Annotated in this window: 58 protein-coding genes, 1 tRNA gene, 1 pseudogene and 1 riboswitch (2 of these 61 running past the window's edge); of the genes and pseudogenes, 23 read left to right on the top strand and 37 right to left on the bottom strand. The window is 56.1% G+C overall.

Translation table 11 applies throughout. From position 1 onward, the window contains the following. From LEPTO7104_RS0109135 to LEPTO7104_RS0109155, 4 genes are all read left to right on the top strand, one after another. Positions 1-310, top strand: partial view of an allophanate hydrolase-related protein gene (locus tag LEPTO7104_RS0109135; protein WP_017298264.1) — the 3' portion only. 89 nt of this gene lie to the left of the window's left edge; the window shows 310 of its 399 coding nt (coding positions 90-399); the start codon falls outside the window, past its left edge; it ends in the stop codon at positions 308-310. Positions 311-500: 190 nt separating this feature from the next. Then, positions 501-2,180: an ABC transporter substrate-binding protein gene (locus tag LEPTO7104_RS0109140; RefSeq protein WP_017298265.1), complete on the top strand. Its 1,680-nt coding sequence runs from the start codon at positions 501-503 to the stop codon at positions 2,178-2,180. A gap of 218 nt (positions 2,181-2,398) precedes the next feature. Then, a complete protein-coding gene (locus LEPTO7104_RS0109150; protein ID WP_017298267.1) occupies positions 2,399-3,427 on the top strand; it encodes an ABC transporter permease subunit in 1,029 nt (342 codons plus the stop codon). A gap of 167 nt (positions 3,428-3,594) precedes the next feature. Further along, positions 3,595-4,443, top strand: coding sequence for an ABC transporter permease (locus LEPTO7104_RS0109155; protein ID WP_017298268.1), 849 nt, complete (start codon positions 3,595-3,597; stop codon positions 4,441-4,443). A gap of 46 nt (positions 4,444-4,489) precedes the next feature. Here LEPTO7104_RS0109155 and LEPTO7104_RS0109160 read toward each other — a convergent pair whose 3' ends face one another. Next, the gene (locus tag LEPTO7104_RS0109160) at positions 4,490-4,861 is read right to left on the bottom strand and encodes a four helix bundle protein (RefSeq protein WP_017298269.1); all 372 of its coding nucleotides are present in this window, start codon (positions 4,859-4,861) and stop codon (positions 4,490-4,492) included. A 104-nt stretch (positions 4,862-4,965) separates the two neighbouring features. Between LEPTO7104_RS0109160 and LEPTO7104_RS0109165 the strand changes: the two genes are divergently transcribed. Together LEPTO7104_RS0109165 and LEPTO7104_RS0109170 are read left to right on the top strand one after the other, a co-directional pair. Then, the gene (locus tag LEPTO7104_RS0109165; protein WP_017298270.1) at positions 4,966-5,997 is read left to right on the top strand and encodes an ABC transporter ATP-binding protein; all 1,032 of its coding nucleotides are present in this window, start codon (positions 4,966-4,968) and stop codon (positions 5,995-5,997) included. Between the two features lie 205 nt (positions 5,998-6,202). Then, the gene (locus LEPTO7104_RS0109170; RefSeq protein WP_017298271.1) at positions 6,203-7,207 is read left to right on the top strand and encodes an ABC transporter ATP-binding protein; all 1,005 of its coding nucleotides are present in this window, start codon (positions 6,203-6,205) and stop codon (positions 7,205-7,207) included. A 9-nt stretch (positions 7,208-7,216) separates the two neighbouring features. Here the strand turns inward: LEPTO7104_RS0109170 and LEPTO7104_RS43550 are convergent, their stop codons facing one another. The 12 genes and pseudogenes from LEPTO7104_RS43550 to LEPTO7104_RS0109215 form a co-directional block, all read right to left on the bottom strand. Then, a complete protein-coding gene (locus LEPTO7104_RS43550) occupies positions 7,217-7,525 on the bottom strand; it encodes a DUF6464 family protein (protein WP_225886954.1) in 309 nt (102 codons plus the stop codon). A 159-nt stretch (positions 7,526-7,684) separates the two neighbouring features. Beyond that, a pseudogene (locus LEPTO7104_RS44010) lies at positions 7,685-7,907 on the bottom strand (IS1 family transposase); the annotation flags it as partial. Positions 7,908-8,176: 269 nt separating this feature from the next. Further along, on the bottom strand, positions 8,177-8,437 hold the full coding sequence (locus tag LEPTO7104_RS43560; RefSeq protein ID WP_155523885.1) for an IS1/IS1595 family N-terminal zinc-binding domain-containing protein: 261 nt from the start codon (positions 8,435-8,437) through the stop codon (positions 8,177-8,179). 62 nt (positions 8,438-8,499) lie between these two features. Then, complete coding sequence (locus LEPTO7104_RS0109180) at positions 8,500-8,799, bottom strand: P-II family nitrogen regulator (RefSeq protein WP_026072515.1); 300 nt, start codon at positions 8,797-8,799, stop codon at positions 8,500-8,502. 34 nt (positions 8,800-8,833) lie between these two features. Continuing rightward, entirely contained in the window at positions 8,834-9,520 is a 687-nt protein-coding gene (locus tag LEPTO7104_RS33295; RefSeq protein WP_083887039.1) for a pentapeptide repeat-containing protein, read from the bottom strand. After that, entirely contained in the window at positions 9,517-9,759 is a 243-nt protein-coding gene (locus tag LEPTO7104_RS0109190; protein WP_017298275.1) for a hypothetical protein, read from the bottom strand. Before LEPTO7104_RS0109190 ends, LEPTO7104_RS33295 begins: the two co-directional genes overlap by 4 nt. 2 nt (positions 9,760-9,761) lie before the next feature. After that, entirely contained in the window at positions 9,762-10,070 is a 309-nt protein-coding gene (gene psb34, locus LEPTO7104_RS0109195; RefSeq protein ID WP_017298276.1) for a photosystem II assembly protein Psb34, read from the bottom strand. Positions 10,071-10,154: 84 nt separating this feature from the next. Next, a complete protein-coding gene (locus LEPTO7104_RS38080; RefSeq protein ID WP_071527204.1) occupies positions 10,155-10,451 on the bottom strand; it encodes a DUF1830 domain-containing protein in 297 nt (98 codons plus the stop codon). A 156-nt stretch (positions 10,452-10,607) separates the two neighbouring features. Continuing rightward, the gene (locus LEPTO7104_RS33300; RefSeq protein ID WP_196358101.1) at positions 10,608-11,069 is read right to left on the bottom strand and encodes a response regulator; all 462 of its coding nucleotides are present in this window, start codon (positions 11,067-11,069) and stop codon (positions 10,608-10,610) included. 375 nt (positions 11,070-11,444) lie between these two features. After that, positions 11,445-11,930 (bottom strand): globin family protein, encoded by a 486-nt coding sequence (locus LEPTO7104_RS0109205; protein WP_017298278.1) that lies wholly within the window; start codon positions 11,928-11,930, stop codon positions 11,445-11,447. Between the two features lie 297 nt (positions 11,931-12,227). After that, positions 12,228-12,410: a CsbD family protein gene (locus LEPTO7104_RS0109210; protein WP_017298279.1), complete on the bottom strand. Its 183-nt coding sequence runs from the start codon at positions 12,408-12,410 to the stop codon at positions 12,228-12,230. A 179-nt stretch (positions 12,411-12,589) separates the two neighbouring features. Continuing rightward, the gene (locus LEPTO7104_RS0109215; RefSeq protein WP_017298281.1) at positions 12,590-14,908 is read right to left on the bottom strand and encodes an NACHT domain-containing protein; all 2,319 of its coding nucleotides are present in this window, start codon (positions 14,906-14,908) and stop codon (positions 12,590-12,592) included. Between the two features lie 543 nt (positions 14,909-15,451). Between LEPTO7104_RS0109215 and LEPTO7104_RS0109225 the strand changes: the two genes are divergently transcribed. Continuing rightward, positions 15,452-16,027 carry a hypothetical protein gene (locus tag LEPTO7104_RS0109225; protein WP_026072516.1) on the top strand — a complete coding sequence of 192 codons (576 nt, stop codon included), beginning with the start codon at positions 15,452-15,454 and terminating at the stop codon, positions 16,025-16,027. Here LEPTO7104_RS0109225 and LEPTO7104_RS36850 read toward each other — a convergent pair. Beyond that, on the bottom strand, positions 16,022-17,425 hold the full coding sequence (locus LEPTO7104_RS36850) for a Uma2 family endonuclease (protein WP_017298284.1): 1,404 nt from the start codon (positions 17,423-17,425) through the stop codon (positions 16,022-16,024). The genes LEPTO7104_RS0109225 and LEPTO7104_RS36850 overlap by 6 nt on opposite strands. A 71-nt stretch (positions 17,426-17,496) precedes the next feature. Between LEPTO7104_RS36850 and LEPTO7104_RS0109235 the strand changes: the two genes are divergently transcribed. Both LEPTO7104_RS0109235 and LEPTO7104_RS0109240 read left to right on the top strand, forming a co-directional pair. After that, entirely contained in the window at positions 17,497-17,835 is a 339-nt protein-coding gene (locus LEPTO7104_RS0109235) for a hypothetical protein (RefSeq protein WP_040696378.1), read from the top strand. Between the two features lie 89 nt (positions 17,836-17,924). Further along, on the top strand, positions 17,925-19,433 hold the full coding sequence (locus LEPTO7104_RS0109240; RefSeq protein ID WP_017298286.1) for a Uma2 family endonuclease: 1,509 nt from the start codon (positions 17,925-17,927) through the stop codon (positions 19,431-19,433). An 84-nt stretch (positions 19,434-19,517) separates the two neighbouring features. On the opposite strand, the gene LEPTO7104_RS0109245 is transcribed toward LEPTO7104_RS0109240, so the two are convergent. Together LEPTO7104_RS0109245 and LEPTO7104_RS0109250 are read right to left on the bottom strand one after the other, a co-directional pair. Further along, positions 19,518-20,036, bottom strand: coding sequence for a hypothetical protein (locus LEPTO7104_RS0109245; RefSeq protein WP_017298287.1), 519 nt, complete (start codon positions 20,034-20,036; stop codon positions 19,518-19,520). After that, positions 20,029-22,122, bottom strand: coding sequence for a DNA phosphorothioation-associated putative methyltransferase (locus LEPTO7104_RS0109250; RefSeq protein ID WP_017298288.1), 2,094 nt, complete (start codon positions 22,120-22,122; stop codon positions 20,029-20,031). Before LEPTO7104_RS0109250 ends, LEPTO7104_RS0109245 begins: the two co-directional genes overlap by 8 nt. A gap of 151 nt (positions 22,123-22,273) precedes the next feature. Here LEPTO7104_RS0109250 and LEPTO7104_RS0109255 point away from each other — a divergent pair, with 151 nt between their 5' ends. Continuing rightward, positions 22,274-23,749, top strand: a complete 1,476-nt coding sequence (locus LEPTO7104_RS0109255) for a phosphoadenosine phosphosulfate reductase domain-containing protein (RefSeq protein WP_017298289.1) — start codon at positions 22,274-22,276, stop codon at positions 23,747-23,749. On the opposite strand, the gene dndE is transcribed toward LEPTO7104_RS0109255, so the two are convergent. Beyond that, entirely contained in the window at positions 23,727-24,131 is a 405-nt protein-coding gene (dndE, locus tag LEPTO7104_RS38085; RefSeq protein ID WP_071527373.1) for a DNA sulfur modification protein DndE, read from the bottom strand. The genes LEPTO7104_RS0109255 and dndE overlap by 23 nt on opposite strands. Before the next feature lie 217 nt (positions 24,132-24,348). Here dndE and LEPTO7104_RS0109260 point away from each other — a divergent pair, with 217 nt between their 5' ends. Beyond that, complete coding sequence (locus tag LEPTO7104_RS0109260; protein WP_083887169.1) at positions 24,349-25,101, top strand: IS1 family transposase; 753 nt, start codon at positions 24,349-24,351, stop codon at positions 25,099-25,101. 6 nt (positions 25,102-25,107) lie between these two features. On the opposite strand, the gene dndD is transcribed toward LEPTO7104_RS0109260, so the two are convergent. From dndD to LEPTO7104_RS38090, 5 genes are read right to left on the bottom strand one after another with little or no spacing between them, the layout of a single operon-like run. Then, positions 25,108-26,958, bottom strand: a complete 1,851-nt coding sequence (gene dndD, locus LEPTO7104_RS0109265; RefSeq protein WP_017298291.1) for a DNA sulfur modification protein DndD — start codon at positions 26,956-26,958, stop codon at positions 25,108-25,110. Further along, the gene (locus LEPTO7104_RS0109270) at positions 26,955-27,356 is read right to left on the bottom strand and encodes a HEPN domain-containing protein (RefSeq protein WP_017298292.1); all 402 of its coding nucleotides are present in this window, start codon (positions 27,354-27,356) and stop codon (positions 26,955-26,957) included. The genes dndD and LEPTO7104_RS0109270 overlap by 4 nt, the downstream gene beginning before the upstream one ends. Then, positions 27,353-27,673: a nucleotidyltransferase domain-containing protein gene (locus tag LEPTO7104_RS0109275; RefSeq protein ID WP_017298293.1), complete on the bottom strand. Its 321-nt coding sequence runs from the start codon at positions 27,671-27,673 to the stop codon at positions 27,353-27,355. Before LEPTO7104_RS0109275 ends, LEPTO7104_RS0109270 begins: the two co-directional genes overlap by 4 nt. Before the next feature lie 44 nt (positions 27,674-27,717). Further along, positions 27,718-29,334, bottom strand: a complete 1,617-nt coding sequence (gene dndC / locus LEPTO7104_RS0109280) for a DNA phosphorothioation system sulfurtransferase DndC (RefSeq protein WP_017298294.1) — start codon at positions 29,332-29,334, stop codon at positions 27,718-27,720. A 14-nt stretch (positions 29,335-29,348) separates the two neighbouring features. After that, positions 29,349-29,660 (bottom strand): hypothetical protein, encoded by a 312-nt coding sequence (locus LEPTO7104_RS38090; protein ID WP_071527374.1) that lies wholly within the window; start codon positions 29,658-29,660, stop codon positions 29,349-29,351. A 107-nt stretch (positions 29,661-29,767) separates the two neighbouring features. On the opposite strand from LEPTO7104_RS38090, the gene LEPTO7104_RS0109290 reads away from it, so the two are divergent. Then, a complete protein-coding gene (locus LEPTO7104_RS0109290) occupies positions 29,768-29,995 on the top strand; it encodes a helix-turn-helix transcriptional regulator (RefSeq protein WP_017298296.1) in 228 nt (75 codons plus the stop codon). 1 nt (position 29,996) lies between these two features. On the opposite strand, the gene LEPTO7104_RS0109295 is transcribed toward LEPTO7104_RS0109290, so the two are convergent. The 12 genes from LEPTO7104_RS0109295 to LEPTO7104_RS0109350 form a co-directional block, all read right to left on the bottom strand. After that, positions 29,997-30,953 carry an HNH endonuclease gene (locus LEPTO7104_RS0109295; RefSeq protein WP_017298297.1) on the bottom strand — a complete coding sequence of 319 codons (957 nt, stop codon included), beginning with the start codon at positions 30,951-30,953 and terminating at the stop codon, positions 29,997-29,999. Positions 30,954-30,979: 26 nt separating this feature from the next. Further along, positions 30,980-31,432: a DNA phosphorothioation-associated protein 4 gene (locus LEPTO7104_RS0109300; protein WP_017298298.1), complete on the bottom strand. Its 453-nt coding sequence runs from the start codon at positions 31,430-31,432 to the stop codon at positions 30,980-30,982. Between the two features lie 129 nt (positions 31,433-31,561). Beyond that, positions 31,562-31,909 (bottom strand): DUF2281 domain-containing protein, encoded by a 348-nt coding sequence (locus LEPTO7104_RS41615; protein WP_017298299.1) that lies wholly within the window; start codon positions 31,907-31,909, stop codon positions 31,562-31,564. Positions 31,910-31,962: 53 nt separating this feature from the next. Beyond that, positions 31,963-32,157: a hypothetical protein gene (locus LEPTO7104_RS0109310; protein ID WP_026072518.1), complete on the bottom strand. Its 195-nt coding sequence runs from the start codon at positions 32,155-32,157 to the stop codon at positions 31,963-31,965. Between the two features lie 103 nt (positions 32,158-32,260). Beyond that, positions 32,261-34,336, bottom strand: a complete 2,076-nt coding sequence (locus LEPTO7104_RS0109315) for an AAA family ATPase (RefSeq protein ID WP_017298301.1) — start codon at positions 34,334-34,336, stop codon at positions 32,261-32,263. Beyond that, on the bottom strand, positions 34,333-34,503 hold the full coding sequence (locus LEPTO7104_RS41180) for a hypothetical protein (protein ID WP_017298302.1): 171 nt from the start codon (positions 34,501-34,503) through the stop codon (positions 34,333-34,335). The genes LEPTO7104_RS0109315 and LEPTO7104_RS41180 overlap by 4 nt, the downstream gene beginning before the upstream one ends. A gap of 76 nt (positions 34,504-34,579) precedes the next feature. After that, positions 34,580-35,281, bottom strand: a complete 702-nt coding sequence (locus tag LEPTO7104_RS33310; RefSeq protein WP_017298303.1) for a DUF4058 family protein — start codon at positions 35,279-35,281, stop codon at positions 34,580-34,582. 61 nt (positions 35,282-35,342) lie between these two features. Continuing rightward, positions 35,343-35,678, bottom strand: coding sequence for a XisI protein (locus LEPTO7104_RS0109330; RefSeq protein ID WP_026072519.1), 336 nt, complete (start codon positions 35,676-35,678; stop codon positions 35,343-35,345). Then, positions 35,666-36,082, bottom strand: a complete 417-nt coding sequence (locus tag LEPTO7104_RS0109335; RefSeq protein ID WP_017298305.1) for a XisH family protein — start codon at positions 36,080-36,082, stop codon at positions 35,666-35,668. The genes LEPTO7104_RS0109330 and LEPTO7104_RS0109335 overlap by 13 nt, the downstream gene beginning before the upstream one ends. A gap of 10 nt (positions 36,083-36,092) precedes the next feature. After that, positions 36,093-37,586 (bottom strand): DNA phosphorothioation system restriction enzyme, encoded by a 1,494-nt coding sequence (locus LEPTO7104_RS39340; protein ID WP_422879849.1) that lies wholly within the window; start codon positions 37,584-37,586, stop codon positions 36,093-36,095. A 902-nt stretch (positions 37,587-38,488) separates the two neighbouring features. Beyond that, positions 38,489-38,559 (bottom strand) — tRNA-Cys (locus LEPTO7104_RS0109345). Positions 38,560-38,721: 162 nt separating this feature from the next. Further along, positions 38,722-39,531, bottom strand: a complete 810-nt coding sequence (locus tag LEPTO7104_RS0109350) for a creatininase family protein (RefSeq protein ID WP_017298307.1) — start codon at positions 39,529-39,531, stop codon at positions 38,722-38,724. Positions 39,532-39,635: 104 nt separating this feature from the next. Further along, a riboswitch (Glutamine riboswitch) is annotated at positions 39,636-39,691 on the top strand. A 39-nt stretch (positions 39,692-39,730) separates the two neighbouring features. On the opposite strand from LEPTO7104_RS0109350, the gene LEPTO7104_RS38100 reads away from it, so the two are divergent. The 4 genes from LEPTO7104_RS38100 (at position 39,731) to LEPTO7104_RS0109365 (ending at position 43,279) form a co-directional block, all read left to right on the top strand. Then, a complete protein-coding gene (locus tag LEPTO7104_RS38100) occupies positions 39,731-39,907 on the top strand; it encodes a DUF4278 domain-containing protein (RefSeq protein WP_083887040.1) in 177 nt (58 codons plus the stop codon). Positions 39,908-40,082: 175 nt separating this feature from the next. Further along, positions 40,083-41,423, top strand: a complete 1,341-nt coding sequence (locus tag LEPTO7104_RS0109355) for a PAS domain-containing sensor histidine kinase (protein ID WP_017298308.1) — start codon at positions 40,083-40,085, stop codon at positions 41,421-41,423. 269 nt (positions 41,424-41,692) lie between these two features. After that, positions 41,693-42,460 (top strand): pseudouridine synthase, encoded by a 768-nt coding sequence (locus tag LEPTO7104_RS0109360; protein ID WP_017298309.1) that lies wholly within the window; start codon positions 41,693-41,695, stop codon positions 42,458-42,460. A 48-nt stretch (positions 42,461-42,508) separates the two neighbouring features. Continuing rightward, on the top strand, positions 42,509-43,279 hold the full coding sequence (locus LEPTO7104_RS0109365) for a helix-turn-helix domain-containing protein (RefSeq protein WP_026072520.1): 771 nt from the start codon (positions 42,509-42,511) through the stop codon (positions 43,277-43,279). Positions 43,280-43,306: 27 nt separating this feature from the next. Here LEPTO7104_RS0109365 and LEPTO7104_RS0109370 read toward each other — a convergent pair whose 3' ends face one another. Together LEPTO7104_RS0109370 and purM are read right to left on the bottom strand one after the other, a co-directional pair. Continuing rightward, positions 43,307-44,137: a prohibitin family protein gene (locus LEPTO7104_RS0109370; protein ID WP_017298311.1), complete on the bottom strand. Its 831-nt coding sequence runs from the start codon at positions 44,135-44,137 to the stop codon at positions 43,307-43,309. Between the two features lie 259 nt (positions 44,138-44,396). Next, positions 44,397-45,449, bottom strand: a complete 1,053-nt coding sequence (gene purM, locus LEPTO7104_RS0109375; protein WP_017298312.1) for a phosphoribosylformylglycinamidine cyclo-ligase — start codon at positions 45,447-45,449, stop codon at positions 44,397-44,399. 632 nt (positions 45,450-46,081) lie between these two features. Between purM and LEPTO7104_RS33320 the strand changes: the two genes are divergently transcribed. The 3 genes from LEPTO7104_RS33320 (at position 46,082) to LEPTO7104_RS0109390 (ending at position 50,013) form a co-directional block, all read left to right on the top strand. Further along, positions 46,082-47,245 carry a septal ring lytic transglycosylase RlpA family protein gene (locus LEPTO7104_RS33320; RefSeq protein ID WP_083887041.1) on the top strand — a complete coding sequence of 388 codons (1,164 nt, stop codon included), beginning with the start codon at positions 46,082-46,084 and terminating at the stop codon, positions 47,243-47,245. A gap of 249 nt (positions 47,246-47,494) precedes the next feature. Continuing rightward, on the top strand, positions 47,495-49,099 hold the full coding sequence (locus tag LEPTO7104_RS0109385) for a bifunctional pantoate--beta-alanine ligase/(d)CMP kinase (RefSeq protein ID WP_026072521.1): 1,605 nt from the start codon (positions 47,495-47,497) through the stop codon (positions 49,097-49,099). Positions 49,100-49,143: 44 nt separating this feature from the next. Then, positions 49,144-50,013: a shikimate dehydrogenase gene (locus tag LEPTO7104_RS0109390; RefSeq protein WP_026072522.1), complete on the top strand. Its 870-nt coding sequence runs from the start codon at positions 49,144-49,146 to the stop codon at positions 50,011-50,013. A 148-nt stretch (positions 50,014-50,161) separates the two neighbouring features. Here the strand turns inward: LEPTO7104_RS0109390 and LEPTO7104_RS0109395 are convergent, their stop codons facing one another. Continuing rightward, positions 50,162-50,533 carry a hypothetical protein gene (locus LEPTO7104_RS0109395; RefSeq protein WP_026072523.1) on the bottom strand — a complete coding sequence of 124 codons (372 nt, stop codon included), beginning with the start codon at positions 50,531-50,533 and terminating at the stop codon, positions 50,162-50,164. 69 nt (positions 50,534-50,602) lie between these two features. On the opposite strand from LEPTO7104_RS0109395, the gene recR reads away from it, so the two are divergent. From recR to LEPTO7104_RS0109415, 4 genes are all read left to right on the top strand, one after another. Next, on the top strand, positions 50,603-51,196 hold the full coding sequence (gene recR / locus LEPTO7104_RS0109400; protein ID WP_026072524.1) for a recombination mediator RecR: 594 nt from the start codon (positions 50,603-50,605) through the stop codon (positions 51,194-51,196). 274 nt (positions 51,197-51,470) lie between these two features. Beyond that, entirely contained in the window at positions 51,471-52,115 is a 645-nt protein-coding gene (locus tag LEPTO7104_RS0109405; RefSeq protein ID WP_017298319.1) for a histidine phosphatase family protein, read from the top strand. Positions 52,116-52,128: 13 nt separating this feature from the next. Further along, positions 52,129-52,782, top strand: coding sequence for a histidine phosphatase family protein (locus LEPTO7104_RS0109410; protein ID WP_017298320.1), 654 nt, complete (start codon positions 52,129-52,131; stop codon positions 52,780-52,782). A gap of 325 nt (positions 52,783-53,107) precedes the next feature. Beyond that, positions 53,108-55,293, top strand: partial view of a hypothetical protein gene (locus LEPTO7104_RS0109415; protein WP_017298321.1) — the 5' portion only. The gene runs 883 nt beyond the window's last position; 2,186 of the gene's 3,069 nt are visible here — the first part of the coding sequence; its start codon is at positions 53,108-53,110; the stop codon falls past the right edge of the window.

Genomic DNA, 55,293 nt, shown 5'->3' on the forward strand with positions numbered 1-55,293 from the left:
TCTCTATGAGGCGACAACGACACCCACCTATCGCCTTTGGTCCATTGGCGATGTACACCCTGCGATGGTCCGGGTAAATGAGGGAGGTACAGCGGTAGCCCTAGAGATTTGGGCGGTGCCAGCGGCAGGCTTGATCCAGGTATTACAGCAGGAACCGCCAGGACTCTCGATTGGCAAAGTCAAGCTGAGCAGCGGAGAAGTCGTGCTGGGGGTATTGGCAGAACCCATTTTGTGTGAGGGGCAAACGGAGATTACCAGCTACAACGGTTGGCGGGCTTATATGGCAGAAAGAGCGATCGCCACAAAATGACGTCTTGGGATAATCTTCCCGATTTCTTCCCGATTTCTTCTCGAAATTTTGCCGGGGATAAAGATAGGTTTAAGCCTAACTTTTAGGTGAACTTCAGCTGGCCTCTTTTAGATTGTAGTAATTTTTACTGTTTTTTGAAAGACGCCAGCAAAGTTTATTTTCTACCTTTACCTACACCCCAAACATTGCCATGCGACGCCGACGCCTAATCAAAACCAGCCTGGGTCTGACCGTCGGGCTAACCCTGGCTAACGGGCTCAAAGCCTGTAGCTCCAAACCATCTTCCTCCGATTCAGCCGCTGCCCCCGATGCAGCGGGCAAAGTCTCCGACGCGAAGCTAACCATGGTGCAGGGGGGAGGCTTTCCCAACGGCCTGGATCTGCACCGGGTGGGTACGAACCGCCCGGCCTACGGCATTTCCTGGGCGATGTACGACCGGCTGATGACTTTTGGCACCAAAGAGCTGCCGGATGGGTCGCTTTCCTACGACTACACCGTGCTAAAACCCGAACTGGCAGAAAGCTGGGAAATGGCCGAAGACGGCATGTCCGTCACCTTCAACCTGCGGCAAGATGCCACCTTCCACGATGGCGCGCCGGTCACTGCTAACGACGTCAAATGGTCCTACGACCGGGCCGTATCGATCGGCGGCTTTCCGACCTTTCAAATGAAGGCCGGTGCCCTGGAAAATCCTGACCAGTTTGAGGCCGTCCATGACCACACCTTCCGGGTCAAGTTTCTGCGCCCCGACAAGCTGACCATGATCGACATGGCGGTGCCGATTCCGGTAATTATTAACGCCGAGTTGGTGAAGCCCCACCTGACCACCGAAGATCCCTGGGGGGCCGAGTGGCTCAACAATAACGATGCGGGCGGCGGCGCGTACACCCTGAGCGAGTTCAAGCCCAACGAGCGCATTACCCTGACCCGCTTTGACGACTGGAAGTCTGGCCCCCTGCCCCAGATCAAAGACGTGATTGTGCTGAACGTACCGGAGGCAGGCAACCGCCGCGCTCTGCTGGAAAAAGGCGACATCGACATCAACTACGACCTCTCGGAAAAAGACCAGAAAGAACTGGCGGCGATGGACAAGTTCGCCATGGTCTCGACGCCGATTGAGAACTGCCTGTACTCCGTCGATATGCACAGCAACCCCGAGCTAAAGGGGAAAGAAAACCCCTTCGCCGACGTGAAGGTGCGCCAGGCGGTGGCCTACGCCATTCCCTACGACGCAATTATGGATACGGCGCTGTACGGCCAGGCCGTGCCCATGTACGGCACCGGCAGCTTTGAGCCAGATTCTGTCACCTGGCCCCAGCCCACTCCCTACAAAACCGACCTGGACATGGCCAAAAAGCTGATGGCCGAATCGGGCTATCCCAGCGGATTTGAGACCACCATCGCCTTCGACATGGGCACCAAAGAATGGGCCGAGCCGGCGGTGACCCTAATTCAGGAATCCCTGGCCGAAATCGGTATCACAGCCAGTATCGAAAAAGTGCCCAACGCCAACTTCCGCTCGGTGCTGGTGGAGAAGAGCCGCCCGATGATCATCAACAACTTCGGCGGCTGGCTCAACTATCCCGACTACTTCTTCTTCTACGCCTACCATGGGCAGGATGCGACCTTTAACGGCAGCTCCTACAAAAACCCTGAAATGGACAAGCTGATTGAGGGTGCCCTGGCCTCAGAACCAGGCGAACCCGAATACGAGAAGGATGTGGAGAAATTTATCGGCCTGGCCTGGCAGGAAATGCCTCGGGTGCCCCTGGTGCAGCCGAAGCTTTCGGTGGCGATGCAGCCCAGCGTCAGCGGCTACCAGTACTGGTTCCACCGGCAGCTGGATTTCCGGCAGTTGGAGAAGGCTTAGGAAAGTGGGGGTGCGAGGGTGCGAGGGTGCGGGGGCGCGAGGGTGCGAGGGTGCGAGGGTGCGGGGGTGCGGGGGCGCAAGCTTCTCGGTTCTCAAATGTTTATCCCCTCCACCCCCCTTGCTCCCCTGCTCCCCTGCTCCCCTGCTCCCCTGCTCCCCTGCTCCCCCGCCCCTTCGCGCGCTCTGCCAATGCATCATCCCGCAACTTGAGACCCACCATGGCCAAACATTCCATCAGCAAAATTATCGGACAGCGCATCTTAGGGGCAATTCCCAGCGTCATCGGCGTGGTGATTGTTACATTTCTGCTGACCCGCGCTCTGCCCGGCGACCCGGCGGCCTTCTTTGCTGGACCTGCCGCGACGGCTGAGGCGATCGATGAGGTGCGCCGTAACCTGGGGCTGGATAAAACCCTGCTGGAGCAGTTTTTTCTGTATATCGGCGACCTGTTTCGAGGCGACCTGGGGGTATCGCTGACGACGGGGCAGACGGTGGGGTATGACCTCCTGACCCGACTCCCCGCTTCCCTTGAGTTAACGCTGGCGGGGCTGGTGTTTGCGATCGCCCTGGCTCTGCCCCTGGGCATTCTCGCCGCCACCCGCCCCAACTCCTGGATCGACCACGGCGTGCGCTTGCTGGCCACCGCTGGGGTATCGCTACCCACCTTCTTCACCGGGCTGTTTTTGATCTATGTGCTGTATTATCAGCTGGGCATTGCCCCTGCGCCCCTGGGTCGCCTGGATATTCTGTTCAGCCCGCCCACTCACATCACCGGCTTTTATTTAATCGATAGCCTGCTGACCGGCGATCTGGAACTGTTCTGGGTGGCCGCCTCCCAGCTAGTTTTGCCCGCCATTACCCTGGGGCTGTTTGCCCTGGCCCCGCTGGCCCGCGTCACTCGCGCCTCCATGCTGGGGATGCTCTCCAGCGACTTCATTCGCACCGCTCGCGCCAGCGGTTTGCCGCCTCGCCAGGTGCTGTTTGGCTACGCTTTTCGCAACGCCATGCTGCCAGTGATTACGACTCTAGGCGTGGTGTTTAGCTTTCTGCTGGGGGCCAACATTTTGGTGGAGAAGGTCTTTGCCTGGCCCGGCATTGGCTCCTACGCGGTTGAGGCGCTGGTGGCATCGGACTACGCCCCCATTCAAGGATTCATTCTGACCATGGCGCTGCTGTACGTGGTGCTGAATTTGCTGATCGACCTGCTCTACGTGGTGATTGACCCAAGAGCGGGGGTGGATGCGTAGGAAGGCGGGGGATCCGGGGAGCGGAGGGGCTGGGGGGCGTAAGGGGCCAGATACTCACTGTCTCTCACCTCCTCAATGCTCAGGTGCTCATATCCCTCTCTCCCCATCTCCCCTGCCCCCTTAGCTCCCCTGCTCCCTAGCCCCTAGCTCCCACCCATCCCTCTCCCATGACGACCACCACCTTCCAACACACCCGCTACGTGATCAGCGAAAACTGGATCACCTTTGGCGCTTTCGCTCTGTTTCTAGTGTTCGTGCTGTTCGCCATTTTTGGCGAGGCCGTTGCTCCCTACGATCCGCTGGCCAGCAATTCTGCGATCGCCCTTCAGCCCCCATCCCTCTACCACTGGTTTGGCACCGATCAGCTGGGGCGAGATGTGCTCAGCCGGGTGATGGTGGCCACTCGGCTCGACCTGGGCATTGCGGTGATGGCGGTGGCGCTGTCGTTTTTGGTCGGCAGCCTGTTGGGCACCTGTGCTGGGTACTTTGGCGGCTGGGCTGACCGTATTATCTCCCGCTGCATCGATACGCTGATGGCCTTTCCGCTGTTTGTGCTGGCCATGGGGCTGGTCGCCGCCCTGGGCAACACGGTAGAAAACATCATTCTGGCGACGGCGGTGATCAACCTGCCGCTATATACGCGGGTGGTGCGCTCCGAAGTGCTGGTGCGGCGCGATGCGGGGTTTGTAGAAGCAGCCCGGCTGACCGGCAACGGCGACTGGCGAATCATGGCCAAGCACCTGTTCCCCAACGTGCTGCCGGTGATGATGGTGCATGTGTCGCTCAACATGGGTTGGGCCATTCTCAACGCCGCTGGGCTGTCGTTTATTGGCCTGGGCGTTCAGCCCCCCACGCCGGAATGGGGCATCATGGTGGCCGAAGGGGCGACCTACATTGTCTCGGGGGAGTGGTGGATGGCGCTGTTCCCCGGCGCGGTGCTGATGCTGGCGGTGTTTTGCTTTAACCTGCTGGGCGATGGGCTGCGGGATTTGATCGATCCGAGGATGCGAACTTGAGGAAGGTGGGGGAGCAGGGGAGCCAGGGGGCAGGGGAGAAGGATATTTAGATCAGCCAGGGGGCAGGGTTGTGGATGATTTTGACGAGCTTGCCGAGAATACGGTCGTAGTTGTTTTCGAGTTCTGAGCCTAATTCCTCGCTTAAGTAACCGCAAGTAACCGCAAATTTAATCCAGGTTTGAGTCTCAGCGGCTTCTGCTTCAGAATCGCTCAATTTAGCCACAAAAGCCGCTTTATACCGACGTTTTCGCCATGCCTCAGCCAGGTTTGCCCATGCCGATCGAGACGACCGCCGAATTTGATCCGTTAATGAATAGCGTTCCTCCTTAGGAAAGCACTGGCTCACCTTAAAAACCTGCATCGCCATCTCAAATGCGAGCTGATAAACCTCCAACCCCTGATGCCCCCGAATCGCCATTTTCCAGACCCCTAAAAAACTGCTCCTATTTTTCCCCCCTCTCCCCTGCTCCCCCTCTCCCCTGCTCCCCCTCTCCCCTGCTCCCCCTCTCCCCTGCCCCCACCATGACTCTCCAGCAACCCACCAGTTCCCTAGCCCCCCCGCCCCCTAGCCCCCCCGCCCCCCTGCTTTCGGTTCACAACCTCACGGTCGAATTCCGCACTCGCTCTGGCGTGGTCAAAGCCCTAGAGGCAGTAGACTTTGCCATTAATCCCGGCCAGACCGTCGGCATTGTCGGGGAAAGTGGGTCGGGCAAGTCGGTGACAGCGTTTACTCTGATGGGCGTGCTCGATCGCGCAGGCAAAGTCACGGCTGGTCGAGCGCTGCTTCAGACCGATGCGATCGCTGTGGATCTCCTCAAAGAACCGGAATCGTCGCTGCGGCAGATTCGGGGAAAGGAGGTGTCGATGATCTTCCAGAACCCCCGCACCGCGCTAAACCCGATTCGCAAAGTAGGCAAGCAGATTACCGATGTGCTGCGCTGCCACACGGAGATTCCCCAGGCCGAGCTGAGGCAGAAAGCCCTGGAACTGCTGGCCAGCGTTCGCATCCCCGATCCTGAAAAACGCTACGATGCCTACCCCTACGAGCTATCGGGCGGTCTCTGCCAGCGGATCATGATTGCCCTGGCCCTAGCCTGCTCCCCCAAGCTGCTGATCGCCGACGAACCCACCACAGGGCTCGACGTCACCACCCAGGCGACGGTGATGAACCTGATCAAAGACCTGGCTGACCAGCGCCAGATGGCCACGGTGCTGATTACCCACGACCTGGCCCTGGCATCGGAATACTGCGATCGCATCGTCGTCATGCACGCGGGTCACGTGGTCGAATCGGCCCCCACCCACACCCTGTTCACCCATCCCCGCCACCCCTACACCGCCAAGCTAATCGCCGCCACCCCCGAACCCCACAAAACCTTCGCCGACCTCACCCCCATCCCCGGCAACCTGCCTGACCTGAAGTCGACGAATTTGCCCCCCTGTCGGTTTAGTGGGCGGTGCGATCGCTTTGAAACCGGAGTCTGTGACCAGGTGCCCTTAGCACGAGAATCCCTGGGTGATGGGCATCAGGTGGCCTGTTGGAAACCGCTTTAGGTAGAAGAGAGGGGGAGCAGGGGGGAGGGGGAGCAGGGGGGCAGGAAACGCTATGGTTTTGGATTCTACCGATTGAAAAGTCCCAATTCCAATATCTGGCATCCCCACATATCAAATGCCCTAATTTCAGAATATCCAGCCCCCCTACCCCCCTACGCTCCCCCCTACCCCCCTAGCTCCCCTGCCCCCTAGCTCCCCTGCCCAAATGACCCACCTCACCCAACCACTCCCAATAACCCAAACCCCTCTACTCCAGGTCCGCGATCTGTGCAAAACCTTCCCCGTGAGCAAACAGGCTCACCTTCACGCGGTGGACCATGTTTCCTTCGACATTCAGCCGGGGGAGAGCCTGGGCCTGGTGGGAGAATCGGGCTGCGGCAAGTCCACGCTGATTCGGCTGATTACCCGGCTGCTGGATGTGACCTCGGGGGAAATCCGCTTTGACGATACGATTTTGAGCACCATTGCGGTGCGGCAGTTTCCCCAGAGTGCCTACCGGGCAAAGATTCAGCTGGTGTTTCAAGACCCCACCGACAGCCTGAATCCCCGCTTTACCGCCTACGACACCATTACAGAACCGATTCGGCGGCTCTCGAATCTTAAGGATAAGGCTCAGCTCCAGGGGCGCGCCGCAGAACTGGCCGATCTGGTCGGCTTGCCCCAGGAACTGCTGAGTCGGTTTCCCCACCAGCTCTCGGGCGGCCAAAAGGCGCGGGTGGGAATTGCCCGCGCGATCGCCCTCAACCCCAGGCTGCTGGTGCTCGATGAACCCACCTCGGCCCTGGATGTGTCGGTGCAGGCGGTGATTTTGCATCTGCTGGCAGACCTGAAGGCTCGCCTGGGTATGAGCTACCTGTTTGTTTCCCACGATTTAAATGTGGTGCGGCTGCTGTGCGATCGCATCCTGGTCATGTACCTGGGCAAAATTGTGGAAGCTGGTCCGGTAGAGGAGGTCTTTAACCGCCCCCGCCACCCCTACACCGAGGCGCTCATTTCTGCGATTCCCAGCTTTGAGGCCAAGCCCCACCCAATTTCGCTCAGCGGAGAACCGCGCAGCCCCATCAACCCCAGCCCCAGCGTGTGCCGCCTCTACGGTCGCTGCCCCAAGGGTGAAGACCGCTGCGAGCAAGAGATGCCTACCCTACAGAGCGTGGGGCCAGAACACTGGGCCGCCTGCCATGCCTCAACCGCCCCGACAGCAGTCTCCTAACCCCGCTGCTCAGTCCAAACGGGCGGGCGGGTGCTCAGATGCTGAATTTCCCTCACCCAGGTCCTCTGGCTCCCAGAAGGCTAGCCATTCCTCCTCCGGTGGTCCCCAGAAACTCATCCAGTCAGGCTCTAGGGCTGGGGGCTGGGGCGACCTGCCGCTAGGGCGCTGGGCCACAGGCGTTAATGATTCAAAATCGGGGCACCGCCGCTGCCCTGGCCCCGCTGGGTGTACCGCACAGACCAAATAGGGACTGCGAGCGTTGAACCGACAGCTCCGACACTGCCGCTGAGGAGAGAGGTTGATAGAAACGTTGACCATTGACAAGACACAGCTGCTGTCTACTCAAGCCGATGAAGCAATTTTAGCCCCCACCGATTATTCCAGCACCCATGCAAGCATGGCCGCGAGCTGCTGTTGCGGTTTGCCAGAGCAAGCCCAGCATAGTTACCACCGACAAGCTCGGCACTGGTTTGTTGAGATTATCTGCTGAACATTCAAAATACGTTGCAACGCGGCCCGCATCCTGGCATAGGGTTCTGACGCCGACGATAGGCGCGGCAGCGACGCCTGAGTGCCGCATTTTGAGCCTCATTATGATTGGCAATGTGGCATACCCCTCTGCCATGGGGCCAATGGCCGTCAACGGGTGCTCCAGTTTTACCCAGGACCAAGTGCCGCTGACCTGAGATCCTTCGATCTTCAGCGCGACTTCCAGATCTTCTCGCCAAGTTTTTCGGGTCAGGTAGGCCTTTGGACAATTACAGAGTGCCAAATAGACATTGGCCAAGCCCCCTAGGGGCTGTCATCAATTAATCACCAATGGCCTAGGAATTAGCGGTTACAGCCCCTAGCCTGTTTTTTGGGTCGGGCGTGGCAACACCTGTGGGATAAGGATTGTAGCGAGAATTGATGACACGCCCCAGTACTCGAAGGCTGAAATATCTCCACCGTTTTGGCGCGCTTGGCTCCCTAGCTTCCCCGCTCCCTAGCTTGCAGAAATAAGCCTAAGGTACGGCCTGTAGCCCGATCGCCCATTCCTTCGGTGCGGCTATTTAACGCCATGGCCACGACTGAACTGCGGGGCGCGGAGTCGAGCCATAGCGGTGCTGGTGCGCTCCTCAATCGCTTGCCGCAGTCGCTGCAGCGATATCGCTGGAGGCGCACCCCGTCTGAAAGCGATTCTCGCCCATTTTGTAAGGTCTGTTGGCTCTGGCAGTGAGGACAGGCTATGGCTCTGGAACAGTTGCACTGCTAACGCTTTACCCATCACCGTTTAGCGGACCAGTGCCCATTTAATCAAACAATCCCTCTACGGTTTGGCGAAAGACAATCAGGGCGTGGGTTTCTTGAAAGGGTTTTAGATCTTCTAACAGCTGATCAGAGAGAGCTGTTGCAACGATTGTTTTGATTTCAATATTGGTGTTGTAGCCCGCAATATCGCCCATGCGTCTGCCGTGGCTACCCGCGCCCTTGGCGGGCACAATGGTGTAGCCAGAAACCTTTAGCTCAGTGAGCAGATGGATCAAGCGCTCCTGCAACACCGCTTCGCCGATAATGGTAACGAGAGTACCTTTGGTCAAAGAAGACGACATATAAATCTCCAAAATTAACTACACCGACAAGTATTTAGCTGGTTTGAAAACTTTGCTGCGACATTTGCTGGCCGAGCTCTTTTTCCATTTCCCTGGGAATGCCTGAAACATTAGTGAATGTTGTGCTACTTACATTTATGCCGCCCAGATTGGCATCTTGAAGATCGACCTGGTCTAGCGTGGCCTGGCTTAAATTTGCGCCATACAAATTTGAGCCGCGCATGCTGAGGCTGATCAACGTAGCTCGATGCAAATTGGCGTGGGCTAGGTCGGCATTGTCTAACGTTGATTGTTCGATGACTGCACCAATTAAAACAGAGCGGCGAAAGTCGGCGCTGACTAAGTTCGCATGGCTGAATTGCGCCTCTGCCAAATTGGCATCGGAAAATTTAGCGCCGCACAAATCGGCCTGATCGCCAAACCGAGACAGGCTTAGTTTCGCTCCGGTCAAGTCGGCATTGCACAGATCAGCGCCATCGAAGGTGGTCTCAATGAGGATGGCGCAGACCAAATTTGCATTGCTAAGATTGGCCCGACTTAGCACAGCATGGCTCAGGTTTGCCCCCGCTAAGGTTGCATTGCTCAAGTTTGCGCCAATCAGGCTGGCTTTGTTTAGATTGGCCTTGCTCAGATTGGCGTTGCTAAAATCAACCCCGTCTAGGCATTGCTCGCTAAAGTCTTGCCCGCTCAGGTCTTTACCCGCAAAATCGTGGCTCATCATACACCTCCTAAAACAGGCTCAGCGCCGACTGGCAGCGCCTGCACCTGGCCCGGCCGCTGATGTAGGGTAGGACCGATTTCCAGCAGCTGTAGGGTGATGGGTTCCCTCAGGTCGCGATTGTTTCGCATGGTCCTTAGCGCCTGCTGGTGAGCAGCTTCGACAATGCCCTTGACCTCGCGATCGATCACCTGGGCGGTTTCTTCGCCCACGGAGCGGCGGGCATTGGGCACACTGTCCATTTTTAGCTAACCCTAAAGGAAATCAAGATGAGAACAGCGACAAAGAGAATTGCTCCTGCTCCCAACAAGATATAGCGCTGCTGCTGCCGGGAAGAAGGATACGTGGATGGATATATCTTGGGCTCGGTAGCAAAGTTATTAATCAGCCCTTCATCATCTACTGTAGATCCGGGAATAGCAGCTTCCTCGGTTTGGGCATCGTCATCATGGCGAATATTGACTTGAACTTCAGCAGGAATTAGCTCACTGCCGTCACTAACACTCTTTGAGTCAAGTTTAGCGTCCTGTGGATCGGGCTTGCTATTAACCATGTCATCTCCTTATATAGGTTACGTTGTCTTTTTTTGGCTAATGCATAAATCGAGCATCAGCACAGATATAAGCTGCCTCTCTGCCTACTGCCGTGGTTTCTGAGCAGATTCTTCCGCTTGGTTGACCTGCAATAATTTGCAATCAATTTTGTCTAGTCTAGATCTGTTACGTCGCTGCGAATAAACTTCTAAGTAAGACTCTGGAAAGGCCTCAAACAAGACACGTTCTTTCATAAAAATAATGCGCTCAAGGTAGCAGGCTGCCCCGCGCATGACTCGAACATTTTGAACACTGGCCGTATTGTTGATGTAGTAACAAAGGATAGGGAACGACGATTGAGTCGGCAATTCGGGTGTTAAAAGAGAAAGCAGATAGGTCATAGTGTCAAATGGCTGAAGCCGCCACTTACAAAACTGCTTACAAATGTCCCATGGGGATGTTTCATTAAATGCTTGATTTGCATGAAGTGTATGAGAATGCAATGCATCGTTGCATTTAGCTCCAGGTTTAGCTGCCGCAACGCAAAAAAGGAAGCATCAGGCTAAATTCTTCTCGAAGATAGTCTGGGAACTCCAGGAAGCAGGCTTTTTCCATAGCCTATGATTGGCTACCCAGCCTTGAATATTAGTCTGACACAGCGCCTGAGACAGATGCACCAAATTCCAAACTTCATCAACCAAAGCATCGATATCAATGGGTTTAGACAGATGAGACTCCATATCTTCGATCAAATCTTGAGCAAAACTGGCTGAGCAATAGGCAGAAGCTACAAGGATGGGGATGATCCGATTTTGACCCAGGGCAATAGCCCTAGCCCGCCGAATCAATAGCCTAATGTCCTCGTCTAGAAATCTGATTTCACAGATTAAGATGTCGGGCAAAAAGTGATCTAACAAAGTTAATGCATCCGCAATAAATTCAGCTGTTAGCACCTTTGCGCCGTGGCTCTCAAATAAGGTTTCGCACAGATATCGGCTGTCAAAGTCGTTGTCTACCACAAGGATCTGCACGTTTTTGAGTATGCCAGAGTTAGGAATATTCTGACTTAGATTGGGCACAGCGATAACCCTACCGGGATAAACATCTGGTTGACAAGAGTCGCTTTGAATCTGTCGCAGTGCTCAATCGGTAAATGCAGCACCGCTTTCCAGCGCGGGCATAGCCTGTCAACAATGACCGCAGCGCCAGTACTGCCGATTAGACTGAATATGGCGCACTAAAACATAGGAACAGCAAGGGCATAGTTGCCTAACTCCGATAGTACGCCTTCGATCGGCTGAGCTAAGTGGCCAGTGTGGTTTTTTCAGGGTAGACGTTGGTAATTCAACGGCAGTCGTCATAGCCTTATCCATGGAATAAGCTGACGGCGTGGCTCACTCAAAAGATTGAATGAGGTAGTCAAAATAAGCGCCAACTTCGCCGGCATCTTCCGCTGACAGCAGAGCACAGGCTATGGTCTTCATGACCCGAACGCTTTCGGCTACAGCCTCCAGGGGAGTGCCCAGGGAATTGTACATTTGGCGCATTCCAATCAGGCCAATTTCCTCAATGGGAGCTACGTCTCCAGTGGCTACACCGTAGGTGATGAGGCGCAGGTAATAGTCCATATCGCGCAGACAGGTAGCGGTCATGTCTTTGCCGTAGGCGTTACCGCCGGGAGCCACTAAACTGGGAATGCGCTGAAATAGCTGACTGGCGGCTTGCTTGATGATGCGATCGCGCCCTTCACCCAAGGCCTTAACCAGACGCAGTCGGCGATCGCCGCTGGATACAAATAGCTTAATCTGGTCAAGTTCCCCAGGAGTTAGGTAGCGACACTCGGCATCGGCCCTGACAATTAGCGCGTTGATGATGCTCATATTTTCAGCCTGCTTAACTATGGATAAATTAGACTCACTGAAGCAACCTGACAGGATGTTTGAAAAGTCCTATTTTTTGTAGCAAAAGTGGAGATCTCCCTAAATCCCCTTTTTTTAAGGGGGACTTTTACCCCCCTTTTTAAGGGGGCAGGGGGATCAGCAGGTGGCCAAAGCTACAGCAGATCACTTTTCAAATGCTCTCTGAGAAGGCCAGCGTCAATGTAAAGTGATTCCCCCAGGATAAAAGCTAGGGGAATTGAGAATAAGGCCTAAGGCTGGAGACAACTCGGCTATGGCCTAGTCAATACTTTTTTTGACCTGATCTTTAATATCCTCAGCGGCGTTGCGAACGTTTGCCTCGGCCTGTTTAGCCTTGCCCTTAACCTGGGCCTCATGATTTCCGGTTAGATCGCCAACGGCTTCTTCGATTTTGCCTTCAGCATTTTTAGCCGCCGCTTTAACTCTGTCTTCAATGCTCATAATGATGTTCCTTTTGTATTTGCAATACGCTAAATTTGCTTTAGCCAACCGTCTTGCTCCATTCTTATGGATGGATGTTGTATTTAGTAAGTGAATTGTTTGAATTCATAAATACGTCATAAGATTAAACACACTTAAGCGTAGTTACTCTTGTCTTATAGCGTGCGTATCAATTTTTCTCAGGCTCCCCGCCATTCCCTATCTTCCAGTTCCTTTTGGGGCAGCAGCAGCGTGGCTTCAATGTCTTGGCGAATCTTTTCCGTCACTTCGCAGTTGCTGTTTAAACAATCGACCAGGAGCTGGTTGGCATCGTAGTAGTGCTTTAGCACCTGCTGTTGCTCAGTGCTAAACTGCCAGGGATGATGAATATTGCGGTAGTGGGAAATTGTGCCTTGGAGCTGCTCAACCCAGGCCGAATAGTTTTCTTTCCACCAGGTTTGCAGCCGCTCTTGGGTTTGGGATGAAGCAGGCAGTTGGTCTTTCAGCTGTTGCAGAGATTTATAGAATCCAACATCCAAAACCATCACCAAAATATTGTTGAGTGCCTCGCTACAGGCATTGGCATAGGCAAAATCTTGGCTGTGGTCAACGGCAAACTCGACCAGCAAATTTTCGAGCGCAGCATCTAAAAAGATGCCCTGATCTAAGGTACTGGCCAGAGCAAACTGGTCGGCGCTGTGGGGGCTCTGGGCCAGGGCCAGATAAAACGCGCGAGTGGTGGCTAGCTTAGGCTCGGGTAGAACAGTTTGAGATTTCTCGCTGGCCCATCTCAAAAAATCTTGCAGGTGGGGGTCTTGGGCTACCAGGGCGTCAATTTCCTGCTTCATCAGCTGCACTAGCGAGTCGGCGCTGCGCAGCATGGCGGCGGTCAACAAAAAAACCTCGTGCCAGTGGGGATCGGTAATATGGCTGACCAGTCCGCCCAAGGTCTGCTCTAGGGCGTGCAGGTTGTGGGTGGCAACGATCTTTCGGGCCGTCAGGTACTCTTGAAACGCCAGGTAAGAGAACGAAAAAATGCCCCGCGCTCGCTCGATCAGCAGTCCGTGCTGAGCCTCGATCGCCTTGAGCATGGCTTCACTTTCGAGCTGCAGCTCTTCGGGGTCTAGGCTCGCCCCCGCCAGGTTTTTCAGGTAGTCTTCGATGTACTGCTCAATGGTGCGCTGCTCAAAAAAGTACTGCCCCTGCTCAAAGGTGACGGCGGCCAGCTGGCTCAGCAGCTTGATTTTTTGGGGCAGCAAAAACCTGCGATAGGCGTCGTCGCGCTCCACGCCTTTGGTTTCATCCCACTTGCCCAGCAGCAGGTCTAGCCCCTGCTTGTAAAAGGCCGTGCGCTTGCTCGGGAACTGCCCTTCGCCCTGAAACACCCAGCAGGCCAAATGCAAAAACAGGGGTGTAGCGACAAGCTGGCGAAACTGCCAGTTTTCGGGCAGATCTAGCTTTTGCACAAACTCGACCGCCTGGGCTTGCCCTCGGGATGTGGCGGTTTTGCCCAGGGCTATAAACCATTTTTGGGCAAAGGTGGCAATTTGCGCTTGGGTAAAAGGGGCAATTTCAACATCGGTAAAGCCGCGCAGCGCTAGCTTTTGGGCGGCAGTGCGGCAAGACACCACAAAACGGTTGCGGTAATACTTGTCTGAAAAGGCGCGAATTTCTCGCATGACGGCGTTGATATCCTGGTTGAGGACTTCATCTATGCCGTCCATCAGCATCAGCACCCGTCCTTCTTGAAGCAGGATTTCAAGCTGGGCTGGGTCGGTAATGCCATCGGTTCGCAGGGCCTGGTGAATAGTATTAAATAGGCTAAACTCGCCCTGATGTCTGGCTTCTTCGGCAAAATCCCTGAGGGCGATAAAAACGGGCACCTGGTCGGCGGCAAACTCGCCCCGGTTGCACTGTACGGCTAAGTGTTGCAAAAAGGTGGTTTTACCCGAGCCCGGTTTGCCCAACACCCGCAGCTTGCCGTAGGTTTGAACCGCTTCCATTCCACCCATCTGGGGTATATCAATGGACCCCAGATCGAGGCGATCAAACTCAGTCAGTTCTAGGTTGTTCAGGTCGGTAATTTTAAGCCACTGCTGGCTGACAACGGCTTCTAAAATATTGACATCTACATAGATTTCATCAATATTGACGGGGTGGTTGATGTCGAGCAGTTGCAGAATGCCGCACTGATGTTGGATGGTGCCCTGGTGCAGCGATCGCACCTCCTGCACCAGCTCCTCCGTAGTTAGGGGGTGCAGTTCCGGCGTCTCCCCAGGGTCAACAAACTCGATCGGCGGATGATCGGCAATCTCTCGCCAGTCTAAATCTAGAACCTGACAAATCTCCTTAAAAATTTGCCGATCCACAGGCTGGCCCGTAAAAAATCGCCAGATCGGCTGTCGGGTCTTGAGATTGACCTCTCCCGCTAAATTTTCCTGGGTCCACCCCCTCAGGGCAAACGCCCGTTTAGCCCGCTGAATACCAGCGGGCAAGGCCTGGAGCGATCGCTTGGCCATTGCACAAAAATCTCATCTTAAATTTTAGATTCAAAAAAAATCAAAAAACATGGGCTTTATATGCCACTGATACTAACGCCTTTTCCATGGGCCGCATAGTCTCCAGTGGCCGCCGCTCTGTTGCGCCTCAATCACCATCCGCAGGTTGCCGCGCCTTGCGCACGGCGCGGCAGGCGGTGGCCTCCAGGGAACGATCAAACTCCAGGTCTAGCAGTGTCTGGCCCACCTTAAAGTTATTAATCGCCATGTAGCAACACTGAAGTGCTGTACTCGTCGTCTGAAAGGGCCTCTGGGGGCTAAATCTAGCGGTTTACCTAAAGGCGACACCCGAATTTGAACCGAGGCTGGAGGTTTTGAGGTTTTGCAAATCTCTATAAACCATGAATTTGCAGTACTTTCAGCCGAGTGCATTTACCCCAATAGTAGCCCCGTCCTTAAAAGCGCCCTGGATTAATTTTTCTATCGCTGGTAGGGAGCATGAAGGGGTAGGGTAAGGGGTAAGTGGCTAGGCTCCAGGCTGGGAGCCCAGTAAATTGCGAACCGATGGAAACCAGACGACTGGGCAAGTATTTGACGCTGAAGGAGTTCTGCACCTGTACGCAAACCTATTCCAGGTATGCCGACCAGATTGACCCGTTCCCAAAGAATCTAGGGGAGACGCTGCCAGCTCTGAAGGCGCTGTGTCAACACATCATAGACCCGGTGATTGATGAATTTGGGCGCGATTCTCCTACGGAGAGGCTGCGCCAACGCTTTCTGCTCACCTACGGCTTTTGCTCGGTGGATCTGAAGCGGTGGCTGGCAAAAAAAGACCCGCTGACGGGGAAGAAGCACGGCATCGCTACCCCTAGCCTGGATCAGCACATGGCCCATGAGAAGAATCGAAATGGGCGGTATTACTGCGATCGCCTCGGTGCTGCCTGCGATTTTCGTATCCTCGACTTGCCCAGCGATACCCTGGTGGATTGGATTGTGGCCCAGGGACTGCCGTTTGATTCGCTGTATTTTTATGGCAGCGATCGCCCCATCCACATCAGCTATGGCCCCCAGCACAAGCGCGATATTTGGGCGTTCACCGACCGGGGAACACCAGCGCGGTACCGTCCTGATTGGTCATAACTCGATCAAATGCCGCTCAATTTGCCAGAGCTGATCCGCCGTAAGCCACTCTGGCTGAAACCTGAGCAGGTCGATGCGGTAGTCCGGGTTAATATCCCGCAGTACATCGAAAGCTTTCCACGATTCATCAAATTTTTCCCAGTAGACCAGGGTAATGTCTGACCAGTAGTTCAACGGCTGAGGCATGGTCAGATCGCCGATCACTCCCAATCGTCCGAGGTCGAAGTGGGTCCGCAGCCGTTGCGCCGCCTGACGGGCCAGCTGCCACCATTCGGCTTTACGCTCCGCGTCGTGCTGTTCCCACTCCAGACGCTGTTGCAATCCCTCAATCCAGGCCTGGGGAGGCAGCAGTTTGACCGCACTCTCCAGACCAAAGGTCATGAGCAACATGGCTAAAACATTTCGGGTGCCTGGGGTCGAGCCGATCAGCGGTTTACCTTCTATAAACTCAAATTTTGCCCTCGGACACCAGCTAATGTACTCTTCAAAAGCGATGGGCACAGGCGATAGCTGAATGTTGGGGATAAACAGCAGGGAGCCCCACCGGGGGCCTTCCTCGGCGTGAACCCGCTGAAAGCCTTCCACGGGCTGCTCCACCTTGAATGTCTTGGGCTCCAGGGGATTGTAGTCCTCAGTCTCTTGCCAGAGGGCATCGGGTCGAAAAGCCAATCCAGGAACGCTTGTGGGGTGGTAGTGACCATCGCTGTCGGGCTGATGGCGTTGATACTGATGGTCTACGAGTCGGTAGAACTCGACCTGCTGACTCTCAGGATCAATGATCCAATAGTCTGGGACACCTGCTGCTTGGTAATAGCTGAATTTGGTGCTGCGGTCAGCTGCTTCATGACCCGGCATCAGAATTTCAATCACCAATTCTGCTGGGCCACTCAAGAAATAGGAAAAGAGCTGATTGAGTCCATGGCTTTTGTAAAAGACAAGATCTGGGGTGAAGCCGTTATCGCCCAGGCGCATGACAAAGTCTCGCCCCAGAGATTCGCACCCCGCCTGATTCGCCAGCCGAAATGAATCTACTGACAACTGCTGCTGAAGGCGGTGATGCGCCCAGGTTTTCTCAGCCCGACCGGCTTGCAGGTCTTCCGCAATGAACTCAACGTCAGCGACCTGCTCCTCCAGATGATTGAGTATTTCAAGGTGAGAACTCGTTTGAGGAAGGGTGATTTCATAGCTTGTGGCAAGGGCCTGGAGCCAGATTTCGATGGGGGCTAGTGCGATCGCAGCCTCTGCCCGCCTACCCTGTAAAATCTGCCTCAGCAAGAGCCGACTCCCGATTGGGGAGTTGCCCACGACCAGCTGACCGTCGATCAGCTCTAGCTTGCTCTCAGGTTTGTTGTTGATCCAGTTGTCAAACAGTTCGGAGGTTGGCGGATAGAGAACCATGGCTTTACAAAGCCTTCGCTGAGTTTTAAACACTACTCTAATGAAAGCATTACCGGTTGAAGGAATGGATCATGCCGAAAAAGAAGACGACAGCCATCGCTGGAACATGGCACATTTACGAAATGGAACAATGGGGTGAGGACTATTTCAACATGGAGGTGCAGGCCTACATCACGGTAAATCAAGGTGGGACTGGAGATTTTCAATTTGGCCTGGTTTCCGGGGGGCTTGATGGTGAATTTGTCAGCGATGGCGACACTGAGCGGTTCGAATTCACCTGGGAGGGCAATGATGAGTGTGATGAAGCCTCTGGTAGCGGTTGGTTGAGGTTAAAGTCAACCGATGAAGTAGAAGGGAGCATCAAGCTACATTACGGGGATCGATCCCGCTTTGCTGCCCGCAGAGCCTGATAAATCGATCGCCGACCGAATTGAGCCTGGGTGCTCTCATTGCTGTGAAAGCCCAATGCTCAGGGGCATAATCCTTGAGGAGATGAACCATGAGTGCTGCCAACGAGCCGTCTGACCAATCGTTTCAGGACGAACTACAGAAGCGGTGGGCCTCCCAGAGCATTGAGATGCAGTTCTGGGAGTGGCCAGAATTTCGCCTGGAGCTGATCAACGGACAGTTTCTGGTCGGGGGCACCCTGGCGGGGAGCCGTTGGTTGCTCAGAGAAGCATTGAAGGGTTGGGGGCTGGAGGCGGCCATTGCCTTTGCTCCGGTGGAACTGTGGTGGGAGGCGCTGCGGCTGGCCCATGGGGTTTCTTGCCAGTCGTTGGAAAAATGGCTACTGTGGGCCGAGTCTTTACCCCTGGCGTCGGCTGTTCAGGGAGAGTTTGAACCATTGCTGGGCTCGCATTACATGGGGGAGCACCGCTGGGTGCGGGACCACTTGCGACAGGCATTGACGGCGGCAGTGGGGCGAGCCCATTTGGGCACCTGTGCCGGGCCGAATTATGGCTTGTTGCTGGGGCAGGATGTTTTGACGCCAGATATTCTGATGGTAACTGCCGAGCAACTGGCGACGGAGTGCTTCCACGACTACTACGTCGAGATACCGGCCCACTTGGTGATTGAAATCAGCCTGCCAGAGCGTCGCGAGCTGGATATTCAGGAACGGCGCAGGCTTTACGAGCAGGGGCAGGTTCCTCACTACTGGGTGGTTGATCCGGTGGGGCGAGAATTCACGTTCTGGTGGTGGACGCCGGAGGGCTATCAGCCGGGGCATCTGGATGCGGATGGCTGCTATCGAGGGGTGGAACACCTGAGCTTTAGCCCCGAGATTTTTTGGCTGTCGTTTGATGAGCAGGTGTCTCCTTACAATCAAACGCTGTCGGTGTTTACCAGTGCGCCTCAAGCTCGTCATTGGGAGTTGCGGCGGGAGCCAGGTGCGGAACTGGGCTATGGGAGCATTCCGTTTCGACCGCAGGTAGACCTGGAGCCTCACCCCATTACCGTGGAGGAGTTTATTTCCTGGTGTCCAGAGGCGAAGCTGGAAGGGCTGCCGTTTCCGCTGGTGGGGGGCGAGACGGGTACTCGAAATGCGATCGCAATGCTGTTGATGAGTCTTGGACTAGTGGAAACAGTTCGGCTGATGCCGGGCTATGAGTGGGTGCGGGTGCTGCGACGGGTCGAACGAGAACAGCAGCAGGATGCTCAACGGAGAGAGCAGTGGTGGCAGCACGCTAGAGCCATTGCTCGCCAACTGAGGGAAGAGCATGGGGCAAAGGGGGTAGGAGTGACAGGTTCCCTGGTGAGGGAGGCACCGCTCAATGTCTGGTCTCGAATTCAGCTGGTGATTTGGGATGTGCCGGAGGGGGTGAAACTGTGGCAATTGTGGCAATCCCTGCCGGAGAAGCCGTCACTTGAGTTGATTGCAGCGGCATGGGCGTTACCAGGGGAGTGGGAGGAAAGCTCTCAGCGAATGCAGGTGTTAGAGGGGGATTGGCAGCCCTGCGGCCCTCGGCCCCAAGAGCGTATGGTGTTTCACTGGAAGGAGGAGGAATAACCTATGGCCCTCAGCATAGGCGGATGATCTGGGCCTTGACCGAGCAGAGTACACCGACGCGCAAGCGCCCTTGGGCCTCAGCGGCTAGTCCCACCAGTAGCAGATGAGGACGGCGTCAAATTTGTCACCAAAGGTCTTGCCGCGAAGGCCACCTTTGAGACGTATGGCAAAGTATTCGCGAAACTCCCCATCTTCCTCACCTTGGGGGACATTCCCGCCATAGACATCGACAACATCGGCCCGCCATTTCTTGCCTAAATCCATCAGTTGGGCCACTGTCAGGTCTTGGTTTTCGGCCAGCAGATATAGCGTATCCGCGGGGTAGGGGACAAAATGCATGAGGCTAGTTTCGCGCATGGGGCGGTAATTGGCCATGGCCAGAAGCGTTTCCAGCACACCGTTGAAGCTGAGGCCATCTCGGTCGGGGGCGTAGATGGACTTAGTAAATAGGAAGCTTTTCCACAGATGGGGTTGCTGTGCCAAGTCGGTGATTACCTCTGGCCCATCGAACTCGTTGAACCGGCGCTGCCACACCAGGGCCGCCATCAGCTCTTGAGGTGTGTTGGCTTGAGCAATCGCCTCAATTTTCTCCACCTCAAGCATCAGCACTCTCCCTGACTACTTGCGACCGGAGCCTGGATTGTACTTGCTGCTTCTGCTCGTCGCTGGCATCCTTGCGCCATACGACTCGGTGCCCTTGCAGTTCGGCCCCATGCTCCAGCAAGTACTTCTCCCAACCCCGGCGATCAAAAATTGCCTTCACATCACCGAGGAGGCCCCACTTTTGTTCTTGCTGGCTGAGCTTGGCGAACTTAGCGTAGTTCAGATAATCAGGAGCGAGGGTTTGGTCTTTTTGGTGGAGCAAGGGTGGGTTATCGGCATCGTAGTCGCGGTAACGAACGTAGAGATCCTGAAGGGCGATCGCCATGCTGGTTTTCAATGCCGGGTGCGGCTCTTTGTCGAATCCAGGAAAGGCTAAATAGGTAATCTGTGGCTTCTGAACGTGGAACTTGACCACTGTGGCTTCCTCGGGGCGTCCAATAGTGCGGGATGCACACCCTTCGTAAAGCCGCAGCAGCGGGTCGAGCTGGTCTATCGCCGACACATGCACCCACAGAGAGTTAGGCCGCTGCTGCCCGATCGCACTCTTCCGACAGCGCTGCTCGATCATCTCCGTGCGGCCCAGGGTCATGAGCATCAGGTCTGCGGCGGTGCAGGCTTGCTGGTAGCTGCCGAACAGGGCTTTAATATCGGCCTGCACCGAGGGCGAGAGGTCTTTGAACTTGGGGCGATTGCCAAATTGACTGAGGGCTAGGTAGACCAGCAGGTCATTGCGGCGTTTGTCGGCGATCGCATCCCATTCCCCAGCATCCGTCGCTTGTAGCACCACGGTAAATGCCCGCCGAATGCTGCCAAAGGTCTCCTGGAGGGGAGCTAGGGTGTCGTTGCCCAGTTCCTCGACCGTGGGTAGGCGACCGCGATCGGTGTAGAAATCCATCAGGGGCTGGAGGCGATCGCGGTATTCCTCAAACTTGCTGACTTTGAGGCGGATGCGGGGGGCCGTCGCGCGGGAGCGGAACCGGGAGGCGCGGAAGGCTTCAGCCTGGGCTTCGTCACGAAAGATAAAGTAGATGCCCAGAGCAATGGGGATGGCGTCTACCCCAAGCACCTGGTCGATGTAGGCTTTGAGTTCTTCCTGCTCGTAGTATTTTTGAAACGTGTTGCGGCTGGTGATGATGCCGTCGCCGTAGGCAATGACGCCTCGAGTGCGATCATCAATTAATACTTGAGCGGCAACGATCAGTACCTTCTGGGCCAGACCCCAGGCGTTGATCAGTGCTTCTCGCCGCTCAGCGGTGTCTTCGATGACGTTGATCACATAGCCCAGGCTCACTACATCAGCTGAGGCGTGAGAAATATCAGGGCGAAAGTGGGGATCCCAGCCGGAGCTGGTGAGGCCCAGGCGGTGGATGTATTCGATATCGGCCCCATGGCCGCAGCCGTAGTCGAAGTAGGTAGTGTCGGCGGGGAAGAGTCCGGCTTCCACGGCGAGGCGGACGGGTTTAGAGGCGGTAACGCGGGCGATCGCCGCCCTATGCCGCTGAATCTTCGGCTTGGCCTGCTGAGCTGACTGGATGGGGCAAGCCAGGGCGTGATTATGGATTTCGATGCCCTGCTGAGCCAGGCGGCGTTCCCAGTTGAGCTGGGTGCCAATTTCGCGGGAGTTATCGAGCAGACCCATGGCGACCTGCTGCTGGGTCAGATGGGCGAAGCAGGTGTAGTGGGGATAGTCAGCCGCAACAAAGGTTTCTTTGCGGTGGAGCAGCGGTGGGTTAGGGGCGTCGCTGTAGTTGCGGGTTTCGACGGTGCCCGTGGCCCAGTCGACAATAGTGCTGGTGCGGAGCAGGGGGTGGGGTTCGGTGTCGAACTCGGGGTAGTAAAGGTAAGAGAGTTTGGGCTGGTCGAAGTGAAACTTGACCAGGGTGAAGGGCAGTTCCTTTTTCAGCAGGTTGCGGGCGCAATGTTCTTGATGCCGCAGGGCATCAGCTAGAGATGGCAGGGCCGATTGGTGAATGTAGAACGCATTGGGCAGGCATTTGCCGATGGGGCTGCCCTGGCAGTGCTTAACTAGCTCTGCTTGGGGCAGGCAGGCAGCGGGTTGCAGCGCGACATCAACACTCTGAGCCATTTTTAGTACACTTGTATGACATCCCTAACTGACATTCCCGGCCCTAAATCACCCGATTGAAAAAGAAAAGACTACATCTAGCGCCCCGGTATCCCTTTGCCGTTAGAATGACGCTACTTAATGTCTGTTGCTGCTGTAATGCTTGGCCTGAATGAGAACGCTCAGCCTATTTGAGAATGATCGCCTCTCCCTTGACCGCAGCATTGAGCTATCGGCAGAGTCGTTGCGCCACTATGGTTCTTTGTATAAGCATTGGGCGATCGCGTTCTCGGGCGGCAAAGATTCTTCAGCCACCGTTACATTAGTTGCCGATTTAATCGAGAAGGGGCTGGTGCCTCGGCCCGCGAGTATTACGGTGCTCTATGCCGATACTCGCCAAGAGCTGCCGCCGCTGCACAATGCCGCCATGGCGCTGCTCGACAAACTCAAGGAACGGGGCTTTGACACTCGGGTAGTGCTGCCCAAGCTCGACCACCGCTACTTTGTCTATATGTTGGGGCGCGGTGTGCCGCCGCCGTCGAATACATTCCGTTGGTGTACGCCCAAGCTGAAGGTGATGAGTATGGAGCGGGAGCTAGAGATCCTGCGTCAAGAGCGAGGCGAAAAGTTTCTCATGCTCACGGGGGTGCGGGTGGGCGAATCTGCCGCCCGCGATCAGCGCATTGCCATGAGCTGTAGCCGCGACGGCGGCGAGTGCGGCCAGGGCTGGTTTCAGCAGACGACCTCTAACGCCGTGGCCGATACCCTGGCCCCGCTGCTGCACTGGCGGGTCTGCCACGTATGGGACTGGCTGGTGCAGGCCGATGTGGAGCTGGGCTACCCCACCTTTGATATTGCCGAGGTCTACGGCCACGACCCGCAAGATGACCTGGGCGAAACGGAGTCGATCAATGCCCGCACGGGCTGTATTGGCTGCCCCCTGGTTGAGGAAGATGCAGCTCTAGAAAGAGTTTTAGCGAACCCTAAGTGGGCTTATCTGGCCCCATTGCGGCAGCTGCGCCCGCTGTATTGGGAGGTCAAGAAGCCCCAGTACCGCTTACGGAAGCACGGGGAAACCAATATCGGTGGTGAATTATCGAGCAAGCAAGGGAGGTTGGGGCCTTTGCATATGCAAGCTCGACGGTTTTTGCTGGAGGCAATTCAGAATATAGAAGCAGACGTTAATCAAGCTGCTAAAGCCCTAAACAAGCCGGAAATCAGCCTTATCAACGAGCAAGAGCTGCAGCGTATTGAAGATCTTATTGCAGCAAACACCTGGCCCGAACGATGGGATGGCACTGAGCCCACGGGTGATCAGCTACTTCCAAAAATCAGCTCAGATGGCAGTGTTCAGCCAATATTTTTGCGTGGAAAGGAGCAGTCTTTGCCAGAAGTAATTATTGATCTATTGCGATCGCGCCCTGAGCCAATGACAGCTCAACAAATTTATCAAACACTACTAGAGACCGACAACTATCGATTTTCGGCCTATGATCCAGTTCAAGTTGTGCGGAGTGTTGTAAGACGGCACTGCGAAAATTTAGATCTAAACTATGCCAAAAAGTTGAAGAAGTATTTTGTAATGACCGCGCCCGGCTATTACACTTTGAAAGATAGTATAAGGTTCACTGAACATCACCAGAACTAGCTCTCACAGCAAGAGACACAAGACTTCCGACACTCTTTAGATCGGAATTGCTGGCAAGATAGCCAATTCCCCTATGCAAGTGCAAGCGAAATTGTTGAGCTAGGGTTTCTCGATTGCTATCTAAGTGGTCGTCATGACAGCGCTGCTTGAGAGCAAGTGTTAGCTCATCTGCGATCGCACCCCCAAACACCTGCCAGGTCATCTCTATATTGCTATCGGTCGTAAACATCACTAAAGACGGCTTGGATGGCTCTGCTAAAGAACAACAAAAGGCCCAGCGGCAGAGAATATTCCACTGATCAATTTTGGTGATGCGTTTAAGTTTAGTGAGTTGGTCTTTTGCAGATTCAGAGACTCGCACGCGCTCAACCGGCGGTTCTATCACCAGAAGTACCCCGCTTTAACTTGGGTTTGACGATTGGCTGCATCATACACCAGCATAAACTCTTGGGCGATGACGTTGTTGGTGCGGAGGGCAGCAGCTTCAGTTTGGCCAATTTCAGTATCTGTAGAGAGTGGTAGTGCATTAGTGCACGGGAAAGAGGAAAATCAGGCGATACCATCACGAGGACAAGGAAGTCGGCCCCATGACGATTGAGATGACCTGTCCGACCTGTGGGTCTCATGACATCTCCAAGAACGGCACTAGCCACCGAGGGAAGCAAAACTACAAGTGCCGGGACTGTGGACGTCAATTCGTCGAAGATCCGCAATGGCGACCGAAGCCGAAGGAGACGAAGGCACTGGTGAATCGGCTGTTACAGGAGAAGATCCCGCTGGCGGGCATTGCGAGGGCCACGGCGGTGTCAGAGAGTTGGCTTCAAGGTCATGCCAATGCCGTCTATGAGGCGGTTCCCCAAACGGCGGCGGTCATTCCCAAGCCCAAAGGCCCGCTAGCGGTGCAGATGGATGAATTGTGGTCTTTTGTCGGTCATAAAGGCAATAAACAATGGGTCTGGTTGGCCATGGATGCCAAGACCCGAGAAATTATTGGTTGCCACATCGGTGACCGCTCTCGGGAGTCGGCCATCGCCTTATGGCAGTCCATCCCAGCGGTCTATCGACAATGCGCCAAGGTCTACACTGACTTCTGGGAGGCCTACGTCACGGTGATTCCGAGCAAACGGCATGAGGCCGTGGGCAAAGACAGCGGCTTGACGAGTTATATCGAGCGCCTGAACAACACCCTGAGGCAGCGAATTGCCCGACTGGTGAGGAAGACCCTGTCGTTCTCCAAGAAGCTCAAGAACCATATCGGGGCGATCTGGCTGTTCATCCATGACTACAATCGCCAAATCAGACAGAAGCTCGCAGAGCAAGGTGACCTCGTCTTTTCCTCTGGCCTGCACTAAAGTGCACTACCTAGAGAGTAAAATCACCTGGTGGCTAGCATCGGGGAAGTATCGCTCGACTAAGTTTTCACGGTGAGACGAGTCGAGTCTACCAAGCGGTGTATCGATCGCAATCGGCAGTCGTCGCCCCGATGCTCTGGCCAACCCCCACAAAATAGCAACCGCCAAAATTTGCTTCTCCCCTGCCGAGATCCGCTGTTTTGGGATTAGTTTACCTTCGTCACCGTAGAGAGATAAGCTAAACGTCTCTGGATCAATATCGATTTGCTGCACCAGATTATTTTTGTGGAGTAGGTAAAGAAAACAATCGCGAATACTGGTTTCAAGATCAGCGAGTTTGCGAAGGGTTAGGTTTTGGCGAAACTGAACTAGGGTAGCTTGGGCTTTGGCAACGGTACTTAGGAAATGAGCGATCGCCTGCCGATTCAAAATCTGGTCACTGTATTTAGTTAGTTCTTTATGAGTAGAAATAATTTCTTTTTCTAGCTCGTCGCATTTCTTTTCAAACACGCTTGACTGTTCTTGCAAAACATCGAGATTGGTCTGGGCGATCGCAATATCAGCTTTGAGTTGGGCATAGACCTCTGGCGAAGCAGCTTTGGCCAGCAAGCGCTCAGTGTTATCAAGGCTGGTTAAGGTTTGCTCAAGGGCTTTGAGTTGATTTTGAGCGGTTTGCTGCTGGTTAGGCAGCAGCGTATTTAGTAGCAGTGTGAGGTGGTTGATAGCGTTAGCATCTGCCCCTAGCCAAACATCGCTAGATTGAATGGTCTGCTCTAAGGACGTGTTTTCCTGGGTTAAAAAGGCTTGGACAGACTGTATCTGTGCGGAACTCAGCCCAGCTGTCGCCAAGATATCCAGCAGCTTTTGATCGCGCTCGGCAATCAGGTCTTGAGACATTTCAATCTGCTGGCGGCGCAGCTCTTTTTGGCCCTGGGCCTGGGCTTTTTGCAGCAGGGGCTGAATCAGCAGCAGGGGCAGCTCGGCGGCGGCCTGGTGGCAGAGCTGGTTACGGATATCGTCGGCGGTTTGTTGTAAGGAGGCGAGCTTGGCCTCTAGCTGAGGGCGATCGCTGGCAATATCTCCCCCTTTGGTTCTAAAGTTGGCTTCAGCGGTTTGGAGGTTGGTAGTCGCCTGCTCGACTTGCATTTTGAGTTGTTCAAGGCGGGTTGCTGCGGCCTCCTGGGTAGCTTTTTGCTCGGCAAGGCGGTGTTCAATTTTTTCTAGGTCGTGGAGCTCTTGGGTATTAGCGAGAGACTTTTGTTTGCGCTGGGTGAGCACATCTAGATCTAGAGCTAGGCGATCGGCCAGTTCTAGACCTAGCATGGCGCGAATGGCTTCCACCACCGGGGCTGGGGGAATAGCCTGTTCGGCTAGTTCTTTGATTTGCTCGCCATCAAAGAGGAAAAGACTCGAAATGCCCAGGGGCAAGACGGTCTCAATCCATTCATCCCAGGTTTGAACCAGCACATCGTCAGCCCAGTCATCGACGGAAACATCCAATGTGTCTTTGCCGCCCTTGGGTTGGCGGCTCCAGGTGCGCTGCACCCGAATGGTTTTGGGAATGCCGTTGAGGATGTACTCAAAGGCCAGTTCAACGCCCGCGATCGCGTCATCAGGGGCTGCATAGTGAACGCACTGGCTAAGAAAATCGCCATAGCTGAGGCCGCGTCGGGTGGAGCACTGCGATCGCCCCCCGTACAGTGCCAGCCGCAGGGCATCGAGCAGGGTGGTTTTGCCGCCCCCATTCATGCCGCCAATGAGGATGATGGGACAATCAGCGGCACCGGGCCTTAGATCCAGTACCTGCCGTCCCCGATAGGGGCCAAAGTTTTGCAGAACCAGCTCTAGCAGAATCATGAGCCTTGCAGATACTCTGTTACTTGGCTCAGAAAATCTTCAGCGTAGGAATAGCACTCTCTAGCATCGTCTATGGATGAATCAACCAGATCGGCATAATCAGCTTCTAAACGCTGCTCAAAGGCAAAATGTAGACCTATGGACATCTGCTTGCTAAAGATACCGGTTTTAACAAACTCGCGATCAAAGAGAGAAATAGCTCCTTTATGCTTTGATGTGCCCAACTGACGAGATACTAACAATGCCAAAACAGCGTAAAACATAGCATAGTAAAAACGATTTATTGAATCAGCATAAAAATTTTGCTCAAACAGCAATGCACCTGCTTCCAAAGCTTTTTGTGCTTGCTGAAGTCGTGACTGCACTAAAGCAGCGGTATCTTCTTGCGAATAGCTCAAGCTACAATACCTTCTTTAAGGATATTACTGATTAGAGGACTGGCTGCATAGAGCCTACTGTCAAACTGCTGGCGCGAGTATTTCACAGTAGTAATAACAACATCATGGCTAAAGCCAACGTCCCAAGCAACGTAGCTAATTTCTTTCCAGATTTTTCGATCTAACTCTTCAACCACAACGCATACGTCTAGGTCTGATTCGGGTTCGGCCTCCCCTCTGGCCCGTGAGCCAAAAGCCCAAATGCTGGACTGGGGAAATCGCTCGCGAATTTTGTCAGCAAACTCTATTAATATGCTTTGATCATGGCTTGACATCATAGTCGGGTATAGAGTTCCAAGATCAACGGCACCTTCATTTTATCCTAGCTGTAGTCTGCCTCGGGCTCTGCGGCCCTGGGAGGGGCGGCGAACCGGATGGCCCCCCACTCGGCCAGGGCTTTGACCTGCTCGACATCGCCCTCGGCGGCGGCGGTTTTGAGGTCGTGGCGGTGGTAGGCTTGGGCGATCGCATCATCGCGCGATCGCGAGCTGCTGTCAAAGCATTTTTCCAGCGCCTCAAAGATGCCGACTCGGCGGCCCATGGTGGCGTACTGCCGCTCGGTGTCGAGCAGTTTGGTCATCAGTTCTAGGTGCATGGGGTCGTCCTGGCAGAGGTCGGCCAGCACGCTCCATTCGTCGCTGCCCAATTGGCTTTGGTCGGCCCCAGGGCGGGGGTCTTTGAAGATTTCCCCAGTCGCTTTGCGGTAAATGCGAGGCAGCGAGTCATCAAACTCGTGTTTATCTTCGCGCCAGATGCGGCGAATTTCGCTAAGTTCGGCAGGGGTGATCAGGGTGATATCGTTCATGCCCTCGGGGGCCTGGGCGCGGGCAGTTTTCTGAGCGGTGAGCAGTTTTTTGAGCCACTTTTCGCGCCAAACGCGGGTGTAGGGGCCGGGGATGGGCAGGGTTTCGTTAGTGCTATGGCGCTGAAAGAGCTGCACTTTGCCCGACATGCGGCGAAAGTCGCGGCGATCGTGGTCGTTGTAGACATCCAGTTCGTTGCGGAGGTCGAGCAGGGGCTGCATCCAGGCTTTTTCGTCGTCGTTAAGAATCATCGCTTCCATAGAGCGATCGCGGCTGACCAGGGTGCAGACCCAGCAGCCAAAACGCGAGTCGCCGCAGCTCGGGGTCGAGCCATCGACCACAAAGGCACATTCGTTGTCGGGGGTGGCCCCCTGATACATCTCAAACAGGGCTTTGTTGCTGTAGCCCCAGGGGTTGGCGTACTGCATCAGGTACAGCCACACTTCGTCATCGCGCCAGTCTTCGATGGGGCTGTAGATCAGGGTGTTGGGCAGGTTGCCCCGGTACAGCAGCGATTGCACCTGGCTGTGGGGCAGGTGGTCGCCCACGTTGCCGACGACGTGCTGAGCCATAACATTGGCGCGGCGGGGGCTTTCGGCCTTGCGGGTGCCCAGCACCAGCAGCACTTCGCCATTGGCCCGCACGACGTCTTTAATAAAGCGGTTGGCGGGCCAAATTTTAAGCCGCTCGGTACACCAGCGAAACATGTGGCGCGGGGCCGGATACCCTTTACCGATGAGGTTGACCCAAAAGGTGTCTTTGACCTCGGGCTGGAGCAGGTGCGCTTCGAAGGGTAGCCCCTGGGCTGGGGCGGTGGTATTGATGCGATCTAGGGACTGGCGCACCCAGGCGGCTACGATGGGGTTTTCGACCAGGGTATCGGTAGAACAGATGTAGACGGGTTTGGTGAGCTGGTCGGGCGGCAGGGCGGCGAGGGCGTTCCATACCAGTTGCACTACGCAGGTGCTGTCTTTGCCGCCCGAGTAGCCAATCACCCAGGGCAGGGAGTTTAGGCGGTAGAGTTCCTGAATTTCGGCGGTTAAGGCTCGAATATGCTCAATCAGCTCAGGAACTGTTCGCTGGGGCGAAGGTGTTGCGAAGCTAGGAAAAACGAGAACGGGCAAGGGAACCTCCATTTGCCAGAGCAGGTTCACTCACTCCTTGGCATGTATTTCACCAGTGCTTTCATTACCTCATGGGGCTGGAACTGCAATGGCCTATCGGCATTGGGAGCGCTGAGGAAATCTGTCCACTCGAAAATTTCGGCAAAGCCGAGCTGATGCAGAGCGACGACGATGGAGCTGACAGACTCCTTGCTAGCAATGACAAGGATTTTGACGGGTTCGCGGTCTGGATGGGGGTAGCTGTGGAGTTTGAGAGTGAGTTCGAGGTGAACTGGGCCAGACGATTCGGGGTTGAGGATGCGGGCACTGTAGCGGGCTGTGGGTGCTTGGTCTTGCATAGTCTTGTCAACCACTAGGACGTTGCAAGGCAGTCTATCCTGCCTAAAGGTTGACCGTCAACCACTAGGATGTGTCTGGATGGCAGAAACTCTGAAACCATGAACGCATGGGAAAAGCAGGCAAAGCGCTCAAGCAGGTTTTAGAGGATTACGGCATTAGCCAGTTTGGCTTGGCTGTGGCTATGGATGTGGAACGCAACAACGTTTACCGCTGGGTCAATGAGAAGCGTGATCCGACGGCTGAGACGGTCGTTGAGATTGTCAGGGCGCTCAAGTCTCTTAATCCTGATGCAGCGAAGGCATTTACAGATGCTTATCTTGGCGACGAAACTTAGCCTAAATGGCGATTTCCCAGTTTTGGCGGTGCCACTCTAAAGCTTCCAAGCTTGGCAGATAGCGTTGATCGTTAGGCAGCAGAATTTCCTCAGTATGAAAATCTTCAATTTTGAGAGATGCCTTTGGTGGTTCCTCAATAAATCGGTTTTCTGGAATAACGATCCGGTAGCTCTCACTAATTCCAAACCAGCCATGGTCGAAGGCCCAGTGGTGATTTTTGCACAATGCTAAACCATTGACAAAAAGATCGCTACGAAACTCCGAAAACGGTTGGATATGTGCTCCATCAACTAGATTCTGACCATCCTGACTTACAACGCGCATTTTACAAAACGCACAACGCTGATCGTAGAGTCTAGTGATGTTCCGCCGAAAAGCTCCGTTTCGAGCGAAAATCTGATCTTCATTTTTTAATTCTTCAATGCTGTAGATAGAACCGCCCGAGTCAAACAAGGATTGTTGAATGGCTTCAAATTCGTCATATTTGAATGCCTCTTCAATTTCAGACACATTTTGCGGAAACCATGCCCGAATTAAAATATTGGTTAATTCATTGCGATGCCTTTCATCTTGTAGAAGTTGAAAAAGTTCGTTGTCAAGGTATGCATATTTTACTGCTGACCTCAGCAGAGGAAGTGTCCGGAATTTTGCTCTTGCCTGAATCGCTGCTTCAAACCCAGGATTTGACATCAGGTGCCAAAACTTATCCCCTGTCAGGTGAAAAAACGGCAGGGCAATGTTCGAGTGATGATCACTGGCCACAAACCGATGCCAAAACTTGAGAAAATTCGCCGTCAGTTCTGGCGACAGATAAATCTCATTGCGGCCAATGTAGCCTTTCTCAAATAAATCCAGCACCGTCAGCAGCAAGATCGGCTTGTGGGGGGCAACACCACGGGCCTTATCTACCCGTAGCTTTGCAAATTTTTTAGCATAGAACAAAAAGTTCTTTTCCATAGGGCTTAGGCGGCGTTCTCCTCAGCCTATAGAAATTTTGATAGATCAAAGTCTGTATTAGCCTTCTGAGTTTGTTTTTTCAGCTTCAGTAACAGGAGAATTTGATCTGAATAGTCTACGCTACCGCTTAACTCAGCAGCCAAAATCTCTAGGCCACCATTTACATATTGCTCAAAAATTTCGACTCGTATATAGTCATGCACTTCGTCATCGCACAAGATTTCTGGATCTCCAGTATGAGCCAAAGCAATCAACTTAATGAGTTCAATGCTGCGAATCTGCTCTTGAAGAACGGCATCCGGGTCTTTTCTAGAATAGTTGCCCAGCGAGACTCGTCGTGAATTTTGGAATCCTAGCGCAGCAGCAAAAATTACAATGTCTGCATAGGTGCGGAAAGGCCCGCTTGCGCCATCGCCTGAGCGCAAATTCCGCACCAGTTCTGCCTTATCCTCTGCAAAATGAACCCTTGCCAGCGCCATCTTAGTTAATCAATAAAAATTTCTATGTCAGCGAAAATTAAAGATTCACATTACTCTCATCCCTTAGTGCTCTCACCAACTTCGCCTTATTCTTCACAATCCGAATTTTTCTATGGAATCTGGCATGACTTAGTGATTAACGTGTTGTTCATGCCACATTTCTCGCTTTACTTCCTGCACAAGTTCAACAACTTGCTCCTTCGATTTATAGCCACTTGCCGCTAAAGCCTCCTTCAGCTCACGCTGAATTTGTGAAACTGGGCTAAGAAAGTATTGTGACGAAAACATCTCCCCTAGCGCCTCAGACCTTGAGGCATCTTCAAGAGAAACCATTGATTCTTGATCGCCAGATATGACTCGAATATTTTTTGTTTGCCTATTCTTTTGCTTCAGATAGCGCAAAAAATCAAGCACTTCTTCCAAAATAGGCTCTGGTGTTTGCTCTAGTTCTTGCAGTATTAATTCTCTGTTCGTCATTGCAACATCCACTGAATAAACGACACCACTATCAAATCACCCCTTACAAAGTCTTACAAATGTTGCCAAGCATCCTCCTCTTCTGGCAAAAGCCAATCTTTGGCTAGCGAAGATTCGCTCAACAAAGCTGTTTCAAACGTCTCCTGAGCCTGAGTTGAATTCAAGAATTGAATAAACGAGAGCACCATTGTCAAAACATCTTCCGGTGTTTTATCCAATTCACGTAGTATTGAGTCTCTAACAGTCATTTTCCCGTCTCTCCTATGGATCCTAATCTCCGATGTGCTTATGGAGTGTTAAGGGGTGGCAACATTAACAGAATGTCGCAAAAAATCATTGACTGTTGTTTGCTCAGCCATGGCGATGCACCTCCACAATTTCGGTGAACTCAAACTCATCGGGGCTTTGGCGAATCAGCGGGTAAGTTTCGCTGCCTAGGCGCATCGTCGTATCGCCCTGAAGGTCATCCCTGGGAGAATTGTAGACCAGCACATATTCTCGCCCCACGCGGGGCAGCATTTCCTCTTCCACCTCACCACGCCACTGGGTCGGGCTGGCCATCACAATTAACTGATCGGCCAGCCCCGGCAGCAGCTTAGATACCTGCCGCCGGTAGATCTCATCCAGGCTGCCAAAGGGCGAATCCATCACCAGCGGGAACGTGCTGCTGTCTGGCCCCATCACCAGCTTGTTTTCGCTCCACTGGCGAATGCGCTCCACCACGCTGCCAATAAACGACAGACTGAGAATCTGGTTTTCCCCGGTCGAGGCTCCCACCAGTACCTCCTGGTTGCCCACCCGCTCCACCAGGTTTAGCTCGTACTTCTCGCTAATGCGGGGAATGTAGGCCTTGAAAGAAATCTCGCTGTAAAGGGCACTGAGGGTATCTTGCAGCTCCTGGCGAAAGAGAACGTCTTGGTTTTGCTTCAGTTCCTTCAGGCGATCGATCGCATCCTGGGCCGCCTCAATGCGCTTCACCGCCAGCTGCTGCTTGCTCTGGTTTTGCTTGCGATCGCGCACCTGTTTCCGCAATTGGCTAATCTCAGTGGCCAGCAGGGCAATCCGCTCCTGGTTGCGGCCCTTTTCTAAAATCAGGCGCTCACTGGTGCGATCGACCTCGTCAATGCGCTCCTGCAATTGGCGAATATCTTCGCGGGGGCTGGTGCGCAGCTGATCGCGCAGGTCTTCGAGGTCAATCTCGATCTGCGAGAGCTTTTGCTTGCAGTGGTTAATGGTGGCCTGCTCCTGGTCGACCTCGCGCCAAAAGTCCTCCTGCTGGTCTTCCTGCTGGTTCACCCAGCCCTCCAGCCGGTAGACCGTCGATTGCACATCAGCCAGCCCGGTCTTTTGCAGCCAGGCTTCTACCGCCTCGCGGTGGGGCGTGCCGGGGTGCAACTCCATACCGCAGATGCAGCGCTGCATTTCCAGCAATTCCTGCACAAATTTGGGCTTCACATCGGCGGGGAGCTGCCCCTTTTCTTCCTTGTCTCGCACGATCGCCCGAAATTTGTCGATCACCGAGGGCAAAAACACCGTGTAGCCCCGGTTGGAGATCGCCTGCTTAAGCACCTTTTTGGCGTCTTGCAGGCGATCGCGCAGTTCTCGCTCCTGCTCGGTGAGCTGATCCATCCGCCGCTGGAGCGACTCAAACTCCCCCGACTCGCGCAGGCGCAGGCTGTACTCCTGCTTCAGGGTGGACTGGTGGGCCAGCTCCTGGTCGATCTCGGTCTGTCGGGTTTCCAGGGCGTCGTGGGTGGCTTCCTTCTCGCGACGCTGGGCCAGCAGGCTCTTGGTCTCGGCATCGCCAATGCCTGAGAGCTCATCTTCTAGGGTTTTGCGGGCGGCATTCAGGTGCTTGATGGCGTTGTCGAGCACCTTCACCCCCAGCAGCTTTTGGGTGGCCTCGGCGATCTCGGCCCGGTTGTCGGTGCGCACCAGCTGCTCGATGCGCTCGCCGTCAAAGAAAAAATACTGGTGCAGGCTCTTGGGCAGCATCCGCCCCACCACATCGTCAGGATTTTTCGAGGCGGGCAGGGTAGACCAGCGGCCATCGTCGCCCACAAACTGCATCGCTACCTCGCTGGCCGACTGGGTGACCGCCTCCCCCCGCTTGGTGGCCTGGCACGATCGCCGCACCCGATACTGTTTGCCGTCGTGGTCAAAGGCCACCTCAACCCAGCAGCTTACCGGCTCCAGATCCCCCGCCTCCGCCAGCGCCCGCCGGTTCACCAGCTGATCGGGGGAGGCCAGGGCAGCGGTAAAGCGCTCGTACAGCGCCCAGGTAAAGGCGTTGAGCAGGGCGGTTTTGCCCGAGCCATTGTTGCCGTGAATAACGGTGATATTGCGGTCGCTGGTCTTGGCAAAGCTCAGCCCGTGCTCGCCATAGAAAGGGCGAAAATTGTAGAGTTTGAGGCTCAACAGCTTCATTGCACTGCTTCCTTCACAATCCGCAAAATATCGGCATTGACCAGGCCGCGCTCGTTGCGATCGAGCCGATCTTTCTCAATTTCGAGCACCTGCTGAATAATCTGTCGCACCTCGGCTGGGGCAGTGTCGATCGGCTGGTGAACGTCTTTAGCGGTCAGTTTACTCATCGGAACCGGCTTCCCTGGTGTGTACCTGTTCTGCGACCCAGGCCCCATCCTCCTGAGATAAGGGCGGTAGAGGGGGCTATCTGTAGTCAATGGCCATAGCGTACCGCCCTTTTTCGTAGATGTACTGTAGCAAGGGCTGTAGCGCCAGAATCGGTTCTGGCTCGTTGGCCATCAGCGGTATGGGAATGGGGGGAATAGGCTGCTGGAGGTTAAAGCGGTATAGATTGGCCAGGGGGCGGCGATCGCCTTTCGATACCAAAATTCGGTAGTGGCCGGGCTGTTCCCCCGACATCGGGAGAGGCTGCCCGCCGCGCAGTAGGCCGATTTCCACCAGGTGTGAGGAGCTGGCCAAAATCTGATTGCGTTTCCGCAGGTAGGCTACTCGCCCCTCTCCAGGGCGCTTGTTTTTGGGCGACAGCAGCTCAAGCACGGTGACAACGGTTCCTGTAGCCACCTCGCGAATTTCGAGATAGCGTTCCGTCACTTCCTCTGCCATCGGCACTCTGACCTGTTCGGGCTGCACGGTCGGTACGAAGGTGGCGGTGGCAGTAGAGTCCTGAGGGCGCTGGTGGGTCACCACGGCAACGTCTGGAATGCCGACTAAAACCGAGTCTTCATCGCTGAAAAAGTAGGTGCGCTTTTCAATCTCAACCCGGTACTTCTCACTGAGATGATCCACCAGATCGTCAGCGATCGCCACAATCAACCGGCTGTGGATAGACGACCAAAGCTCAGGATTTTCAAGGTAGGGGTTCATGCCTGGAAAGGGCGATCGCATAGGCTATCCCGGCCGCTCGGACGACGTCTCTATGGTAACGGCTGCAGTTCTTGGCAGGGCGTTAAGCTACCCCATAGCCGGTATAGGGGCGTTTATAAGCTGGGTGCAACCCTAAAACGATGTCCTCCTTAGAAATACCCATCTCGACTAGCTCTTGGCCAACATCAATATCGGTTGTGTTTTGCTGAAGCCAAATCTTACCGTCTTTGATATCGAAATGGAGCACAGTGTGATAAATGCGGTGCAGCCCTCGCCAGCCGACACGCATTAATTGGTAGCGGTCATGGGCAGGATCAAAAAAGAGTGCATTCTCGATGTCTTGATCGGTTGATCCATGCTGGCTATGCCGCTCTAAAAGAGTTTGGATAGCCTGACGATAGTGAGCTAATTTATCCACTGAACAATTTCCTCTAGGACTGGGTTATAAACGATTATTCGTAGCTGATGCCGTTCTATAGCAGTCTGTGCAAAGCGGCTTTGGAAAAAGGTATCGTAGATTTCTAGTGGTACGGCTAGGTATAGCTGGCGGTCAGCTTCCTTGACCTCTAACATAATTCTATAGTTAAGAAACTGCCCCAGCGCTGTATGGAAGTCGCTAATTGGCGATGGACTGATAAAGCTTTTAACCTCGACAGCAATTTTATCTTCTCCGCGCTCAGCCGCAATCAAACGCTCCGCAGCTAAGTCAATTTTGACCTTAACTTCTTCCCACTCCAGCTCTAATGGATCACTGGAAATGCGCCACTGCTCTTTTTTTAACCCCCGTTTAACAGCTTCATGGAATAAATCTCTGGCTGCCATGGAAGTCGCCTCACATATCCAATAAACCGTAGCGCTTTTGCAGGTCGAGCAGCTGCACCCTGGCCTCGCCCGCATTGTCGGCTAACTGAGCAAATTCCACAAAGCGCCTCAGTTCTTTTTTCAGCAGGCTCCGCTCCACTGCCAACGAGTCTCCCTCCAGGTTGGGGGGCACTACAATCATGTCAAAAATGGTGGCGCGATCTTTGCCAGGAGCCCGCCGCAGCACCCGACCCCGCCGCTGCACAAACTGGCGCGGGTTACCGCTGCTAGCCATAATCACCGCCGTCTGGGTGGCGGGGATATCGACCCCTTCATCCAGGCAGCGGATGGCCACTAGCCCCTGCAATTCCCCTGATTCAAACTGCTGCCTCAGGTCTTCGCGCTCGTCTAGGGTGGTGTCTGCGGTGTAGGTATTGACCCGGTAGCCCAGCTCTTTGCCCAGCAGCGCCGTGACCGCCTCGACGTAGCGATAGTTCTCCTGGGCAACCTCGCTTTCGATGCTACCGTCGCCGCAGTAAAACAGGGTATGGGAGGTGTCGAGGCGATCGCTCATCAGCGATCGCAGCGCCTGTAGCTTATTGGCCGCGTTACCAATCAGTCGCGATCGCTGGTTGAGCAGCCCCTTGATCTTTTCCTCTAGCTCGCTGTCGCCCATGGAGGCTAGCTGACCAATTTTCTGGGTGAGTGCGGCGTAGCGCTGGGCCTCCTCCTCCGTCAGTTCCACCAGCACAGGGTAGTAGCGGTAGTGGACGAGGGCACCCTGGGCGATCGCATCGGCCAGGGTAAACTCCGGCTCCAGCACCGGCCCAAAGTAGTTGAAAATGCCCTCGGTGCCCACTTCGTCAAAGTAGCGCTCCGGCGTTGCTGACAGCGCCAGCCGCAGCCCCACTGTGCGAGGCAGGCTCTGCTCTAGCCGTTTGGCCCCCAGGTTGTGGGCTTCATCCCCAACAATTAATGTCTTTTCAGGAAAATAGGGCAGCTGCGACTGTAACCCATGGCTCATCAGGGTGGCGTTGGTTGTGAGCACAGTCACAAAGGGCTGATAGCCCGATCGCACGCTGTAGAGCTGGCTCAACAGTCGATCTTGCCACTGCCTGACGTTCTCGTAGGCCAGGATTGGCTCTAGGCCAAACTTGCGGCACTCCCGCGCCCACTGGGTGACTAAATGGCGGTACGGACACACCACAATCAGCGCCTGAAGCTGAATTTTGTCGTACAGTGCCGCTGCGATCGCCAGCGCCGTAATCGTTTTGCCGCTGCCCGTCGCCATCTTCAGCGTGCCGCGCCCTTTATTGGCAAACCAGTTGGCGATCGCCTGCTGCTGGTAAGGGCGCAGAGTGATGTTCAGCGGCAGGGCTGGAGTACCCCCGCTAAGCGCCTCCGGGGCTGAGGAACTATCTATGTTGTAATGCCCCTGTTCGGTAGCAACCCTGGGCTCCTGAGTGGGCGGTTGGGGTGGGCAGAGTTTGAGGAGCGATCGCGCCACCGCCTCAGGAAAGGCCATTACCTCCACATGCTTCGTCTGGTCATTCCACAAATCTTGAAAATGCCTCGCCTTTTGTAAAGCTCTCTGCCTCACCCCTTCATCCCAGGAGCAGTAGACGTCCAGACATTCAAAGTTATCGATCAGCGCACTGGCGCTCTCATTGGCCGACCCAGTGAACGCCACCACATGACCCTCGCTATCTACAAAGATGCCCAACTTCTCGTGGTAGATGCCCCGCTGCCGTAGGGTTTTCGGCACCGCCAGCTTAATTTCCAGCAGGCCCTTACTCAGCAACCACACCAGAGCCCCTAGCCGATCTTGAATCACCTGCGGCAGTTCTTCTTCCAGCTCTCGCAGCAGCGCCGCCTCGATTGCCTGCTCCCGGTTCTTCAGCCCCTGCTCAATTGCCTGCACATCGTCTTCAGACAGCTGCGGCGACGTAATCAGGCGCATCTGCCCCCCCGATCGCACAAACGCCGTCAACCCCTGAGCCACACAGGCCATCGACGAACTCGAAAAATAGCCCACCGCCCGGTTGTACACCGTCGCCTGCTCCAGGCACGGAACATAAAAATCGTTGACGATGCTGCGATCGCTACTGCGATACTCGTCCCGAATTGTCAAATCCTTCAGGCTCACCCAGGCTCCTGCGATAGCCAGCATTTGCCTGAAGTCTAGCTAAGCCCAACTCATGATTTGGGGTTTCAGGCTCGTTTGCTTAAATTTCTTTATGCGGTGGCGCATACCAGAGCTGGGGCGCGATCGCCCCCTAACCGCTGCTGCTTCTCACCAGCCACAGCCGCTCAGGTCCAATGACTTCAGCGCTGCCCAGTTGGGGGGCAGGGATACTATATAGCGAGAAGCATAGTAATCAGATGCCCACACACAATTAAAATGCCGTCTTCAACTCGTGACCTCAAAGGCGACACCCGGATTCGAACCGGGGGTGGAGGTTTTGCAGACCTCTGCCTTACCACTTGGCTATGTCGCCGCCTTATCAGCTTTCGAGTATAGCAAACTCAGGAGAGCAATCAGCGATCGCGCTAGACTACCTTTGCCAAACCCTACCCCGATGGAATAGCAGGGCACCATCGGCAAAGCGACGGGCGACATTACCTGCTCACAACCATCACTACCTGTTGTAGCCTCTGAGTTAGATGGATTTGGCCTGGGGCTGGCAAAAGCGATAAATATCGGTCAGCGCTGTCACCCAACCGGAGGCCAACGACCCCAGCAGCCGATCTCCTTTTTCCAGCGTCGCGACGGTCGGGTCACCCAAAACACCGCTGGCGCTGAGATCGCGCGTCACCCAGGCAAAGGGAAGCGCGCCTTCCATCGTCAGCCAGCTATCGGTGGGCAAGTTTTGAGGAAACTCGGCCTCGGCCCGATCCATCCGCACCTGATCGGGCAGAATCGAGAGCATCAGGCTGGTTTCGGCATCCCCTGCGTGAATGCCCAGCTCCATCTCCTTGGCGGTGAGCAAATCGCCAGCGCAGTTGGGCACCGCCCACACAAACAGCGGAAACACCATTAAATCGGCATGGGCCAGGTGCAGATCGCGAGCCGCAATTTCGAGCACCTGGGGCTGACCGCCGTGGGCATTGAGCAGTACCAGCTTGCGAAACCCGGCCCGGTAAATACTTTCTGCTACGTCATGAATGACCCGCAGCAGAGTCTCCGCCGAGAGGGTAACAGTGCCCGGAAAGTGCCAGTGTTCGTTCGATTTGCCGTAGTACAGAGGCGGCAAACTGTAGACCGGAATCGCCGCATCGAGCTGGGTCAGGGCTTGGCCCAGCACGGTCGTACAGATAGCGCTGTCTACCACCAGAGGCAGATGGGGGCCATGCTGCTCGATCGCCCCCATGGGCTGCACAATCACGACATTCTCGCGATCGCTCATCGCCTCAATGTCAGTCCAGGTCAGGTAGGGGAAGTAGCGGTGGGGAGGAATAGGACCGTGCATAGATAGGGAGTTATGGGAATAGGGGGATGAGACTATTGTGATGGTTTCTTGACAGAGAACCTTGACAGTTTTAGGGCAAAAGGTAACAATGAATACAGAAACAAATCGTTCATCTCTCTATGAGAGACGGAAGTAGAGCTCAGGCTCGAAGGAACGCGCCTCTGTTTATACACCTTCACTCATTAAGGAGAGGCGAAAGATGTCCTTGAAGTATCGTGGCGTTGATTATGACCCAGCTACCTCCCAGGTAGCTATTTCCGAGGAAGTGATTGGCCGCTATCGCGGTGCCGTTGCTACTCGCCACTTGGCCAAGCAAGTTAAGGCCGACCATCCCCAAGGTCTCAAGTACCGCGGGGCCGTGGTTCGCCGAGGTTAAGTTTGCCCGGTTAGGCTAGCCATTGGTTTCAGTCGTGGGTTTCTCGGCTGAAACCAGTGCTTATTTTAGGGGCCAGGAGATGGCCTGAATCGTCATTTTGGTAAAGCACCTCTGCGGGGGTGCTTTTTTGTGCGATAGGCTTGGACAAGATCAAATTGTATGGCCAGGAAAATCGTTGGTTATTTTTGCGTATCTGCTGGGGCTGGCTACGGGGGTGCCGCTGCTGATCTGGCAGCGGCGGCAACAGCGGCGCCGAGAGCAGCGGCTAATCAGCACGCTAAAAGCACCCGATTGGCCCACCGCCTTGGGGCAGGTTGAGCAACTGGTCAAGACCCAACCCCAGCAGCAGCGGCAGCTGCGATCGCTGGGCACCAGCCGCGACACCCTAGAGCACATTTTGCAGACGGCTCCCATTGGCTATCTCCAGGTCGACGACGAAAATCAGCTGATCTGGTGCAATGAGCAGGCCAATCGGCTGCTGAAAATGAACCAGCCCCTAGCTGGGCCAGTCCAGCGCCGACGACTGCTGCTAGAGGTGGCCCGCTCCTACGAGCTAGATGCCTTAATTGAGGAAGCGCGGGAAAGTCAAACCCGGTGTCAGCGGGAATGGATGCTCTACCAAATTTCCCCCGATCCCCTGCATCCCAAAGAAGAACCCACCTATCCCCTGCGGGGCTATGCCGTTCCCCTCGACAATGGTGAAGTGGGCGTGTTTTTAGAAAATCGCCAGGAGGCAGCCCTGCTGGTGCAGCAGCGCGATCGCTGGACCTCTGACGTGGCCCACGAGCTAAAAACTCCCCTGACCTCAATTCGGCTCGTAGCCGAAACCCTCCAGCCCCGAGTTGACGAAAGTCAGCGGCGCTGGCTCGACCGGCTGATCAACGAAACCATTCGCCTCAGCAACCTGGTTGAAGACCTGCTCAATCTCAGCCGCCTTCAGGGGGATCAGTTTCAGGGGCTCAGCCTGGAGCCGGTCGATCTCCCCCAGCTCATCCAGCGGGCCTGGGTTAGCCTAGAGCCCCTAGCCCAAATCAAAGATCTGACGCTGGCCTACGAAGGCCCCCCCCACTGCCTGGTCAACCTGGATGAAACCCTGTTTCATCGGGTACTGCTGAACCTGATTGACAACGCCATCAAACACAGCCCCAGCCGCGCCACTATTTTTGTGCATCTAGTCCTGCCCGATCGCGCGGCCAAAGCCACCGACCCAGCCAGCCAAACCCTGACCCTAGAGGTCATGGATATGGGTTCAGGGTTTGGTGCCAAAGATCTACCCCACATTTTCGATCGCTTTTACCGCGCCGACCCCTCCCGCAGCCGCAGCGGCCCGCCGATCAACCTGGCCCCTGTCGATCCCGGAGTTGCTACCGAGGTGAACCGGGGCACCGGGCTGGGCTTAGCGATCGTGAGTCAAATTGTCGAGGCCCACAACGGCACGATTACCGCCGCTAATCATCCCGAATTGGGCGGTGGCTGGCTGCGACTGCGGTTGCCAGCTACCGCCGCAGTCAAATGACTGCGGTGATCTAGGGGCTATCATCACTTGATCGCCCATGGCCTAAGCATCAGTGGTTACAGCCCCTAGCCCTTTTTTTGGGGTCGGGCGTGGCAGCGCCTATGGGATCAGGACTGTAGCGAAAATTGATGACATACCCTACAGCTCCCAGCACCGCAGCCGGAGAATTAGCTAAGAACTTATACTCAGACAGGATAAATTCCTGCCATACTTGTTAAGTAGGTTACGCAATTCCGACAGGATATTCCTGCCCTATTCGTTATCCCACCATGGCAGAGCGGCTGCAAAAACTTCTTTCTCAGTATGGGGTTGCCTCCCGGCGGCAGGCCGAGCAGATGATCGAATCGGGTCAGGTGCGGGTCAACGGGGAAGTGGCTCGCCTGGGCCAGCGGGCCGACCTCAGCTGCGATCGCATCGAGATCAACCGGCAGCCTCTCCAGGCTCGACACCGCCCCACCCAACACTATCTGCTCCTGCACAAGCCCCTGGGCATGGTATCTACCTGCGCCGATCCCCAGGGACGGCCCACGGTGCTCAGCGTTCTTCCCCCCAGCCTGCATAGCGTCGGCATTCACCCTGTCGGACGCCTCGACGCCTATACAACTGGCCTGCTGCTGCTCACCAACGATGGCAATTTTACCTTTCGGCTCACCCATCCTCGTCACGACGTCCCCAAAACCTACCGAGTAAGACTTGAGGGGCAGGTTGCCCCCTCGGCCCTCGATGCATGGCGGCAGGGCATCTGTCTAGACAATCGACCCACCCGTCCTGCCCAGGTACAGGTCATTACCCGTAGCTCAAACCAAACCCAGGTCGAGGTCGTACTTCAGGAGGGGCGCAACCGGCAAATTCGTCGAGTTGCCCAAGCCCTGGGTTATCGGGTGCTAGACTTACACCGGACTGCCATAGGCTCCGTGCGGTTAGGCAACCTCGGTGCAGGCGCTTACAGGGCTTTATCATCTGCCGAAATTGAGGCATTATTAGCTGAGCCATCGGTTCAATCAGCCCCTCAGCTAAGCCGTCTCCGTCACCAGTAAGCCATTCGCTGTCTTAAGCTAAATTTTCCCTGTATGAAGACAAAAGAGTTGGTTGATTCTAACGCCGTTTATCGAGAGCAGCTCCTCGAGCTGGGTACTTTGCTGCAGGCGGCTCGCCAACAGCAAGGGCAAACCTTAGAGACCCTGGCGGAAAAAACCCTGATTCGGCCCAGTCTGCTGGCTGCGATCGAGCAGGGCGACCTCGACGCTTTGCCAGAACCCGTCTATATTCGCGGCCTGATTCGCCGCTACGGCGACGCCCTCCAGCTCGATGGCGAAACCCTGGCCAGCCAGTTTTTCACCCCCCCTCGCATTCAGCGCCGCTCCTGGAAAGAGACCCCAGCGGCGCAGCTGCGCCCCCTTCACCTCTACGGCGCCTACTTCATGCTGATGGTAGCGGCGATTAGCGGGTTATCGTATCTGCTGCGGCAAACAGCTCCAGAGGTGACCGTGCTGCCACCCCTGGATCCTCTAAATAGCTCAGAAACTAGGTCCTCAGAAAGCTCCAGCCCTGGGGGTGCCCCGGCTGTTCCCGCCCCTCAGCCCGAAGAACCCCAGGCCCCCATCCAGGTCAGAATGACCCTGACGGCCCAGTCGTGGCTGCGTATTACCTCCGATGGCACCACCAAGTTTGAGGGGATTTTACAGCCCGGCGATACTCGCATGTGGACGGCGGATCAGGCTCTGACCATTCGGGCTGGCAATGCTGGCGCCGTGATGGTCAGCTACAATGACAGTCAAACCGAAGCCCTGGGTCAGCCGGGCATGGTGCGCGAAATTACTTACTCCCCAGGCGAAGCCGTTAGCCTCGCCTGGTAGTCGTTCTGGGCCAGCGGGGCGAGCCAGCTAAGACTTGGTATTGGCGGATGCTGGCAGATCTTTGTCCAGCTGCTGTAGATCGAGAATAAACGGCAGGTTGCCGCCCTGCCCCATCACCAGCACCTTCGGCACCTGGGCGCCACCGTATTTCCAGGCTTCGATCGCCTCTTTTTGCAGCACCAAAGCTCCCCCGTCGGCCTTCAGAGTTTCAGCGATGAGTCGCTGAGATTCGGCCCGTCCCTTGGCCCGGTTAATTTCGGCCTGGGCTTCTTGTTCGGCCTCCTGGGCAATGTAGACGGCCCGGCGGGCACGCTGCTCAGCAATTTGCTTATCTTCCACAGCCTTGGCAAAATCGGTCGAGAAGGTGAGGTCCACCACGCTGGTGTCTAACACCAAAATGCCGTACTTGGCCAGGCGAGTGGTGAGGGCATCGTCAAAATCCTGCTTTAGCTCTGCCCGCTGGGTAATCGCCTCTTCTACGGTGCGGCGGGCGGCGGCAATTTTGAATGACTCCTGGGTTTGGGGAGCCACAATTTTAGAGACCAGATTTTCCAGGGTGCCCTGGGTACGGCGAATGTTGACGACCTCGGTGGGGTCGAGGCGAAAGTTGATGGCAAAGCGGCCGGAGAGGTCTTGCAGGTCTTTGGTTGAACTTTGGGCCGGCACCTCAAACTTCTGCACGGTCACATCATACACATCGACGTTAGAAACCAGCGGCGGCTTCAGGTGAATGCCTTCTAGCAGAGCGCCATCCTGGGATTTCCCCAGAATGCTGAGCACCCCGGCCTGGCCGGGGTTAATAATTACAAAACTGCTGGTCACCAGCGCCAAACCCACAATGGCGAGGAAACTCAGCACGACGGGTGGCCAATTTAAAGTCGAAGATTTCAACGGATGTTCCTACCTATGCTGCCTCTCTACGGTATCGGCTATTTAGCCTGGCGGCGAGGTTCTTCAGCAAGGCTTTGGCTCAGGGCTAACCTGAAACCAACGCCGAACTCCAAAGGGGCAGGCCAACAGCCCCTTGCCCCTACCCCTCGAGGGCCGGTAGCCAGGAGTCGGCATGACATTAGAGAAAACCCTGCGATTGATAAGCTTGTGCCAGAGAGGCCATCCCCTACTCCGGCAGCCCCGTCACCTGACCCGATCCGGTGATCACTTCTCCCACCAGGTAAGCTGCCGTCTGGTTCTCTGCCAGCCAAGCCAACGTCGGTTCGACCTGGTTGGCTGGCACCACCAGGGCAAATCCCAGGCCCATGTTAAAGGTGTTGTAGAGGTCAACCTCGGGGATCTGGCCCATCTCCCCTAGCCACGCAAACACAGGTGGTATGGGCCAGCTGCCCACTGTTAGGTGAATGTCCTGCCCTGCGCCGAGGCAGCGGGGCAAGTTTTCGGGCAGCCCACCGCCGGTAATGTGGGCCATGCCGTGGATGTCTAGCCCTTCCCGGCGAGCTTTTAGCACAGGCTCTACATAGATGCGGGTGGGGGTGAGCAACACCTCGGCCAGGCTGAGGTCGCTAAGGGCGGGTACAACTTCATTCCAGCGGTAGCCGGTGCCTGTTTGGTCGGGGCGCTGGCCCTCGGCGATCACCTTGCGCACCAGGCTAAAACCGTTGCTGTGGGCGCCGCTGCTGGCCAGCCCAATGACGCGATCGCCCACCTGGACCTGGCCACCATCCAAAATTTGAGACTTTTCAACCACGCCCACGCAAAATCCGGCCAGATCGTACTCGCCAGAGCCGTAGAAGCCAGGCATTTCTGCGGTTTCGCCGCCCAGCAGGGCACAGCCAGCCTGGCGACAGCCAGCCACAATGCCCTCGACCACCTCCGCCAGGGCCGTAGGTTCCAGTTTGCCCGTGGCCAGGTAGTCGAGAAAAAAGAGCGGTTCTGCCCCGCTAGTGAGAATATCGTTGACGCACATGGCCACTAGGTCAATGCCAACGGTGCTGTGGCGCTGGGTTACCTGGGCAATTTTAAGCTTGGTGCCAACCCCATCAGTGCCCGACACCAGCACTGGCTCGCGGTAGCCGCTGGGGAGTTCGCAGAGGCCGCTAAACCCCCCTAAGCCCCCCAACACTTCGGGTCGCCGGGTGCTGTCTACCAGGCTGCGAATGCGCTGCACAAAGCCGCGCCCTGCCTCTACATCTACGCCAGCATCCCGATAGTCCATGGGGTTTAAAGTCCTTGTGAGTAGGCCAGTCTCTTACCTTAAAAACGAGGGTGAGCTTCGTCAATGGGGTGAAGCGGCGGGCAAAGGCGATCGACCGGCCCCATCAATCAAAGCCCTCAGTCTCTGGATCCAAATCGTGCATTATCCTAGGGTGCTAGAGGGGGCTGCTCGAAGCAGCATTGACCTATTTTTTGTTCCCTTAGACGGATGTCACCGAGGCAATTTGTAGTCAAAAGCACAATCCAGGTTCCGGAAAATTCACCTTATGCTGACAAAACTCGCTCCAAAGGATGAGCAGACTGATTATTTTTACATAACTCATTCGTCTTCATTCATAAATAATTCGAAATGTAACTGGTGCTTTCTAAAAGCTGGAAAGCCCAGTCTCAGTAATAGGTTGAGCCCCTTAAGCCAAGTTTGCCGCCTTTTTATTTCGTGGCGAGAGGCTACACCGTGGGCATCTCCCCGGATTCGCAATCCTCGCTGAACGTGCTAAGTTACGTTTCGTCTAAAAAACCGAAGACCAATTTGCAACGGGTAAGGGATTTAAGGCGGCTCCCGTGCTGCCTGTTCTGGGCCTTTTTGGGACAGGATTTATCCCCTGCTCTTCCTGTTGAATTCTTTTGGTGTACATGAAACATCCCGTACTGGGCGGACTGACGGTTGCCGTCGCTATGTCCGTCTTTGGAGCACCCCTACCCAGCTATGCCCAAGACAGCGATCAAAGCGGTCTTTCTCTGGATCCAGAGGTAGAGCATCATGCTGACCACTTGTCTCTCACAAACCCTCCTGATGCAGGTCAACCTGCCGACTCCAGCCCTTCAATCTTTGAGCCTGCCGAGCCTGCCAATCCTGAATCAGCTTTAAGCATTCAAGCCCCTAGCGAAATTCAAGCGCCCAGCAAATCAGAAGCATTTAGCGAACCAGTGACGGGTGAGCAGGCTTCCAACGAGCAAGGGCCCAGCGCACAGACATCTGACCAGCAAGTTTCCAGCCAGCAGGCGGCAAGCGAGCCAGCGCCCAACGCCATGGGAGAAGTTCTAGACGCCGCCACGGTCTTTCCCCACGCCCTCGATTCCCGACAGGCCGCCACCATTTACATTCGCTCGATACCCGTTGTTACCCTGGTTGGCGGCGAACTGGAGACCCTCAACGCAAGCGCCGGTTCGGTGGCAGTGTCCCCCAGCTATCAGGAACCCCTGGAACGGGCAAATGATATTCTGGCTCGGCTACAGACGCTGTCAGCTACGGAGGATGTCGACGCTATCGAAGCCCGTTGGGACAGCGAAGACGATGCTTTTGCGGTGACCTGGGGTGACACAACCCTACTCATCCTCGACGGTAAGGCCATTTTGCCAGATACCACCGCCAATCCGGGCGAAGATGCCCTGCAAATTGCCAATCGGCTGCGCCGTCTGCTGGGGGATGCCCCGCCCTTAGCCCGAGTCGAGGGCTTGCCTCAACCGGCGGCGGCCTCCAACCAGGTGGGCATTGTCACGTCGAGCCTGACCGGCATGGCTTCCTGGTATGGCCCTGGCCTGAGCGGGCGCCGGAGTGCTAGCGGCGAAGTGTTCGACCAGAATGCTCTGACGGCGGCCCATCGCACCCTCCCCTTTGGCACCCAAGTACGCGTTACTAACCTGTCTACGGGCCAGTCCGTGGTGGTCCGCATCAACGATCGCGGCCCCTTCAGCGGCGATCGCGTCATCGACCTATCCTCGGCGGCGGCGGGCCAAATTGGCCTGAGAGCCAGCGGCGTTGGTCGGGTGCAGCTAGACGTGCTCGCCACCCCGTAGGCGACTCTGCCCACAGCCCCAGATCCTCGTCTAGACCTTCTATTAGCCCTCTCCATGGCCCCGACTGGAGAGGGTTTTTGATGAAGTTCCCTAGGCGCAGGGCTACAGTGGGGTCGGGGTAAAGTCATGGGCAAGCGGAGCGTGAAGCAATATGCTCCTGACTTTAAATCTGGTACGGTAATACCTTTGGAAAGAGGTGGCCAGTAGTTCAGCTGTCACACATGCTCACACGGCAAAGGGTAAAGGATTGTGCGGGTACTCAAGGCGGTTGAAGGCTTGACGCGCTATTTGGCCCAGGTGCGCCTGGGCCAGGGCAAAGGGGAGCCCAATGGGGTTGGGCAGGGGTTGTTTTGCCCCCCTGAGGTGGGACTGGTACCCACCATGGGCAATTTGCACCAGGGCCACCTGAGCTTAATCGAGCGGGCTAGGCAGGAAAATGCCCTGGTGGTCGTCAGTATTTTTGTCAATCCGCTGCAGTTTGGCCCCCAGGAAGACCTGGCTCGCTATCCCCGCACCCCTGAGCAAGATCTGCGCCTGTGTGAGCAAGCCGGGGTGGATGCCGTGTTTATGCCCACCCCAGCCGCTTTCTACGGCACGGCTGACCTGCAGTCGGGGGGTATTACCCAGGTGGTGCCGCCCAGGGAGATGATGGCGGTGTTGTGTGGTCCCTACCGAACCAACCACTTTGAGGGGGTAGCCACGGTGGTGACCAAGCTGCTGAGTCTGGTGGCTCCCGATCGCGCCTACTTTGGCTACAAAGACGCCCAGCAGCTGGCTATTCTCAAGCGAGTTGCCGGAGATTTAAATCTGCCCAGCCAGATTGTTGGCTGCCCTACCGTGCGTGAGGCCAGTGGTCTGGCGCTGAGCTCGCGCAACAGCTTTCTCAGCCAGGACGAGCGCCAGCAGGCGGCCGCCCTCTATCGAGGACTAAGGGCGGCCCAAAGCCACTTCAGGGCGGGAGAGCGCCACCGCTCGGCCCTGGTGGCCGCCGTGCACCATGAACTGGCCCAGGCACCTGATCTGCGCCCGCAGTATGTGGAGTTGGTGCATCCTGAGACCCTGCGCCCGCTCGATCGGGTCGAAACCCTGGGAATGTTGGCCGTGGCGGCCCACCTAGGCACCACCCGGCTAATTGACAATCTGCTGCTGCGCGATCGCCAGCCCATTGTCGCCATTGACGGCCCGGCGGGAGCAGGCAAGTCTACGGTGGCGCGGCAGGTGGCCCAGCAGCTAAACCTGCTCTACCTTGACAGCGGTGCCATGTATCGAGCGGTGACCTGGCTGGCCCTGGAGCGCGGGGTAGACCTGCACGATGAGGTCGCGATCGCAGAACTGGTGAGCGACTGCGACATTCACCTGGCCGCCTCGGGCGATGACCCCGCCTTTGCCGCCTTCCCCAGCCGCATCTGGCTGAATGGTCAGGAGGTGACCCAGCTGATTCGCAGTTCGGCGGTGACCGATCAGGTTTCTCTGGTGTCGGCCCAGCCCACCGTGCGCCAGACGCTCCTGCGGCAGCAGCAGCAGTACGGCATTACCGGCGGAGTGGTGATGGAAGGCCGCGACATTGGAACCCAGGTGTTTCCCCAGGCAGAACTCAAAATATTTCTCACCGCCTCGGTGGCAGAGCGGGCCCGCCGCCGCCAGCGCGACCTGTCCGCCCAGCAGCAGCCAGCGATTTCCCTCGGCGAGCTAGAGCAGGCCATTGATGAGCGCGATCGCAAGGACAGCAGCCGCTCGGTTTCGCCGCTGCGAAAAGCCGACGATGCAATTGAGCTAAACACCGACGGCCTCTCCCTGGCAGCGGTGGTCGATGAAATTGTGCGGCTGTTTAATGGGAAAGTGGTAACCAGCTGACGGCGTGAACGGCTAATACCTAAATTTGTTGCCCCTTTGCTGCCATGGTTATCACCGGAACTACTCGACTTCTCGGCGTTATCGGCGACCCGATTGCCCACTCCCTGTCGCCAGTTATGCACAATGCGGCCTTAGCTGAGCTAGGTATAGATGCTGTCTATGTGGCATTCCCGGTGGCATCTGGGGGGCTAGAGGCCGCGATCGCAGGTTTCGCGGCCACCGGGGTCAAGGGATTCAGCGTCACCATTCCCCACAAGCAGAGCATTGTGCCCCTGCTCACGGAGCTAACCGTCGAGGCCCAGGCGGTGGGGGCCGTCAATACCGTCTGGCGCACTGAACGCGGTTGGGCAGGCACCAACACCGACGTCGCTGGGTTTATTGCTCCCCTGAAGGCCCGGCTAGACTGGTCTGGTAAGACGGCTTTGGTGTTGGGCAACGGCGGGGCCGCCCGAGCCGTGGTGGCTGGCTGCGGGCAGCTGGGGTTTGCGGCGGTGGAGGTGGTTGGACGCAACCTCGAAAAGTTGACCAACTTTGAGCAGAGCTGGGCCAATTCGCCCCTGCATCAGTCTCTGACTATTCACGGCTGGGATTCGCTGTCGGCCCGGTTACCCAATGCCGATTTGCTCGTCAACACTACGCCCATCGGTATGCACACCACGGCCAAGCAGGCTCCGCTAACGGCCCAGGATCTTGACCTGCTCCCAGACCATGCCCTGGTCTATGACCTAATCTATACTCCCCGCCCCACCCACCTACTGGCCCTGGCGGCTCAGCGAGGGCTAAGCGTTATCGACGGCCTAGAGATGCTGGTGCAGCAGGGTGCCACAGCTTTAGAAATTTGGCTACAGCGGCCCGCGCCCGTGGCGACGATGCGTCAGGCTCTGATCGACTGGCTGGGCACAACGTCTGCCTAGCCGGGCGGGCATGCGCCAATGCGCTGTCCCAGTCTCCCTATTGACCATCACTATTTTTTAAGCGCATTGGCCGCAGCTGTATTCGGAAATTAAGCCTTTTTTTACGCCAAAAAGGCCAGCCAGAGCACTGGACCGCAATGTCTGTGCCCTAGCCAGATGCAGACACCATATCTCGCTCTAAAACGGATTTCCAACTCTGGCTCAGGTCGTCTTCGCTGCGATGGGCTTCCCAGGGGCCAGCATCAAAGCCAGCGATGCTCCACTGCCCAGCCATGTGATCGCCGTCCTCTGAAACGGTGCCACTGTAGTCAATGGGCGTCTGGTTTGAGGTCAGGTAGCGCTTCACAAACCGCACCTGGCGGCCCGAGACCGTACCGCTCAGCTGAGCTTCGCCCAGATAGTCAGCGTCTAGAATGCTGCCGCTCAGCGTGGTGCCGCCCTGAACCAGAGTGACCTCGAAGCGGGTGGGAGTACCCCGCTGCCAGTAGGTGCCTAACCACATGCCGCTCAAATCTGCCATTGGCCCACCTTACACAGACAGCCTTACACGTACAATTTAAAGGCAGAGCAATGCAAGGAGTCTGGCCCTATTTATACTCGTCCCCTGGCGCGACTAATCGAAGAGTTTCAGCGGCTGCCAGGGGTTGGCCCCAAATCGGCCCAGCGGCTGGCGCTGCACGTTCTCAAGCGCCCCCAGGGCGAAGTCGAGGCGCTGGCCCAGGCCTTGCTGGAGGCCAAGGCCCAGGTGGGGCAGTGTTCGGTGTGCTTTCACCTCTCGGCAGACCCGGTGTGCGATATCTGTCGAGCCACTAACCGCGATCTGCAAACCCTCTGCGTGGTGGCCGACTCCCGCGACGTCATTGCCATCGAAAAAACCCGCGAGTACCGGGGCCGCTACCACGTTCTCGGCGGCCTGATTTCCCCCATGGATGGCATTGGCCCTGAACAGCTCAACATTGGTCCCCTGGTGCATCGCGTCAGCAAGGAGGGCACCCAGGAGGTGATTATGGCGATTAGCCCCAGCATTGAGGGAGATACCACAACGCTCTATGTGGGGCAGTTGCTCAAGCCCTTTACTCGAGTGACCCGCATTGCTTTTGGGCTACCCATGGGGGGCGACCTAGAGTATGCCGACGAAGTGACGCTGGCCCGGGCGTTAGAGGGGCGGCGAGATTTAGAGTAGTGAGTCGTTTGGGGTCGGGCGGCGGCTCAGGAATCCACAGGGCGAATCCACTGAGGAAGCGGCAGCCTAACCTGCGCCCAGGGGGCAGACCGGAGAAGCCGGAGCAAGTTTTGGGTATAGCTGGGGCATGTACAATTTTGAACCTGTTTTGGGTTGCCCAGCGCGTAGGTTAGATTAGGGGAGAAAGGCCCTCGCTGCGGGGTTGCTGCTCCAAAGGCAGAGTTCACAGACCAGCCTTTGGACGTTGTCGCACTGTCGTTATCGCCAGGCACTGATGGGAGTTTTTCTCTACTTTTTGCGCCACGGCCAGACGGCCTACAGCCTTACGGGCGGCTACTGCGGTATGCCCGAAAACGATCCTGGCCTTACTCCAGAGGGGGTGGCCATGGCCCAGGAGTTTGCCGATACCTACGCCCACCTGCCCTGGAGTGCTGCCTACGTCAGTCCCCTGCGGCGGGCCGTGGAAACGGCGCGGCCTCTGTGCGATTTGCTGGGCCTGGAGATGCAGCTGCGCGATGGGCTGCGCGAAGTGATGTACGGCCGCTGGGAAGGCATGCACCCCACCGCAGTCGATCGCGAACACCACGATGAGTATGTCGCCTGGCTCACCGATCCGGCCTGGTATGCTCCCATCGGCGGGGAGCGGGCAGTGGATATTGCCCGGCGCTCAGCTCAGGTGCTGGATGAAATTGAGCGGACCCATGCCCATGGCCATATTTTGCTGGTGTCTCACAAAGCCACCATTCGGATTATGCTGTGCACCCTGCTGGGCATTGATGTGGGCCGCTACCGCGATCGCCTGGATATGCCCGTGGCCGCTGTCAGCGTCGTGGAGCTGGGCCAGCGGGGGCCGCTTTTCCACACCATTGCCGATCGCTCGCACCTGAGCGACCAGCTGCGATCGCTCCCCTGCACCTGAGGACAAGCGCCCTATGCCGCTGAGGCTTTACCTGCTCCGCAACGCCGAAACCGAGTACTGCCGCACGGGCCGCTACTGTAGTCAGGACGGGGTGCCCCTGACGGCCCAGGGCCAGCAGATGGCCGACTACTTTGCCAAGACCTACCACCACCTCGACTGGAAGGCCGTTTTCTGTAGCCCGCTGAACCATGCCGCCGCCACTGTTCAGCCCCTGTGCCAGATTACCGGCCTTCCCGTGCAGCGCCGGGCTAACCTGCGCGAGCTATCCTTTGGCCGCTGGGAGGGTATGGCCCCGGCCCAAGTCAACACCACCTTTCACGACGACTACATTCGGTGGCTAGCCGATCCCGCCTGGAACACGCCCACCGAGGGCGAAAAGGGCATGCAGGTAGCCCGCCGCAGCTCTGATGTGCTGGCTGAAATTGAAGAAACCTACCCCGAGGGCAATGTGCTGGTGGTTTCCCACAAAGCCACCCTGCGGATTATGCTGTGTACCCTGCTGGGCATTGATGTGGGTCGCTATCGCGATCGCCTGGCCATGCCGGTGACCGCCGTTTCCCTGGTCGAACTGATGGACTATGGCCCCTTTGTGCGCCACCTCAACGATTGCTCTCACCTGCCCCTGCACCTGCGTCGCCCCTGGGCTGGCAACGGGTCCGACGGCTAACATTTAAAGCCAGCTTGAGCCAGCCTGCACCCGGGTTTGGGCAATGGGTTGGCGAAAGTAGCGATCGACTTCATTCCTGTTGTAGCTGTAGCCAGTCTGGTTAAGACAGGTTTCCTAGGAACGTTCAAACATTTGAACGTTCCTAGGGTTTCTGGATGTCCTAACCAACCTGACTATGGCTATATCTGAATTATTTTTTGCCTTCCCATCGGTTCCGCTGCATCTCTTCTAGTATCTCTACCGAATGAAATATCCCCCCTGCCAGATGGCAGCAGCGCTAAAACGCGGTCTGATCAAAGAGCAAAGCGCAAAGAGATGAGCCAAGATGACTGGATGGTTGAGCGAGCTACAGGTACAGGGCACGGGGTGGCTGCATCTAATGCAGGTACCCGATCGACAGATAGCGACGCCGGAGGATGCTGCCCTCATCTTCTCGGGTCCACAATTTTTTATTGCCTTGCTGTCGGGGCTGGTGCTGGCCTTTGGGTTTCAGCTTCTGCTTACCAACCTATCTGTGGCCGTAGGCATTTCCTTTGTTGGCCAGAGCAACGCCAGTCGGCGCTCTAGCAGCAATGGCAGCAGTCCGCCCATCGCTACGGCGGTCGGCCTTTGGACCGTCATTACCGTGAGCCTGGCGCTGTTTTTTGCCTGTTTGCTAGCGGTTAAGCTCAGTCTCTACAGCAGCGCCCTGCTGGGCGCGATTACTGGCCTCGTGATCTGGGGCACCTACTTCTGCCTGCTGTTCTGGGTGAGTTCCACCACCGTTGGCTCCCTAGTGGGTTCGGTGGTGAAAACCGCCACCTCCAGCTTCCAAGCTCTGGTGGGCACCGCAACGGCAGCCGTGGGCGCTCGTGCCGCTAGCAGTCAGGTGGTGTCCACCGCCGAGGCTACCGCCGCCGCCGTGCGCCAAGAGCTGATGGCAGGCTGGGACAGCACCGATCTGAAAGATACCCTGCGCGAGTATCTGACCGGCCTGCGATCGCCGAGCATAGACAGCGATGCCTTAGAATCTGAGTTTGAACGGCTGCTGCAAGACTCTGGGGTGGTAACTCAGGTTGACCGCGATACCCTGGCCAACATTGACCGCAGTGCTTTTGAAAAGCTGGTGAGCCGTCGCACCGATCTTTCGGCCCAGGAAACCAAGCGCATTGCCGATCGCCTGTATCAGAGCTGGTGTAAGGCCGTAGGGCAAACTGCTGAGCGTAATACCCTGGAGCAGCTAGCCGACTATCTACAGTCGGCTCGGCGCGACGATCTGGTTTCTGGTCAGCTGAGCGATCGCATTGGTCGGCTGCTTTCTGAGGACCGTTCGTCTGGTTCCGGGCAGGGGACTGGCTGGCTGCAGCAGGGGTTGGGCATGCTGATGGGCGTTGCTCTACAGCGCGTCGACCTGTCAGATTTAGATTTAGCCGACATTACTCGCCAGCTGAAGCAGATGCCCCAACAGGTTGGGGGCACCGTGGCCGCGATCGCAGCGGGCAGCGATAGTGAATCCTACAGCGTGGTTAAAGCCGACGTTGAAGCCTATCTCTCCACTGCTTACCCCTGGCAGCTTCAGACCCATCGCATGCAGCAGGACTTTTGGCAGGTACTCTACGATCCGACCGCCGATCCTGGCCAGCAGCGCCAGGCGCTGCTTCCCCTCAACCGCGCTTATTTTGCCGATCTGCTCGCCCAGCGGGGCCTGCTCACCCAGCAAGAAATTGCCCAGGTATCGGCCCAGCTTGAGGAGGTCCGACAGCAGGTGCTGGCAGAGGTTTCCGAACGGTACCGTCTAGAGGCGGCGAAAGCGCTACAAACTCGGGTTTACACCTTCCTGCAGCGGGCCGATCGCGAGGATCTGCTGGCCAGCGACAGCTCGAGCAAGTTCAAGCAGGTCATCGACGATCCCTACGCCGAAGCTGAGGATTTGCGCGATCGCTACACGGCCTTTAGCTATGCAACCTTCCGCGACGCCCTCCAGGCCCGGGGAGACCTGAGTGAACCCGAGGTCGATCAAGTCGCCCACAGCCTGGAGCGAACCATGAACACCGCCCAGGCCGACGCAGCGGGGCTTCAGGCTGCCGCAGCGGCCCGTATGGACAATCAGTGGCAGGCCATTCAAGACTATCTGCGCTCTACGGGCAAAACTGAGCTAAACCCTGACGGCATTAGAGCCGACCTCCAGACCCTCCTGGCCGAGCCAGATGCGGGCCTGCACCGAGTGCGGCAGCGGCTAGCGCAGTTCGATCGCGATACCCTGGTGCAGCTGCTCAGTCAGCGCAACGACCTGAGCGAGGCCCAGGTGCAGCAAACCCTAAACCAGGTTGAAGCCAGCTGGTATCAGACCATTCACGCTCCAGCGGCGCTGACGGCCCAGGCCAAGGCCAAGTACAGCGAAGCGACCGCAGCGATCGAAGCTTATCTGCTAAGAACGGGTAAGCCGGAGCTCAATCCTGTCGGCATTAGGCGAGACCTGGAGCTGCTGATTCACGATCCTAAGCTAGGGTTTCAGGCGGCGCAAAATCGCCT

Origin of the sequence: Nodosilinea nodulosa PCC 7104, from assembly GCF_000309385.1 — a bacterium.
In the GTDB taxonomy this organism is placed as follows: domain Bacteria; phylum Cyanobacteriota; class Cyanobacteriia; order Phormidesmidales; family Phormidesmidaceae; genus Nodosilinea; species Nodosilinea nodulosa.

Bases quoted from the DNA above. Each gene is read 5' to 3' on its own strand.
- LEPTO7104_RS0109260 (WP_083887169.1), top strand. From the start codon at position 24,349: ATGACCTGTCCGACCTGTGGGTCTCATGACATCTCCAAGAACGGCACT.
- LEPTO7104_RS33295 (WP_083887039.1), bottom strand. From the start codon at position 9,520: ATGATGAGCCACGATTTTGCGGGTAAAGACCTGAGCGGGCAAGACTTT.
- LEPTO7104_RS0109290 (WP_017298296.1), top strand. From the start codon at position 29,768: ATGGGAAAAGCAGGCAAAGCGCTCAAGCAGGTTTTAGAGGATTACGGC.
- LEPTO7104_RS43550 (WP_225886954.1), bottom strand. From the start codon at position 7,525: ATGGTCAACGTTTCTATCAACCTCTCTCCTCAGCGGCAGTGTCGGAGC.
- LEPTO7104_RS0109210 (WP_017298279.1), bottom strand. From the start codon at position 12,410: ATGAGCATTGAAGACAGAGTTAAAGCGGCGGCTAAAAATGCTGAAGGC.
- LEPTO7104_RS0109170 (WP_017298271.1), top strand. From the start codon at position 6,203: ATGACCCACCTCACCCAACCACTCCCAATAACCCAAACCCCTCTACTC.
- LEPTO7104_RS0109160 (WP_017298269.1), bottom strand. From the start codon at position 4,861: ATGGCGATTCGGGGGCATCAGGGGTTGGAGGTTTATCAGCTCGCATTT.
- LEPTO7104_RS0109250 (WP_017298288.1), bottom strand. From the start codon at position 22,122: ATGGCTCAGAGTGTTGATGTCGCGCTGCAACCCGCTGCCTGCCTGCCC.
- LEPTO7104_RS0109315 (WP_017298301.1), bottom strand. From the start codon at position 34,336: ATGAAGCTGTTGAGCCTCAAACTCTACAATTTTCGCCCTTTCTATGGC.
- LEPTO7104_RS0109255 (WP_017298289.1), top strand. From the start codon at position 22,274: ATGAGAACGCTCAGCCTATTTGAGAATGATCGCCTCTCCCTTGACCGC.
- dndD (WP_017298291.1), bottom strand. From the start codon at position 26,958: ATGATTCTGCTAGAGCTGGTTCTGCAAAACTTTGGCCCCTATCGGGGA.
- LEPTO7104_RS0109295 (WP_017298297.1), bottom strand. From the start codon at position 30,953: ATGGAAAAGAACTTTTTGTTCTATGCTAAAAAATTTGCAAAGCTACGG.
- purM (WP_017298312.1), bottom strand. From the start codon at position 45,449: ATGGACTATCGGGATGCTGGCGTAGATGTAGAGGCAGGGCGCGGCTTT.
- LEPTO7104_RS0109180 (WP_026072515.1), bottom strand. From the start codon at position 8,799: ATGTCGTCTTCTTTGACCAAAGGTACTCTCGTTACCATTATCGGCGAA.
- LEPTO7104_RS0109360 (WP_017298309.1), top strand. From the start codon at position 41,693: ATGGCAGAGCGGCTGCAAAAACTTCTTTCTCAGTATGGGGTTGCCTCC.
- LEPTO7104_RS0109190 (WP_017298275.1), bottom strand. From the start codon at position 9,759: ATGGACAGTGTGCCCAATGCCCGCCGCTCCGTGGGCGAAGAAACCGCC.
- LEPTO7104_RS0109240 (WP_017298286.1), top strand. From the start codon at position 17,925: ATGAGTGCTGCCAACGAGCCGTCTGACCAATCGTTTCAGGACGAACTA.
- LEPTO7104_RS0109310 (WP_026072518.1), bottom strand. From the start codon at position 32,157: ATGACTGTTAGAGACTCAATACTACGTGAATTGGATAAAACACCGGAA.
- LEPTO7104_RS38090 (WP_071527374.1), bottom strand. From the start codon at position 29,660: ATGCAAGACCAAGCACCCACAGCCCGCTACAGTGCCCGCATCCTCAAC.
- LEPTO7104_RS41180 (WP_017298302.1), bottom strand. From the start codon at position 34,503: ATGAGTAAACTGACCGCTAAAGACGTTCACCAGCCGATCGACACTGCC.
- LEPTO7104_RS33320 (WP_083887041.1), top strand. From the start codon at position 46,082: ATGAAACATCCCGTACTGGGCGGACTGACGGTTGCCGTCGCTATGTCC.
- LEPTO7104_RS41615 (WP_017298299.1), bottom strand. From the start codon at position 31,909: ATGACGAACAGAGAATTAATACTGCAAGAACTAGAGCAAACACCAGAG.
- LEPTO7104_RS0109245 (WP_017298287.1), bottom strand. From the start codon at position 20,036: ATGCTTGAGGTGGAGAAAATTGAGGCGATTGCTCAAGCCAACACACCT.
- LEPTO7104_RS0109140 (WP_017298265.1), top strand. From the start codon at position 501: ATGCGACGCCGACGCCTAATCAAAACCAGCCTGGGTCTGACCGTCGGG.
- LEPTO7104_RS38080 (WP_071527204.1), bottom strand. From the start codon at position 10,451: ATGACCTATCTGCTTTCTCTTTTAACACCCGAATTGCCGACTCAATCG.
- LEPTO7104_RS36850 (WP_017298284.1), bottom strand. From the start codon at position 17,425: ATGGTTCTCTATCCGCCAACCTCCGAACTGTTTGACAACTGGATCAAC.
- LEPTO7104_RS0109395 (WP_026072523.1), bottom strand. From the start codon at position 50,533: ATGGCAGATTTGAGCGGCATGTGGTTAGGCACCTACTGGCAGCGGGGT.
- LEPTO7104_RS0109225 (WP_026072516.1), top strand. From the start codon at position 15,452: ATGGAAACCAGACGACTGGGCAAGTATTTGACGCTGAAGGAGTTCTGC.
- LEPTO7104_RS0109335 (WP_017298305.1), bottom strand. From the start codon at position 36,082: ATGGCAGCCAGAGATTTATTCCATGAAGCTGTTAAACGGGGGTTAAAA.
- LEPTO7104_RS0109350 (WP_017298307.1), bottom strand. From the start codon at position 39,531: ATGCACGGTCCTATTCCTCCCCACCGCTACTTCCCCTACCTGACCTGG.
- LEPTO7104_RS0109405 (WP_017298319.1), top strand. From the start codon at position 51,471: ATGGGAGTTTTTCTCTACTTTTTGCGCCACGGCCAGACGGCCTACAGC.
- LEPTO7104_RS0109235 (WP_040696378.1), top strand. From the start codon at position 17,497: ATGCCGAAAAAGAAGACGACAGCCATCGCTGGAACATGGCACATTTAC.
- LEPTO7104_RS0109150 (WP_017298267.1), top strand. From the start codon at position 2,399: ATGGCCAAACATTCCATCAGCAAAATTATCGGACAGCGCATCTTAGGG.
- LEPTO7104_RS0109390 (WP_026072522.1), top strand. From the start codon at position 49,144: ATGGTTATCACCGGAACTACTCGACTTCTCGGCGTTATCGGCGACCCG.
- LEPTO7104_RS0109275 (WP_017298293.1), bottom strand. From the start codon at position 27,673: ATGATGTCAAGCCATGATCAAAGCATATTAATAGAGTTTGCTGACAAA.
- psb34 (WP_017298276.1), bottom strand. From the start codon at position 10,070: ATGGTTAATAGCAAGCCCGATCCACAGGACGCTAAACTTGACTCAAAG.
- LEPTO7104_RS38100 (WP_083887040.1), top strand. From the start codon at position 39,731: ATGTCCTTGAAGTATCGTGGCGTTGATTATGACCCAGCTACCTCCCAG.
- dndC (WP_017298294.1), bottom strand. From the start codon at position 29,334: ATGGAGGTTCCCTTGCCCGTTCTCGTTTTTCCTAGCTTCGCAACACCT.
- LEPTO7104_RS0109300 (WP_017298298.1), bottom strand. From the start codon at position 31,432: ATGGCGCTGGCAAGGGTTCATTTTGCAGAGGATAAGGCAGAACTGGTG.
- LEPTO7104_RS39340 (WP_422879849.1), bottom strand. From the start codon at position 37,586: ATGGCCTTTCCTGAGGCGGTGGCGCGATCGCTCCTCAAACTCTGCCCA.
- LEPTO7104_RS0109205 (WP_017298278.1), bottom strand. From the start codon at position 11,930: ATGAGCATCATCAACGCGCTAATTGTCAGGGCCGATGCCGAGTGTCGC.
- LEPTO7104_RS0109155 (WP_017298268.1), top strand. From the start codon at position 3,595: ATGACGACCACCACCTTCCAACACACCCGCTACGTGATCAGCGAAAAC.
- LEPTO7104_RS0109165 (WP_017298270.1), top strand. From the start codon at position 4,966: ATGACTCTCCAGCAACCCACCAGTTCCCTAGCCCCCCCGCCCCCTAGC.
- LEPTO7104_RS33310 (WP_017298303.1), bottom strand. From the start codon at position 35,281: ATGCGATCGCCCTTTCCAGGCATGAACCCCTACCTTGAAAATCCTGAG.
- LEPTO7104_RS0109215 (WP_017298281.1), bottom strand. From the start codon at position 14,908: ATGGCCAAGCGATCGCTCCAGGCCTTGCCCGCTGGTATTCAGCGGGCT.
- LEPTO7104_RS0109410 (WP_017298320.1), top strand. From the start codon at position 52,129: ATGCCGCTGAGGCTTTACCTGCTCCGCAACGCCGAAACCGAGTACTGC.